We start from the raw sequence: 57,671 nt of genomic DNA, 5'->3' as shown, positions 1-57,671 counted from the left end.
ACCCAGTCCACCATCTCCTCCCCGCCTCCGGCTGGCGCCCCTGTGCCGATCTTGATCCGGGGAAAGTCCTGGGTCCCCAGATGGGCGATGATGTTCTTGATCCCGTTGTGCCCTCCGGCGGAACCGCTGGACCGCACCCGCAGCTTCCCCACGGGCAGCGACACATCGTCGTAGATCACAAGCACCCGTTCCGCCGGGATCTTGTAGAACTGCGCCGCCTCCCGCACGGCCTCGCCGGAGAGATTCATATAGGTTTGGGGCTTCATCACCAGGCACTTGCACCCGGCAAAGCCCACAATATTATAGGCGGATTTGAACTTCACCTTGTTCAGCTTCACGCCCTTCTGTTCCGCCAGGAGATCCACGGTGAGAAAGCCCATGTTGTGCCGGGTGTTCTGGTACTTCTGGCCGGGATTCCCCAGGCCCGCCACCAGCCAGTCCACGGCGGAGGACTTGTTTCCAAACAGCATAAACCGCTCCTTTTGAACGCCCGCAAAGGCGGGAAAGTCACCCTTCCCGCCTTGCGCAGACATTCTCTTTGTTAATGATATGTTTCAAGCGCCTGTTTAGGCCCAGTTTGATAAATGGCGGAACGGCCGGAGGCGAGAGGTTTTTTCGCCGGGCATGGCAGAAATTCGTGGAAATACGCTGTGTATCTCAAGAATTTTTTAACGCGGCACAGCGGAAAAGATCCGTCGCTTGGGCGTTTTCACGTCCTTCAAACACGGCCCAATATCTCCGGGAATCCGGCCTGCGGTGAATTCTGCCGCCGGGCGGCATCTCATCCGGAGATGCAGGACAGGCTCCTAAAGGCTTCCGGATTACCGGAACAGCTTGGAGATGGAGACCTCCTGGTAGATGCGCTCAATGGCCTCGGAGAACATAGGCGCCACCGTCAGGTACTTGATCTTCCCGCTGAGGGCGGGATCAATGGCGGGGATGGTGTCCAGCAGGGTCAGCTCCTGAATCACGCTGCTGTTGATCCGGTCGATTGCCGGACCGGACAGCACGCCGTGAGAGGCGCAGGCGTGGACGCTCTTGGCGCCGCCCACCTCCACCAGCGCCTGGGCGGCGTTGCACAAAGAGCCGGCGGTGTCCACCATATCGTCAAACAGGATGCAGTCCTTGCCCTGCACGTCGCCAATGACGTTCATGACCTCGCACTGGTTGGCCTTCTGGCGGCGCTTATCCACGATGGCCAGATTCATATGCAGGTTCTGGGCAAAGGCCCGGGCCCGGGACACGGAACCAACGTCCGGGGAGACCACCATCATGTTCTCACACTCGGAGCCGAATTTCTTGGCGTAGTAGTCCACAAAGATGGGCTTGCCGGCCAGATTGTCCACGGGGATGTCAAAGAAGCCCTGGATCTGAGCGGCGTGGAGGTCCATGGTCAGCACACGGTCGGCTCCGGCGGCGGTAATCATGTTGGCCACAAGCTTTGCGGTGATGGGGTCCCGAGCCTTGGCCTTGCGGTCCTGCCGGGCGTAGCCGAAATAGGGGACCACCGCCGTGATGCGCCCGGCGGAGGCCCGCTTCAGCGCGTCGATGAGTATCAGAAGCTCCATCAGGTTGTTGTTCACCGGCGCGCAGGTGGACTGGACCACAAACGCGTCGCTGCCGCGGACCGTCTCGTACATGGAGGCGAAGATCTCGCCGTCGGAGAAGGTTCCCACCTCGGTCTCACCCAGTTTGGTACCCATCAGTTTGCAGATCTCGGTGGCCAGCTTCGGATTGGAGTTGCCGGAGAATACCTTGATGTCCTTGCCGTGAGAAATCATTTCCAAGCCCTCTTTTCTATGAAATAATTTTCTTCCAAAAAATTGCTCTTAAACTTCTTTACCGGTCCTTCCCGTGGAGCTTCCGGCGGCGGGCCGCCCAGCCCTCTACGTTTTTCTGCCGGCTTCTGGCCACGCCCAGCGCGTCCGGCGGGACCTCCTCCGTGATGGTGCTGCCCGCCGCAGTGTAGGAGCCCTCTCCCACCGTCACCGGGGCCACCAGATTGGTGTTGCACCCTAAAAACGCGCCGTCGCCGATGGTGCAGCGGTATTTCTTGAACCCGTCGTAATTCGTGGTGACGGTGCCGCAGCCAAAATTCACCTTTTTGCCCACGTCGCTGTCCCCCACATAGGTCAGGTGGGAGATCTTTGTCCCGTCGCCGACGGTGGAGTTCTTGACCTCCACAAAGTCGCCCACCTTGATGTCGTCCCCGATGGTACAGCCCGGGCGGATATAGGCGAAGGGGCCCACATGGGTCCGGCTGCCGATGACGCTCTCGTTGACCTGGGAGGCGTTGATCTCCGTCTCATCCCCCACGGCGCACTCCCGCACCACGGCGTTGGGGCCGATGACGCAGTCCCGGCCGACGGCGGTCTCCCCCCGCAGAATGCTGCCTGGCAGCACCACGGTCCCCCGGCCGATGGACACCCGGGGGTCGATATACACGGCGGAGGGGTCCATCACCCGCACGCCGTTTTGAATGTGGCGCTTCACAATCCGGTCCCGGAGGACCATCTCCAGCTCCGCCACGGTCTCCAGGCTGAACACCGGCACCCAGCCGCAGAGCAGCTCCGCCGCGTCCACCTTATTGGTCAGGCCGTTCTTCCACGCCTCCTGCAGCTCATAGCCCGGGGCAGCGTAGGCAAAGCCGGGGCCGGCCTCCTCCATGGGCAGCGCCGGGCGCAGCAGCACGGACACCGCATCCGGCGTGTTCAAAAAGGCCGCCAGATCCTCCTGCCGCTCGGAGACGGTCACGTCCGCCTCCTCCGCAAAGCAGGCCCGGGCCTCTTCCGCGAAGCGGGGTCCGCAGACAACAAAAAACCGCTGCACGCCGTCATCCCGCAATCGATTGCCCATCCAGGTCAGGATCGGACAAAACAGCACGGTTTCCAGCATCAGCGGTTTGGAATACGCCGGGACGAGGGCATCCTCCTCCATAATCAGAACGGCGCGCTTGGGCTGATCCATTCCAGCTTTCCTCCTTGTCGCAAATCTCAAAGACACGGGCCGCCGCCGGCCCTCTTCATGACAGATTGTTACTTAATATTATAGCAAACTCCCTGGAAAAATCCAGTCTTTGCGGCGAATTTATTGAATAAATTTCCCCAAATTTTTTATCGTTTTTCACCTTTTTTTGTCGGAGCCTACGGAATTGCGCGCAATCAGCCGAAAAATAGGGGCTGATTTTCAGCACAATGCAAAATTTTTGACCGGTTTGTCACGGTTTGTTCTGAGAAAATCGTTTTTTTTGCACGAAATGGTTGAATTTCACTTTGTAAAGAGTTACAATGGCTTCGTCTTTACGTGGAGAGGAGTGTCCCGGTCTATGCTCAATATCGTACTGGTGGAGCCGGAGATTCCTCAAAACTGCGGCAACATCGCCCGAACCTGCGCCGCCACCGGCAGCCGCCTGCATCTGGTCCGCCCTCTTGGGTTCGACATCTCCCAGAATGCCATCCGGCGGAACATGAAGCGCTGCGGCCTGGACTACTGGCACCTGGTGGAGGTGGCGGACTACGAGAACCTGGAGGACCTCTTCCGCCGCCATCCGGAGGCCGCCTCCGAGGCCTGGCTCACCACCACCAAGGCCCCCCGGCCCTACACCGAGGCCCGGTTCACCCCGGACAGCTGGCTCTTTTTCGGCAAGGAGACCGCGGGGCTGCCCCCGGCCTTTCGGGAGCGCTTCCGGGACCGCTGCATCCGCCTGCCCATGAGCGCCCGGGCCCGGAGCCTGAACCTCAGCAACACCGTGGCGGTGTGCGTCTACGAGGCCCTGCGCCAGACCGGCTTTCCCGGCCTGCTGGAGACCGGCGAGATGGCTGAAACCCTGTAATCCCGGCGCGGCAGCGCCGTTAATGAATTGACTCTGGAGGGATAACGTTATGAACTACAACAAAAAAACCGTGCGCGACGTGGACGTCTCCGGCAGGAAGGTACTGCTGCGCTGCGACTTCAACGTGCCCATGGCCAAGGACGGCAGCGGCGTCATCACCGACGACAAGCGCATCCGTGCCGCCCTGCCCACCATCCAGTACCTGCTGGACCAGGGCGCGGCGGTGATCGCCTGCTCCCACATGGGCAAGCCTGTGGCCACCTTTGAATCCTACAAGAAAAAGCAGCTGGAAAAGGGCAAGGACGAGGCCTCCATTACCGAGGAGAAGTGGAAAAAGTCCCTGGCCGAGCTGCGGATGGAGCCTGTGGCGGCCCGTCTCGGCGAGCTGCTGGGCAGGCCCGTCGTTCTGGCGGACGACGTGGTGGGCCCCGACGCCTGCGCCAAGGCCGCGGCCCTGAAGGGCGGCGAGGTTTTGCTGCTGCAGAACACCCGCTTTGAAAAGGGCGAGACCAAGAATGACCCCGAGCTTGCCAAAAAGCTGGCCGCCCTGGCCGGCAGCGACGGCGTGTACGTCTCCGACGCCTTCGGCGCGGTACACCGTGCCCACGCCTCCACCGCCGGCGTGGCGGCGTATCTGCCCGCCGTCTCCGGCTTCCTGATCCAGAAGGAGCTGGACTTCATCGGCGGCGCCCTGGCCAATCCCAAGCGGCCTCTCGTCGCGATTCTGGGCGGGTCCAAGGTCAGCTCCAAGATCGGCGTCATCAACAACCTCCTGGAGATCGCCGACACCATCATCATCGGCGGCGGCATGGCCTACACCTTCTCCGCCGCCCAGGGCGGCACCGTGGGCGACAGCCTGCTGGAGGAGGACTGGAAGGACTACGCCAACGACATGGTGAAAAAGGCGGCGGACAAGGGCGTGAAGCTGCTTTTGCCCGTGGACACCGTCATCGCCGACAAGTTCGCCCCCGACGCCGACAGCAAGGTGGTCAAGGCCGGCCAGATCCCCGACGGCTGGCAGGGCCTGGACATTGGGCCCGAGACAGTGGCGCTGTACTGCGCCGCCGTGGCCGGCGCGGGCACCGTGATCTGGAACGGCCCCATGGGCGTGTTTGAGTTTGAGAAGTTCGCCGCGGGCACCAAGGCCGTGGCCGAGGCCCTCTCCAAGACCTCCGCCATCACCATCATCGGCGGCGGAGACAGCGCGGCCGCCGTGCAGCAGCTGGGCTATGCCGACAAGATGACCCACATCTCCACCGGCGGCGGCGCCTCCCTTGAATTTATGGAGGGCAAGGAGCTGCCCGGCGTGGCCTGCCTGCTGGACGCCTGACGCCTCCCCGGCAGACCGGCCGAACCTCCGCCGGGCAGAGGCGCCGGTCCTGGGTCCCGCTGTTCAAAACTCATATTTCTCCCCCTGCGCGCCGTTAAAAATGCTTTTTCGGGGAAAAATACTTGACAAATCTCCGCTTTTTCGCTATAAAATATTAGTTCATTGGTTTATACCCGCGTTATTCAGCATCGCCGGTCACACCGGCAGGCAGAATCCGCATTTTCATATCAACAAAAGGAGACATGAAACGCTATGAATCGCAGATACCGTAAAACCGTCATCGCCGGCAACTGGAAGATGAACATGACCGCCACTGAGACCAAGAAATTTGCCGAGGAGATCAAAAAGATCATGCCCCGGGCCAAGTGGTGCGAGACGCTGATCTGCGTCCCCGCCTGCAACATCTCCGCCGCCGCCAAGGCCTTCAAGGACCTGCGCATCTCCGTTGGCGCTGAGAACGTCTACTTTGAGGAAAAGGGCGCCTACACCGGCGAGGTGTCCGCCGACATGCTGAAAGACCTGGGCGTGAAATACGTCATCGTGGGCCACAGCGAGCGCCGCCAGTACTTCTGCGAGACCGACCAGACGGTCAACAAAAAGGTCCACGCCGTGCTGAACGCCGGCATGAATCCCATCATCTGCGTGGGCGAGAGCCTGGAACAGCGGGAGACCGGCATCACCAACGAGTGGATCGCCCTCCAGGTGAAGAGCGCCCTGTACGGCGTGCCCGCCGACAAGCTGCGCCGCTGCATCATCGCCTATGAGCCCATCTGGGCCATCGGCACCGGCAAGACCGCCACGGCCGAGCAGGCCGGCGAGGTCTGCACCAATATCCGCGCCACCATCCGCGCCCTGTACGGCGCCCGCGTGGCCCGCAGCGTCACCATTCAGTACGGCGGCTCCATGAATCCCAAGAACGCCGAGGAGCTGCTGGCCCAGCCCGACATCGACGGCGGCCTCATCGGCGGCGCCGCTTTGAAGCCGGAGCAGTTCGTGGACATTATCAACGCCGCAAATCAGGAGTGAGTCCTTCGAGGGGGAGCAGGCTCCCCCTCGCCCCCCGCCAGTCCGCGGACTGGCGCCGCCGCCCCAGGCGGCTGGAGTCAAGGAATTTTCGGCTGGTATACGCCGTACCGAAAATGATTGAAAATTTTTCTTTTGCCTCCGGCAAAAGAACCGGGGAAACCCAGGTTTCCCCCGATCCCTTTCCCTGCGCCGACGGGCGCGGGGAGGGCACGGCGAAATGAGAGGTTTTTATGAACAAAACACCGACTACTCTGATTATTATGGACGGCTTCGGCATGAGCGGCGACCACACGGGCAACGCGGTTCATGCCGCCAAAACGCCGCGGCTGGACCAGTTTTTCCGGGAGTTCGCCCACACGGAGCTGTCCGCCTCCGGGCTGGACGTGGGCCTGCCCGACGGGCAGATGGGCAACAGCGAGGTGGGACACACCAACATCGGCGGCGGCCGCGTGGTCTTTCAGGACCTGCCCCGGATCTCCAAGTCCATCGCCGACGGAGATTTCTTCACCAATCCCGCCTACTGCCGCGCCATGGACGCGTGCCTGGAAAAGGGCTCCGCCCTCCATCTGATGGGCCTTTTGTCCGACGGCGGCGTCCACTCCCACCTCACCCATCTCTTCGCCCTTTTGAAGATGGCGAAGGACAAGGGTCTCACCCGGGTCTACATCCACGCCTTCCTGGACGGACGAGACGTGTCCCCCACCTCCGGGGCGGATTTTGTGGCCCAAACTGTGGAGGCGTGCGCCAGGACCGGCGTTGGTAAGATCGCCACCGTCATGGGCCGGTACTACGCCATGGACCGCGACAAGCGCTGGGACCGGGTGGAGCAGGCCTATGATGCCATGGTCTACGGCGAGAGCGCCGTCTCCAATCCCGATCCCGTGGCCGCCGTGAAGGCCTCCTATGCCGCCAACGTCACCGACGAGTTTGTGGAGCCCGTGGTCTGCGACAGCGACGGCACCATCTCCGACAACGACAGCGTCATCTTTTTCAACTTCCGGCCCGACCGGGCCCGGGAGATCACCCGCGCTCTGGTGGACCCGGCCTTTGACGGCTTTACCCGCCAGCTCTTCCCTGTCACCTTCGTCTGCAACACGGAGTACGACGCCACCATGCCAAACGTTCAGGTGGCCTATCCCCGCAACACCGTGAAAAACGGCCTGGGCGAGTATCTCAGCCAGATGGGCCTCACCCAGCTGCGCATCGCCGAGACGGAGAAGTACGCCCATGTCACCTTCTTCTTCAACGGCGGCAGCGAGACCGTCTTCCCCGGCGAGGACCGGGTGCTGGTCCCCTCCCCCAAGGTGGCCACCTACGATCTCCAGCCGGAGATGAGCGCCGTGGAGGTCTGCGACAAGTGCGTGGAGCGCATTGAGTCCGGGGCCTACGACGTGGTGATCCTGAACTTCGCCAACTGTGACATGGTGGGCCACACCGGCGTGTTTGACGCCGCCGTCAAGGCCGTGGAGACCGTGGACGGGTGCGTTGGCCGGGTGGTGGACGCCACGCTGAAAATGGGCGGCATCGCCATGATTACCGCCGACCACGGCAACGCCGAGCAGATGGTGGAGCCCGACGGCAGTCCCATGACCGCCCACACCACCAATCTGGTGCCCTTCATCCTCTGCGGCGCCGGGTCGGAGCTGCGGACCAACGGACGTTTGGCGGACATCGCCCCCACCATTCTGGACGTGATGGGCCTGGCCTGTCCTCCGGAGATGGATGGGAAGACGCTGATTGTGAAGTGATTTCTACTATACCCTTATACTGCTATTCCGCTATACTTTATAGTTATCAAAGGACCGGGACGCCATGGCGTCCCGGTCCCTCTTTTCCAGTTTTTCAATTTTCTGCGTACAGCTGAAAGCGGCATGCACTGGGCTCCGCCCAGACCCGCCAGGGCTCTGCCCTGGACCCGCCGCCCTTTGAAAAGGGCGGCCCCAAACTTTAACTTACTGCTTGGGGTCCTCGGTGTCAAACACCGCCTTGGCGCTGGCCGCCAGACCCGCCAGCCCCTGCAGCTCGCTGGGGATGATGATCTTGGTGGCCTTGCCGTCCGCCACCTTCTGCATGGCCTCCAGGGCCTTGAGCTTCACCACCTGATCGTTGGGGGCGGCGTCGTTCAGCAGCTTCAGAGAATCCGCCAGGGCCTGCTGCACCTGCATGATGGCCTGGGCCTCCGCCTCGGCGGCCATAATGCGGGCCTCCTTCTCGCCCTCGGCTTTCAGGATGGCGGCCTGCTTGGCGGCGTCGGCCTTCAAAATGGCGGACTGCTTCTCGCCCTCGGCCACCAGAATCTGGGACTGCTTGGTACCCTCGGCCTGGAGGATGGACTCGCGGCGTTCCCGCTCCGCCTTCATCTGCTTCTCCATGGCATTCTGAATCTCCTTGGGCGGGATGATGTTTTTCAGCTCCACCCGGTTGACCTTGATGCCCCAGGGGTCCGTGGCCTCGTCCAGAATGGCCCGCATCCGGGAGTTGATGATGTCGCGGCTGGTGAGGGACTGGTCCAGCTCCATGTCGCCGATGATGTTGCGGAGCGTGGTGGCTGTCAGGTTCTCGATGGCGTTCATGGGGTGCTCCACACCGTAGGTATAGAGCTTTGGATCGGTGATCTGGAAATAGATGACCGTGTCGATCTGCATGGTGACGTTGTCCTTGGTGATGACGGGCTGGGGGGCGAAATCCGCCACCTGCTCTTTCAGGGACACCTTTTTGGCAACGCGCTCAATAAAGGGGACTTTCAGATGCAGACCCACGTTCCACACCGCCCGGAAGGCGCCCAGGCGCTCCACCACATAGGCCCGGGACTGCTGGACGATGACGATGTTGCTGATCAGCAGGATCAGAATCAGCAACACCAGGACGACGAATGCGATGACTCCAAAGTTCATGACACTACCTCCGCTTTTTCCTCAGATTTTTTTACAAAGAGCTTTACGCCCTCCATGCGCTGAATCTCCACACGGCTCCCCGCGGGGATCGCCTCCCCGCCGGCGCTGCGGGCGGTCCAGGTCTTTCCGTCTACGTACACCGCGCCGGTGGCGGCGTCGTTGTCGATGTCCTCCGACACTTGAGCAGTCCTGCCGATGACACGGTCCAGATTGGTGGGAACATGCCGCTCTCTTCCAAACCGGACCACCAGCGGGCGGGTCACCGCCAGGGCCGCGGCGGAGACCGCCGCGAAAATCACCAGCTGAACCGTCACGCTCAGCCCGCCCATAGCGGCGAAAAACGCCCCCACGGAGCCCACCGCGAACCACACGGACACAAGCCCCGCCGTGACGCCCTCCACCACGCCGAAGAGAACAGCCGCGCACAGCCATAGCCACATCATGAAAAAATGCCTCCTTTCACCAAAAGGGATGGGTTCCTCTGCAATTGTATTATAGCATACCCAAAAGAAAATTGCGTTTCAATTCGGTAACAATTCTGAAATAAAAATAATTGGAGTTTTTCCCAAAAAAGCGTCCCACCCGAGAAAGCCGCCATTATCATTTGACATTTCCCGATGAGAATGATATTTTTATTGAAAAAAGAAGGGAGCCCTCCCGATGACATTGACTGTCCCCTGTCTCTTCGGTCTGGAGAGCCTGGTCTCCGACGAGATGAAACGATTGGACCTGAAAAATGTTCGGGCCGAAAACGGCCGCGTCCACTGTGAAGGCACTATGCTTGACATTGCCCGGCTGAATCTGAACCTCCGCTGCGGCGCCCGGGTGCTGATGGAGCTGGGCGCCTTCCCTGCGCCGGATTTCGAGGCCCTGTTTCAGGGCGTACTGGCCCTGCCCTGGGAGGACTACATCCCCCGGGACGGGGAATTCCCCGTGAAGGGATATTCCTTGACATCCACGCTTCACTCTGTTCCCGCCTGCCAGGCCATCGTGAAAAAAGCCGCCGCCAGGCGGCTGGGAAATGCCTATGGCTGCGAGACTCTGCCGGAGACCGGCAGCCGGTATCAGATCCAGTTTGCCCTCATCAAGGATACGGCCACGCTGTATCTGGACACCTCCGGCGAGGGGCTGTACAAGCGGGGATACCGGGCGAAAAACATGGGCGCGCCCCTGCGGGAGACCCTGGCGGCCGCCCTGGTGATCCTCTCCCGCTACCGGGGGCGGGACCCCTTCTGCGACCCCTTCTGCGGCAGCGGCACCATCCCCATTGAGGCGGCGCTGATCGCCAAGAACCGGGCCCCGGGGCTGGACCGGTCCTTTGCCGCCCAGCGGTGGAAGAACATGGACAGCAGCCTGTGGCTGGAGGCGGCGGAGGAGGCCGTGGACAAGGAGTTCCACGGGAGCTACGACATCTGGGGCGGGGACATTGACCCCGCCGCCGTGGAACTGGCCCGCCACAACGCGGTTTTGGCCGGTGTGGAGGACTGCGTCCGCTTTGAGGAGGCGGACGCCGGAAAATTCCGCCGGGACAGCGAGTACGGCCAGCTGGTGACCAACCCGCCCTACGGCGAGCGGCTGATGGAGAAGAAAGAAGCCGAGGCCCTGTACCGCAGCTTCGGCCAGGCCCACCGCGCTCTGCCGCCCAAGTGGCGGACGGTGGTGCTGTCCTCCCACACGGAGTTTGAGCGGTGCTTCGGCCGCCCCGCCGACAAAAAACGGAAGCTGTACAACGGGATGCTGAAATGCGACGCCTTTCTATACGGAAAGTAATTTTTCGACGGAACAATACAAAAAATATCTATAAGAAGGGGGCCCGCTCATGCGTCACGTCTTCATCATCAATCCCCGGGCCGGGAAAAAGGACCAGACCGCCCGCATTTACGAGATGGCGGACCGCCTGCGGAGCCTCCACGGGCTGGACTGCGCCTGTATGCTGACGGACCGCCCTGGCGGCGCCACGGAGATGGCCCGCCGTCTGGCGGAGAGCGGCGGGGAAGTGCGCGTCTACGCCTGCGGCGGGGACGGCACCGTCTCGGAGGCGGCCAACGGCCTGGCGGGCTTTGCCAACGCCGCCATGACCTGCATTCCCGCCGGCACCGGGAACGATTTTCTGAAAAACTTCGGACCGGACCTGGAGAAGTTCCGGGATGCGGAGAACCTGTGGAACGGGCCGTCATTCCCCCTGGATCTCATTGACTGCGGCGGGCGGTACTGCCTGACCATCGCCTGCAGCGGCATTGACGCCCAGGTGGCGGAGGGCGTCCACCTGTACAGCCGTTCCCCTTTACTCAACGGGCGCGGCAGCTATCTGGCCTCGGTGGCAGCCAACTTCCTCCTGCGCCCCATCGGGCACCGCTGGACCGTCACCCTGGACGGCGAGGCCGAGGAGGGGGACTTCGCCCTGGTGTCCGTGTGCAACGGCCGCCACTACGGCGGCGGCTCCACCCCGGTGCCGGAGGCCCGGATGGACGACGGGGTACTGAACACCATTCTGATCCACAAAATCAGCAAGCTGGCCTTTGCCCGGCTGTTCGGCGTCTATTCCGCCGGGAATTACCGCCAGCTCCCCCAGATTGCCCGTTCCATGACGGCTCGGGAAATCCGCATTCAGTCAAGGGACGAGGAGATCGTCACCTGCCTGGACGGGGAGTGCTTCCGCAGCCGAGACGTAGTTCTGCGCCTTGCGGACAAGCGGGTGAATTTTTTCGGTCCCGCGGGCTGCGACCCCAACGCCACGGCGCGCCCATAAATCTCCCTGAACTTCCCTGGAATTTTCCGGCTTTTTTGGAAATTCACAAAATCTTCATAGATACCCCCTTTACAAACAGGGATGATTGCGCTATGATAGCATCGTTAGCACTCAGGGGACAAGAGTGCTAACGATGCGATTTGTTTTTTCATTTTTTTAATATTATAAGGAGGAACCCAACATGAAACTCACCCCGCTTGCAGACCGCGTCATTTTGAAGATGGTGGAGGCCGAGGAGACCACCAAGGGCGGCATCATCCTCACCGGCTCCGCCAAGGAGAAGCCCTCCGTGGCGGAGGTCATCTACGTAGGCCCCGGTGGCACCGTGGACGGCAAGGAAGTCACCATGACCGTGAAGCCCGGCGACAAGGTCATCACCAGCCAGTATGCCGGCACCAAGGTCACTCTGGAGGAAGTCGAGTACGTGGTGGTTCGTCAGAACGATATTCTGGCGATTGTCGAATAAAGAGGGGACTGCGTCCCCCCTTTACGCTCCGCCGGGTAAACCCGGCTCCGCTATTCCCCCTCATGTAGACGTGTCCCAAGGACGCGTGGGTCGGGGTATTTTCGCCACGTACACGCCGCGGCGAAACTGATTGGAATTTTTTCTTTTGCCTCCGGCAAAAGAACCGGGAAAACCTTAGGGTTTTTCCTGGCCCCTTTCTCTCATCTTTTCCCTGGCCTTTTCCTGGTCTTTTTCCTTTTTTTCAGCTCACTTTATTTTTAACTTCTATTGGAGGTAATGCGATTATGTCTAAGCTCATCAAGCGCGGCGACGAGGCCCGCAAGGCTCTGGAAGCCGGCGTCAATTCCCTGGCCGATACCGTCAAAATCACCCTGGGGCCCAAGGGCCGCAACGTGGTGCTCGACAAGAAGTACGGCTCTCCCCTCATCACCAACGACGGCGTCACCATCGCCAAGGAGATCGAACTGGACGATCCCTTTGAGAACATGGGCGCCCAGCTGGTGAAGGAGGTCTCCACCAAGACCAACGACGTGGCCGGCGACGGCACCACCACCGCCACTCTGCTGGCCCAGGCCATGATCCACGAGGGCCTGAAAAACCTGGCCGCCGGCGCCAACCCCATCGTTGTGAAGAAGGGCATGGCCAAGGCCGTGGAGGCCGCCGTCGCCGAGGTCAAGAAGCAGTCCAAGAGTGTGGACGGCTCCAAGGACATCGCCCGCGTGGGCGCCGTCTCCTCCGGCGACGAGGAGATCGGCAAGCTGATCGCCGACGCCATGGATAAGGTCTCCGCCGACGGCGTTATCACCATCGAGGAGTCCAAGACCGCCGAGACTTACAGCGAGGTGGTCGAGGGCATGCAGTTCGACCGGGGTTATATCACCCCCTATATGGCCACCGACATGGAGAAGATGGAGGCCATCGTCGACGACGCCTATATCCTCATCACCGACAAGAAGATCTCCGTCATCGCCGACATCCTGCCCATCCTGGAGCAGATGGTCCAGTCCGGCAAGAAGCTGGTCATCGTGGCCGAGGACGTGGAGGGCGAGGCCCTGAACACCCTGATCGTCAACCGTCTCCGGGGCACCCTGAATGTGGTGTGCGTCAAGGCCCCCGGCTTCGGCGACCGCCGCAAGGAGATGCTCCAGGACATCGCCGTCCTCACCGGCGGCACCGTGGTCAGCGAGGAAGTGGGCCTGGAGCTCAAGACCGCCGGCCTCGACCTGCTGGGCCGCGCGCGTCAGGTGAAGGTCACCAAGGAGAACACCACCATCGTGGACGGCGCCGGCGAGAAGCAGGCCATTGCCGACCGCGTGGCTCAGATCCGCTCTCAGATCGCCAACACCACCAGCGACTACGACAAAGAAAAGCTCCAGGAGCGCCTGGCCAAGCTGGCTGGCGGCGTGGCCGTCATCAAGGTGGGCGCCGCCACTGAGACCGAGATGAAGGAGAAGAAGCTCCGCATCGAGGACGCCCTGAACTCCACCCGCGCCGCTGTGGAAGAGGGCATCGTGGCCGGCGGCGGCACCGTCTTTGTCAACGTGATCCCCGCCGTGGAGGCCCTGCTGAACACCGTGGAGGGCGACGAGAAGACCGGCGTCCGGATCGTGGCCAAGGCCCTGGAGGCCCCCATCCGCCAGATCGCCGCCAACGCCGGCCTGGACGGCTCCGTGATTCTGGAGAAGGTCCGCTCCTCCGGCAAGACCGGCTACGGCTTTGACGCCTACAAGGAGGAGTACTGCGACATGGTCTCCGCCGGCATCGTGGACCCCGCCAAGGTGACCCGCTCCGCCCTGGAGAACGCCGCCAGCGTCAGCTCCATGGTGCTGACCACCGAGTCCCTGGTGGCCGACAAGCCCGAGCCTCCCGCTCCCGCTCCCGCCGCGCCTGACATGGGCGGCATGTACTAAGCGGCAGTCCCGCCAAGCAAAAGAGCTTCAAGCCGGCGCACAGATGTGCGCCGGCTTCTCTCTTTCATCTCATTCCCGGAAGCGCCGGGGCGCCAAGCGGAGCCTGCCTGAGAGTTCCGGATGAGAGGCGGGCATGACGTCAGGGAATCGGGCCTCTTTTCTCTTTGGTACAGGACCGGTCAAGCTCCAGGCAGAAGTCAGGCGTGACCTGGTCCCCTGACCAGGCCATTCCCCCCCCCAATGTCCATGCAGCGTAAAAGCGGCGGACATCTCTCACAAAAAAGTCCTTGACATGGAGTGCGCTCCAGGTAGTACACTCTTCATACATAACATATCCAAAAGGAGAGTGTATCATGGTATACCGTACATTGGGCCGCACCGGCATCCGCGTCAGCGAGATCGGCATGGGCTGCGAGGGATTTGTGGATAAGCCCTATGAGCAGGTTCTGGCCTTTGTGGACCGGATGGAGGCCCTGGGCGTCAACTGCGTCGACCTCTACACCTCCAACCCGGAGGTACGCTCCAACCTGGGCCGTGCCCTGCGGGGGCGGCGGGAGAAGTTCGTCCTCCAGGCCCACCTGTGCTCCGTGTGGAAGGACGGACAGTACAAGCGCACCCGGACATCGGCGAGGTCCGGGAGGGCTTTGCCGACCAGCTGAACCGGCTGGAGACGGACCGCGTAGAGATTGGCATGATCCACTATGTGGACTCCATGGCGGACTGGGAGACGGTGGCGAACGGCCCCGTCATGGCCTACGCCCGGGAGCTGAGGGCGGCGGGGACCATTGGCTGCATCGGCCTTTCCAGCCACAACCCGGAGGTGGCCCTGGCGGCGGTGAACACCGGACTCATCGACGTGCTGATGTTCAGTGTCAACCCCTGCTACGATCTCCAGCCCGCCGGGGAGGACGTGGAGGAGCTGTGGGCCCCCAAGAACTACGAAAACAGCCTGGTGAACATGGACCCCCAGCGGCAGGAGCTATATGAGACCTGCCAGCGTCTTGGGGTGGGCATCACGGTGATGAAGGCCTTCGGCGGCGGCGACCTGCTCAGCCAAACCCTCTCCCCCGCCGGACGCGCCCTGACGGCCCTCCAGTGCCTCCACTACGCCCTGACCCGCCCGGCGGTGGCCTCCGTCATGTGCGGAGCCCGGACCCTGGAGGACCTGGACGCCAGCGCCGCCTATGAGGACGCGCCGGAGAGCGAACGGGACTACGCCGCCGCCCTGGCCGCCCTGCCCAAAATCAGCTGGCAGGGGCACTGCATGTACTGCGGCCACTGCGCCCCCTGCCCCAAAGGCATCGATGTGGCGGCGGCCACCAAGTTTTTGAACCTCTGCCGGGCCCAAGGCGCCGTGCCGGAGACCGTGCGGGAGCACTACGCCCTCCTGCCCCACCGGGCGGCGGAGTGCATCGCCTGCGGCGCCTGTGAAAAGCGGTGCCCCTTCGGCGTACCCATCGTGGAGAATATGCGCCAGGCCGCCGCCCTGTTCGGCGCCTGAGGGCGCCCTGTACAAAAGGAGGTACCCTATGACCATCACAGAGGTCGGCAAAAAGTACGGCCTGACACCGGACACCCTGCGCTATTACGAGCGCATCGGCCTGATTCCCCCGGTGCCCCGGGGAAAGAGCGGCGCGCGGGATTACGGCGAGGAGTCCTGCCAGTGGGTGGAGCTGATGAAGTGCATGCGCGCCGCCGGCGTGCAGATTGAGGCCCTGATCGAATACGCCGCCCTGGCCCAGCAGGGGAACGGCACCTTGGAGGCCCGCCGGGCCCTGCTGGTGCGCCAGCGGGAGCAGCTGACCGCCCGGATGGCGGACATGCAGGCCTCCCTGGACCGGCTGGACTACAAAATCGACCTCTACGCCCGGCGGATCGCCCTGCAGGGTTCCGGCCAAGGTCCGGAGGGAAAAGAAGAAATCTGACCCCCTATGCCTTGATTTGAAAAATGCCAAAGCCCCCAAACGACGGATCTTTTCCGCCGCTGCGCATCTTGCCATTTATTGAACAATGCCTAAAAGAAGCTGTTCGGACAATTCCGGACAGCTTTTTCCGTCATGTTGTCCCACCCTGTCCACATAGTGTATAGAGAGGTGGGAACGTTGAACGAAAAAAAGGGGTCCTCCATTGTACGGGGCACGCTGCTCCTGACCGCCGCCAATCTGCTGCTGCGGCTGGCGGGTATGAGCTTTCAGGTCTATCTCTCCGGACGCATCGGCGCCGCGGGGATCGGCCTTTTGCAGCTGATTCTCTCCGTAAAGACAATGTCCTTTACGGTTGGCTCCGCAGGCATCCGCACCTGCGCCATGTACCTCTCCGCCGAGGAGTTTGGCCGAAACCGCCCTCAGGGGGTCCACGCCGTTCTGTCCGGGTGCTTTCAGTACAGTTTGACGTGCAGCATCCTGTCGCTGTTTCTCCTCTGGCAGCTGGCCCCCTGGCTGGCGGAGAACTGGATCGGCGGCCCCGCCGCCATTCCCTCCCTGCGGGTGTGCGCCATGATCCTGCCCATCTGCTGCCTCTACGGCGTCATGACCGGGTATTTCACCGCCGCCGGGCGCATCGGAGACCTGGTGGGGGTGGAGTTTTTGGAGCAGGGCTGCGCCATGGCGGTCACCTTCCTCCTTCTCTCCCGCTGGGCCGGGGCGGACGCGGGGCGGGCCTGCCTCTCCGTGGTTCTGGGCAGCGGCGCCGCCGCCCTGGCGGCCTACCGGGCCCTGCGGCTCCTCCACCGGGGCGCCCTGCCGCCGGAGCAAAAGCCCCAAAAGCCGCCCTACCGGCGCATTTTGCGCATCGCCCTGCCCCTGGCCGTAGCGGACGATCTGCGCTCCGGACTGAACACCATTGAAAATCTCATCGTCCCCAAGCGGCTGGCCCGGTTCGCCGGCACCGCTGACGCCCTGGCGGATTATGGCGTGCTCCACGGCATGGTGTTCCCCGTGCTGATGTTCCCCGCCGCCATCCTCTTCTCCCTGGCGGAGCTGCTGGTGCCGGAGTTCTCCCGCTGCGCCGCCGGGCGGCGGACGCCCCGCATCCGCTACCTGGTCCGGCGGGGACTGCGGGTCTCGCTGCTGTTCAGCCTCTGCGCCGCCGGGGTTCTCTTCGCCGGGGCGGACGCCCTGGGGGAGCTGCTGTACCATGACCAGGCCGTGGGCCCCGCTCTGCGGCTCTACGCACCCCTGATTCCCCTGCTCTATACCGACGCCATTGTGGACGCCGTCTGCAAGGGCCTGGGCCAGCAGAACGCCAACGCCCGGTACAACCTGCTGACCTCCTTTCTGGACGTGAGCTTTCTGTGGCTGCTGCTGCCCCAATACGGGCTGAACGGGTACTATCTCAGCTTCGCCGTCACCCATCTCATCAACTTCTGCCTCAGCCTCCGCCGCCTGCTGCGGGTCTCCGGGGCGCGGCTGGAGACCGGGCTGTCCCTGCGGGCTCTCCTCTGCGCCGGAGCGGCCGGGTGGAGCGTAACCCTGCTGCCAAAAACGCCGGGCCTCCGGGGGGTCCTGCTGCCGGGGGCGTGGTATCTGGCGGTTTTGTTCCTCCTGTGGACGCTGCTCCGGGTGGTACGCTGGGGGGACCTGCTCTGGCTCCGGGGTCTGGCCCAGCGGCACGGACGGCGGACATAAAAAACCGGCATGGCTTTGGAGCCATGCCGGTTCAGCTTGTCGAAAAAGTATTTTCGACAAGCTGCTGTAGATTTCAATGGCGCAGGAAACCCCTCTTGGGTTATCTCCGGCCTAAGAGCCGCCCTACAGGCGGTTGGCCTCCGAAACGTGCCTGCGGGCACAGCCCGCACACACCCTTCCTTTCCGTTGACGAAATCTCCAGCGTTTTTTGACAGTCTGAAAGCGGTTCGTTCAGTTCTCCCCGTCCAGCTGGCGGAGTCCCGCGATGTCGCTGACGGGCAGGGAGAAGGCCAGGGACTGGGCCGCCGAGTGAATGCCCGCCTGACTCATCACCGCCTTCATGATGGGGGAGCGGTCCTCCTTCCGGGCCAGAATGAAGATCAGCTCCCGCTCCGCGGCGATGGACACGCCCAGAAACCTCCGGGCCAGCTCCGCGCCGGTGCCCTTGGCATGGATGGAGGTCCCCCCCGTGGCCCCGGCGGCCCGGGCGGCGTCCATGACCTTGTCCGTACAGCCCTGGTTGGTGATTACGACGATCAGCTCATGGGTCTGTTCCCGCTCCATACGCTCCTCCGCCTCCTGCTGTAAGAGATAGTCTCTGGCGGCCGCGCCGCCGATGGTGGATACAGGCACCGTCATCAATATGCCCCGGCCCGGGATGTCCAGCCAAAGCTCCTTGGCCGCCCGGCGCACCAGGCGGGGGGAGTGGGGCGTCACGCACAGCAGCACCGCCTTCTCCGTGGCCTCCAGGCCCAGGAAGTCCAGGATCTCCGTGGTGGCTGTACCCTGGCCCAGAAGCGTCAGCACCAGGGGGACGCCCTGGCTCTGGAACCAGGCGGCAAACTCTCCGCCCCGGCTGCGGTCCGTGATGGTAATCATGAGATCGGCTCCACCCATGGCAGTCTCTCCTCTCCGCAAGAGCTGTTTTCCCGGCATCACAGCTCGATGATCTCCTCCTCCGGCACGGCGGCTTCCGGTCCGGCGGCTTTGCGCAGCTTCCACTGGTAAACAAGTCCCAGCAGCTGAATGGTCAGCAGCGGCGTCATGGCCACCATGGCCACCACGCCGAAGGCGTCGGTAATCACATTGCCCCCCAGGGCCTGGCAGGCCCCCATGGCAAAGGGCAGCAGGAACGTGGCCGTCATGGGGCCGGAGGCCACGCCGCCGGAGTCAAAGGCGATGGCCGTAAAAATCCTGGGCACGAAGAAGGAAAGGCCGATGGCCGCCAGATACCCCGGCACCAGGAAATAAAAAATCGAGATTCCGGTTAAAATGCGAAGCATGGACAGTCCGATGGAGACTGCCACGCCGATGGACAAACTGGCGCTCATGGCCCCGCCGGGGATGGCCCCGGAGGTGATCTCCTCCACCTGGTGGTTCAGCACGTGGACCGCCGGCTCCGCCTGGACGATGTACCAGCCCATCAGCATCCCGATGGGCACCAGCACCCAGTTCCAGTGGAGCTTTGCGATCTGCTGGCCCAGGTATGTACCCGCCGGCAGGAAGCCCACGTTGACGCCGGTGAGAAAGACCGCCAGCCCAAGACCAGTATACAGAAGACCCACCACAATTTTCAACACTTTTTTTCGATTCATCCGCAGGGAGAGCACCTGAAAAACGGCAAAAAACACCGCGATGGGAGCGAGGCACACCACCACCTCCACCACATACTCCGGGAAGGCCCGGAGAAACAGCCCCCACAGCGCCCGGCTGTCCGCCGCCGCGGCTGTCTCCGCCGGAATGTAGGCCCCGGAGGCGGGGTACACCAAAGACAGAATCAGCACCGCCAGCACCGGCCCCACGGAGCACAGCGCAACCAGACCGAAGCTGTCCTGGGCGGCGTTCTCGTCGCTTCGAATGGAGGACACGCCCACGCCCAGGGCCATGATGAAGGGCACCGTCATAGGTCCAGTGGTGACGCCGCCGGAGTCAAAGGCGATGGCCAAAAAGTCCCCGGGCACAAAGCAGGCCAGGATGAAGATCACCAGATACGAGGCGATCAGCAGCCCGTTGAGGGGGATGCGGAACAAGATGCGCAGCAGGGCCACCACCAGAAAGACTCCCACGCCCGCAGCCACGGCGCCCATCAGCACGGGCCCGGGCACGCTGGGCACCTGCTCCGCCAGCACCTGGAGATCCGGCTCCGAGATGGTGACCACCACGCCGATGAGAAAGCTGACCGCCACCACCACCCAGAGCTTCCGGGAGCGGGTCATGTGGGCGCCCACCCGCTCGCCGATAGGCGTCATGGCCATCTCCGCCCCCAGGGTGAAAAGGCCCATACCCACGATCAGCAGCACGGCGCCCATCAGAAAGGCCAGCAGGGTGTCCGTAGGCACGGGGGAGATAGTGAAGCACAGCGCCAGCACAATGGCGGTGATGGGCAGTACCGAGGCCAGGGCCTCCCGGACCTTTTCGCCCAGAATTGTACGGGTATTTCCAATCTTTTCGCGCCAGCGCGCACGAAGACCGCCTTGCAGTTGTACCGCCTCCCCTCGCTGTGAAATGTGTATTTTTTGTATAATATCATGTTGGGAATGTCTCTTTCAAGGGAAGCGTCCGAACTTTAACAGTTTTTTAGCAAAATTCCAGAGGGGGATTTTTGTCTCGTTGATTTTACAAAGGGAATTTGATAAAATAGGTCACAGGTCTCCATGCCAAAGAGGTGTGGGAGAATTCAGCCATGATGATGGCTGAATTCCACCCTGCCCGTCAGGGCGAGCAAAGACCGCCCCGCCCGAAGGGCGGATTCCGCAAGAATCAAATCCTAGATCCCTGTCAGGGATCACCAAGGAGCTGACCTTATTTTGAAAACCGCACTGGTCCTGGAGGGCGGCGCCCTCCGCACAATCTTCTCCGCCGGCGTCTGCGACGCGTTCCTGGATATGGGCCTCCCTCTGCCGGACTACACCGTGGGCGTCTCCGCCGGCATCGCCTACGGCGTCAGCTATCTCTCCCGCCAGAGCCGGCGGAACCTCCGCCTGATTACCTCCTATGTGCGGGACCCCCGCTATATGGCCTGGCGCAACTGGGTCAACCCGCAGAACCGCTCCTACTTCGGCCTGGAGTTCGCCTATGAGACCATTCCCAACCAGCTGATCCCCTTCGATTACGAGACCTTCGGGGCCTACCCCGGCACGGTGGAGGCCGCGGTCACCAATCTGGACACCGGCCTTGCGGAGTACCTGCCGGTGCCCCGGCGTGATGAGCACAACCTCCTGCTCCAGGCCACCTGCGCCATTCCCCTGATGTTTCCCGTCTACCACCTGGAGGGCAGACCCTACCTGGACGGCGGCTGCGCCGACGCCATCCCCTGGCGGCGGGCCTTTGAGACGGGCTGTGACCGGGTGGTGGTGATCCTGACCCGGGAGAAGGACTTTCACAAGGGCTCCGACAAGAGCCTGCGGGTGCTGGAGCGGACCTTCCGCCAATATCCCCGGTTTCTTGAGACCATGCGCACCCGGGCGGAGCGGTACAACCAAAGCCGGGCGGACCTCTTCGCCCTGGAGCGGGCCGGGAAGGTCCGGGTCGTCGCCCCGGAGGACACTCTGGGCTGCTCCCGGACGGAGAAGGACCTGGACACCCTGCGGGCCCTGTGGCAGCAGGGCTATTTCGCCGGCCGCCGGGCCGCAGAGGATGTCCGCACCTTCTGGACAGAGGCGGCGCGCTGAGCGCTTTGGAGGTCTTTTTCGGGCGGAAACCACGCAAGCGTTTCCATTTTTATCTGTTTTGCACATAATTCTAATGCAAATTTGTTGTTTTCTCTAAAGTTTTACGCAAATTTTGCATTTCCCACCCCCAACTCTTTCCTTTCCCTCTTCCAACATATATAATAATGGCGCGTCATAAACTTGACAGCAGCCCGGACTTTCCCTGCACTCCGGAAAATGGATCAAAGGAGCGTCGGCATGGATATTTTTTCACTCTTTACCCTCTGCGGCGGACTGGCCTTCTTCCTCTACGGCATGACCACCATGTCAAAGAGCCTGGAGAAGATGGCCGGCGGCAAGCTGGAGCGACTGCTCAAGCGCATGACCTCCAATCCCATCAAGAGCCTGCTGCTGGGGGCGGGCATCACCATCGCCATCCAGTCCTCCTCCGCCATGACGGTGATGCTGGTGGGCCTGGTGAACTCCGGCGTCATGGAGATCAGTCAGACCATCGGCGTGATTATGGGTTCCAACATCGGCACCACGATGACGGCGTGGATTCTCTCCCTGACGGGCATTGAGAGCAAAAATGTCTTCGTCAATATGCTCAAGCCGGAGAATTTCTCCCCTCTGCTGGCCCTGGCCGGCGTACTGCTCATTATGGGCTCCAAAAAACAGCGGCGGCGGGACGTGGGCCGCGTTCTGGTGGGTTTTTCCATCCTGATGTACGGCATGGAGCTGATGAAAGGCTCTGTCAGCCCCCTGGCGGATCTGCCGGAGTTCTCCCAGATTTTAACCGCCTTCCAAAATCCCCTTCTGGGTGTGCTGGTAGGCGCGGTAATCACCGGCGTCATTCAATCCTCCTCCGCCTCCGTGGGCATTCTGCAGGCCCTGGCCCTCACCGGCTCCATCACCTATGGCATGGCCATCCCCATTATTATGGGCCAGAACATCGGCACCTGCGTCACCACCTTCATCAGCGCCATTGGCGTAAACCGCAACGCCAGGCGGGTGTCGGTTATCCACGTCGCCTTCAACATCATCGGGACGGCAGTAGGCCTGGTGGTCTTCTTCGGTGGAAACCTGATCTTTCACTTCACATTTATGGACGAAGCCACAGGCGCCGTCGGCATCGCCTTCTGCCACACGGTCTTCAACGTCGTCACCACGGCGCTGCTGCTGCCCTTCTCCCGCCAGCTGGAACGGCTGGCGCGGAGACTGGTCAGCGACGAGACCAAGGCGGAGGAGTTCGCCTTCCTGGACCCCCTGCTGCTGCGGACCCCCAGCGTGGCCATCAGCGAGTGTACCGCCATGACCAACCGCATGGGCGCCCTGGCCCGGGAGAATCTGCTGCTGGCCATCCGGCAGCTGTCGGACTTCTCCGACACCCGGGAGAATCAAATTGTTGAAAATGAGGACAAGCTGGACATCTACGAGGACCGCCTGGGGAGCTATCTGGTGCAGGTCTCCCAGCACGGCGTGTCCATGGACGACATCCGCACCGTCTCCCGCCTGCTCCACGCCATCGGCGACTTTGAGCGCATCGGCGACCACGCCCTGAATCTCCAGGACTCCGCCCGGGAGCTCCATGAGCGGGGTCTCACCTTCTCCGGTCCCGCCGCGGCGGAGCTGCAGGTCCTGATCTCCGCCCTGGAGGACATTCTGGAGGCGGCGCTGGACTGCTTCACCGCCGCCGACGCCGCGGCCGCCCAGTCCATCGAGCCCCTGGAGGAGACCATTGACCGGCTGGTTGAGGAGATCCGCAGCCGGCACATCGCCCGGCTCCAGACCGGCGCCTGCACGATCCAGCTGGGCTTCATCCTCAATGACCTGCTGGGCAATTTCGAGCGGGTCAGCGACCACTGCTCCAACATCGCCGTCAGCGTCATCGAGGAAAAGAGCGGGGACGTCAGCCGCCACGCCTACCTCCACGAGCTGACCGCCGCAGACGGCTTCTCCTCCACCCTGCGCTCCGATCTGGGCAAGTACCGCCTGCCGGAGGAGGCAGAGTGACGGGCAAGCCCCCGCTTCAAAATCTCCCAATCCGCGCCCATCCCCGGAGGACATGCCTTCGGGGATGTTTTTTCACACCGCGCATAAATCCGCCCGCGGGTGGAATCCTGTATGTATTATCGAACAGGAGGAACTTCCATGTCTGTGGATTTCAAAAGCAGCGAGACGCTGAAAAATCTGATGCGGGCCTTTGCCGGCGAGAGCCAGGCCCGGAACCGCTACACCTTTGCCGCCGGGCTCTGCCAGCAGCAGAAACTGCAGGTGCTGGCGGACGTGTTCACCTTCACCGCCGGCCAGGAGAAGGAACACGCCGAGATCTTCTACAACCACATGAAGGAACTGGCCGGCGAGACCGTCCACATTGACGGCGGCTATCCGGTGGACATCACCAACGACATCCTCCAGCTGCTGCGGCGGGCCCAGCACAACGAGTTTGAGGAGCACGACCCGGTGTACAAGGACTTTGCCGACACCGCCCAGAAGGAGGGCTTCCCCAAGGTGGCGGCCTCCTTCCGCCAGATTGCCGAGATCGAAAAGACCCACGGAAACCGCTTCGCCTATCTCGCGGACCTGTTGGACCAGGGCCGGCTGTTCTCCAGCCAGGGCAAGGCCGCCTGGATGTGCCTGAACTGCGGCTATATCTACGAGGGCGCGGAGGCCCCCAGGCTGTGCCCGGTGTGCGAGCACGACCAGGGCTACTATATCCGGCTGGACATGGCCCCCTACGGCGGCGCTCAGGTCCTGGGAAAGTGAGGCCGGCATGAGCACTATCAGCCCCAAGGTCCGCTCCCAGTTCGACTCCCTGTCCCCTGCCCTGCAAAACGCCATCCTGGCCAAAAACGTGAGCATCAACACCCTGTACGACCTGATCGGCGTACTGGACGAGATCATCCGGGAGGCGGAGGCGGAGTAAAAAGATGCGGCATGGTTTTCCATGCCGCATCTTTTTTGATCGCTCTTGCCGCTCGTTCAATAGCCGATAATAAGCCCCTTCTCCATGGCGTAAAAGCTGGTGAGGCCGCGGCAGGAGATGATGTCCACACTCCTCACCGGCAGGGCGTCGTGGATGGCCTGCTTCAGTTTCAGCGCGCCGGGGAGGTTCTCGCAGTGGGAGATCACCACCCGGGCCCCGGTGCAGTCCTTGCTGGCCCCCATGAGGGCGGCGATGGCCCTGCAGGTCTTGGCCTCTCCCCGGGCCTTGTCGGCCACATGAATGGTGCCCTGGGGCGTGGCGTCGGCGATGACGTGGATGCCCAGGGAGTGGAGCAGACTGCCCACCAGGGGCCGCATACGGCCATTTTTAATGAGGTTGTCGAAATTCTCCAGGGTAAAGCAGGTCCGCAGGGCCGCCTGGTACAGGCGCAGCTGGTCGCAGATGTCCTCAAAGGCGTCCGCCGCCGCGTCCTTCATCAGCGCGATGGCCCGGTAAACCAGCAGCGCCATGGCCCCGGCGGTGGCCTTGGAGTCGATGACGCAGATCTTCTTCTCCGGGTGCTCCTCCAGCACCATGTCCCGGGCCATCACGGCAGCGTTGTAGGTGCCGGAGAGGTTGGCGGAGATGGTGAAGCACACTGTGCAGTCCCCGGCCTCAAAGGCCCTTGCAAAGGCCGCCGGAGAGGGGCACGCCGTGGAGGCCGCCGCCTTTTCCGCCGCCATGGCCTCCAGCATCTCGGGGATCACCAGCTCATCGTTGTCGATGAACTCCCGCTCCCCCACCTGGATGCGCAGGGGGACAATCTCAAATCGGACGGGGCTGTCCTGGAAGGACGCCATTCGCAGATCACAGCTGCTGTCACTCACAACGTTCCAAATCATAACAAACTCCTTATAACATGGTTTTGTATACCACATTTTCTATTATCATACCGCACAAGCATCTGTTTGTCAATGGTAAAATGGCGGCCGGAGAAGAAATCCTTGACGGCGGCGGAGGTTGGTGATATAGTCATAATAGTTTCTTGCAGAACAGTTTTTTAAGAAACGATTGGAGGTGCCACCATGCCCACCGTCACCACCCGGCTGCTGCGGTTCTCCAAACAGTTTGAGCGGTTTTACGAGCGTCAATTCGTCCCCCTGCTGGAGCGCACCGGCCTGACCATGCGGGAGATCCACGTGCTGCTGTTTCTGGCCAACAACCCCGGCTATGACACCGCCCGGGACGTGGCGGAGTACCGGGGGCTGGCCAAATCCCAGGTCTCCCAGGCGGTGGACCTGCTGGCGGCCCGGGGCGTCCTCCGCAGAGCGCCGGACGCGTCTGACCGCCGGGTGGTCCACCTGGCCGTCACGGAGGCGGGCGCGCCTCTGGCCCGGGAGGCCCAGGCCATCCAGGCGGCCTGCGGGCGGCGGCTTCTGGCGGACTTCTCGCCAGAGGACGAGGCCCAGTTCCGCCGCCTGCTGGAGACAGTACTGGAAAACGGCGCACATCTTATGGAGGAGGAAGCGCAGCCATGAATCAAAAACAGGCGGACCTTGGCAGCGGCAGGGTGGGGAAGCTCCTGTTCTCCCTGGCCCTGCCCACCATCACATCCCAGATTGTCAACATGCTCTACAACCTGGTGGACCGGGTGTACATTGGCCACATGCAGCCGGCGGACACCGTGGGCAAGCTGGCCCTCACCGGCGTGGGGGTGTGCCTGCCGGTCATCATGATTATCTCCGCCTTCGCGGCGCTGATGGCCATGGGCGGTGCGCCCCGGGCCTCCATTCAGGAGGGCCGGGGAAACACGGCGGAGGCCGAGCGGATCATGGGCGGCTGTCTGACGCTGCTTGTGGTCACCTCCCTGTGCCTGACGGCGGCGTTTCAGCTGCTGGCGGAGCCGCTGCTGCTGATCTTCGGCGCCAGCGAAAACACCATCGGCTACGCCCTGAGCTATATGCGCATCTACTCCCTGGGCACGCTGTTCGTCCAGCTGACTCTGGGCATGAACGCCTATATCACCGCGCAGGGCTTTACCACCGTCAGCATGAAAACCGTGCTCATCGGCGCCATTCTGAACACCATTCTGGACCCCATTTTCATCTTCGGCTTTGGACTGGGGGTGCGGGGGGCGGCCCTGGCGACGATCCTCTCCCAGGCCGTGTCCGCGGTATGGGTGATGCGGTTTCTCACCGGCGGCAAAACCAAGTGGCGCGTCCGGCGGGAAAACCTGCGGCCCCGGGCCGCCGTGGTTCTGCCCTGCCTGGCCCTGGGCCTCTCCCCCTTTATCATGCAGTCCACGGAGAGCCTGATCGCCATGTGCTTCAACTCCTCTTTGCTGAAATACGGCGGGGACATCGCCGTGGGGGCCATGACCGTGCTGACCAGCATCATGCAGTTCGCCATGATGCCCCTCCAGGGCCTGACCCAGGGGGCCCAGCCCATCATCAGCTACAACTACGGCGCCCGGAACGCCCAGCGGGTGCGGGACGCCTTCCGGGTGCTGCTGCGGTGCTGTCTGATCTACTCTCTGACCATGTGGGCCCTGGTGCAGCTGTTTCCGGAGATATTCGCCCTGATTTTCAACAACAGTCCGGAGATGGTGGAGTACACCGCGCGGGCCCTGCGGATCTACATGGGGGCCACGGGCATTTTCGGCGTCCAAATCGCCTGCCAGCAGACCTTTGTGGCCCTGGGGAACGCGAAGACGTCTTTGTTTCTGGCGGTGCTGCGGAAGATCATTTTGCTGATTCCCCTGATCTATATTCTGCCCCAGTTTTTCGCGGACAAGGTTTTCGCCGTGTTTTTGGCGGAGCCGGTGGCGGACGCCCTGGCGGTGACCACCACGGCCGTCATGTTCTCCATGCAGTTCCGGCCCGCCATGGCACGGCTGGAGGCTGATTCGTAAAAGGCGAAGATCGGGCGGCGCTGAGGGCGGAAGCCCGGACCGCAGACTCCCCCGCCCCCCCAAAGCCGGGGACGGCGTCTCCGGAGGCGGACAAATCAATGGACAGGGAAAGGCCCCCGGCGAAAGCCGGGGGCCCTTGTTGTGTCTACCGCTTTATTTGTCCAGATCAGGATCTGATTTGGAAAGCCAGCAGATCAGGAAACACTTACCTCAGCAGAGAAGGCGGCAGCAGTGATAGTCGCCACCGTAATGGTCACGGAGACAACACCGTTAACAGCCTCAGTGCCAGTACCAACGTTAGCAGCAACACCGTCGGTCACAGCCCAGTCGCCAGCGGCCAGGGTCTCGATTGTGCCGCCAGTGGGGGTAACCGCTCTAGTGGCTCCGAAGGTCAGGTCGGCAGCTGTGGTCTGAGTAAAGGTGATGGTGATGGTATCACCAACCTTAACCTTGCTGATGGGCAGAGCCGGGTTGCTGGCCGCAGTGAAGCCAGTAGCAATCTGACTTCCAGCGGCAGCAGTGAACGCACCGGCGGCAACCGCAGCATACAGCTCGGTGGGGATGGTGGTGCTCGCTACGCTGGAGGCAGTGTGGGTCACCTTGGTGGTGCCGGGGTTTGTCGTACCTGCGGCATCCCAGGTCAAACCGGCATCGTTCGCGTCGACCGTTCTGGAGACCTCATCGTCGCCAGTCTTGTAGGTGATCTTAACCTTGATCCCCGCATCATCGGCGGCGGCCGCAACAGCGGCGGCGTTGCAGTTATACAGGAGGTCGAGGGCAGTGGGCGCATTGAGAATCTCAACCTTGGTCACGTCGCTGCGCTCTTCAACTGTCACGCTCAGGGTCAAAGGAGTAGTCGCCTTTTCGATCTCCTTGCCCAGGTCGGTGTCAGTGCCGGGAGTGTTGGCGCCGGCCTTGAGCTTAAAGCCATCGGGAATCTCGAGCAGGCTCTCCGCCAGAGTGCCGTAACCGGCGGCGGACAGAGGAACTGTGACGTCCTGAGTACCGACCTTTCCTGTCGCAGACGCAGGCGTGGCGTTGTAGCCCGTCACATACTGCACGCGGACAGTCCGGGTATCGTCAGTGGGATCCTCGGGAGTCGAAGCGCTGCCAGTGTACTGGAAGATCATCTTGGAGCCGTCCAGATTCTTGTTCCACTTGATGGTGACGCTGGGATTCACAGGCGTGTAGCCAGCAACCACGGGAGCGGTGACAATGGCCTGGTCGGTGCCGTCGGCGGGACGGGCAACCGTCCGCTTCTCCCACATCTGGGCGGAGAAGCCGGGCAGCTCAACCCACAGCTCCAGCTCGATAGTGGCGCCGGAGACACTGGTGTTGTTCTTGGTCTCGGCCAGAGTATCAGAGTAGAACACGACCCACTCGGCCACGCCCTGGCTGTTCAGGACGGCGGTGATGATGCCGCGGAACTCCTTCTCGCCGGTAGCGGTGTTGGGATCGCCCAGGCTGTCAATGGCCTCCTGGACAGAGGTATAGGCGCGGTTCTCCCAGCTGGAAACCTCGCTGTTGCTGGCGTCGAGGTAGCCCTCGCGCTGGCGGACAACGGCCTTGGCGTCGCGGACGAAGTCAATGCCGTAATCGTGCTGGCCGTCCAGGACGTACAGGGTGCGGCCCTGGAGACGCAGGGTGCCCTCCTGGGTGGCTACGAAGGTCCTGCCGGAAGAGGGGTGCTCCTGGGTATTGGTCCGGGGACGGGTGACGCCCTTGAAGGTGGTGGTGTGAGCCACAGCGTCGTCCTCGGCGCCGGTGAGGACCACGTCATAGACGCTCTCGTTGTCCTTCACCTTGTGGCCGGTGGTCAGGATCTCGCCGAAGGGATAGCCGTAGATCTTGTCGGCGGCGGTGGTGGCATCCGTATCCTTGCGCTCGATCTCCTTGACATCGGTGACGATCTCGCTGTCAGCGGCCTTGTAGCGCAGCTCAACGACCTCGTACTGGTTCTCGCGCATGGTGTCGATGGTGCTGGCGAACTTGCTCTCGGCCTCCTGCTTGACAATCTCGCCGTTGATGACGGCCTCGAACTGCCAGTAGTAGGTGCCGTTCTCATAGCGCTCGTACTTGACGGGATCGAGGATGTAAGCCTTGGTGGCGTTGTTGCCCTCGGCCTCGCCCAGAATCACGGCGCCGATGATGAAGTGGTTCTTGTCGAACACGGCGTAGGCGTTCTCGCCCAGGTAGCTGTCGGTGCCGTCCGCGGTCACCCAGTGGCCGTTCTGGTCGTCAGCGGCATGGGTATCAATGGCGGCAGTGGCAACAGGACCGGCGCCCTTATCGGTATTATTCACATAATACTTGCCCTGGACGCGGTTGGTGGTTCTGGTGATGATGTCCACGTCCTGCACGCCGGTGTAGACGCCGTTGACGTCGGTGATGGCCTTGGTGATGTCCAGCTTCTGGGAGCCGACGGCGCCGCCGGCGGAAGCGCTGACCTCATCCACGTCCACGGTGATGAACACGGACTCGTCCTCGCCATAGGCGCGGGCGGTGGTCAGAACCTTGCCTGCGCCGGTGCCGGTGCCCTTGGTGTACTGCATGGTCTCGCCGATCAGCAGGTCGCCGTCACGGGCCTCGCCGCTGTCCTCCACGCCGTCCAGGCGCAGCTTGGCGCAGTTCAGCTTCAGCTCGCTGGCGTCGCCGGTGGTCACGTCGTCGGTCTTGGAGGCCAGCATCATGGCCACGCCGTTCTTATCCACGCAGGGCTTCAGGGTGTAAACACCGGCCTCAGTCACGGTGTAGGTGTACCAGCGGTTCAGCAGATACACGCCGTCGCTGGTGTTGGTGCCCCACTTCTGGTAGTAGGCGTTGGCGTTGGCGTACTCTTCATCTGTCAGAGCGTCATTCACGCCGCCGTGGGACTTGTCGGTAACCATGTTCTTGATATTGCTGTTGGTATCCTTCACGTTGACGGTGATGTTCTGCATGGTGCCGTCCAGGAAGATACCGGCCGCGCTGGCGGTCTGGATGGAGAGGTTGCTGTTGCGCATGTCATAGCCGGTGACGAAGACATACTGCTTGGTGCCCTCGAACAGGTCGATGCCGATGAAATAGCCGTACTTGTCGAGATACACGTTGTAGGTGTTGGTGGTCAGCAGATCGTTGTCATACTGGTCCAGCACGTCCACGTCGTAGCAGGCGCGGTCGCTGTCGGCGTACTCATTGCCGCCGGTGGTCAGCTTGGTGGGATACTTGAGACCGTCCTGGCCCTGGCCGAACTTCGTGGACAGGGAGAACTTGGTAACGGTGCTCTGCTCCAGGATCTCGGGCTCGCCCATGTCGGCCACTTCCAGCTTGGTGGTGTCCTTGTCGGACATGCGCACCAGGTAGAAGGTGTCGGCGGTGACGTCGGCCACCTCGGGCACGTCGTCCAGAGCAACAGTCTTGGTCTGGCTGACCAGATCCAGGCTGCCGTTGCTCTTGCCGGTATAATACATGTGGACCTTAACGCTGGCGGTCTCCTTGTCGGCGTTATAGGTGGTGGTGGCCTGAGCCAGCCAGGTGTGGATAGAGGTGATGGTGATCAGCTCGTTGTCCTTGTCGATGAAGATCTCGGTGAGAACGCCGTCGCCGGTGATGCCCAGGTCGTCGGTGTTGGAGCGCTTCATCTCGGCGGCGGTGATCTCCTCATCCGTGCCGGCATACTGGTACTGGGTGTAGTCCGTGGTGACGGTGCCGGTGGTGTTGTTGGCCTCGTGGCCGTCAACATAGACCTCCAGGTCAAAGTCACGGATGGTGACGGAGCCCAGCAGGTCGTACAGGTCGCGGCCGGTCACGCCGGTGGTGTAGGTCTCCAGCAGCTTATCCTGGTCCAGCCAGGTGCCGATCTGGATCTTCTTGTCATACACCCAGGTGTGAGAGGGACGCATGAACTTGTCGCTGTCGGGGCTCTTGACCAGCTTGCTGAAGTACTCCTCAGCGAACTGGACGATCTCGTCGTCGCGGATGGTGGCCACGCGGGTCTGCTGAGACTTCCAGGTACGGCTCTGGGCGCCGCCGGAGGACAGAGTGACCTCGGTGCCGTTGATGTTGGTGGTCAGGCGCTGGCCATACTCCACCAGGTCGGCCTGCAGGGTGTTGAAGGCGTACAGGCAGGCCTCCTCACGGGTCACGGCCTTGATGCCGTTGAACTCGCCCTCGAGACCGGCGTTCAGGCCGATGCCCAGAGCCTGCTTGGCCACGTTGATGGACCAGTTGGAGCCAACGTAGCTCTCCAGGGTGGCGTCATAGCCCAGGGCGCCCAGCAGCATCTTCATGAAGGCATAGCCGGTCAGGGTGCCGCCGGGACGGAAGGAACCGTCAGCGTAGCCGCTGATGATGCCCTTGGCCTGGCAGTAGGCGATGTAGCCGGCGAACTCGCTGTTGACGGGCACGTCCCGATAGGGGGCGGTATCCGCGTGCAGCTCGGCGGCAGTGGTGGGACCCAGGATCAGGTTGCAGATGATCTTCGCGGCAGCCTGACGGGTCAGGGTGTTGCTGGGGTTGAAAGCGCCGTCGGCATAGCCGTCGACAATCCCAACCTCGGACACCACGGCGACGGCTTCGTCATAGGTGATCTTGTCGTCGTCCGTGAAGTCCTTGGCCCCGGCGCTGACGGTCACGAGGCTCATGACCATAACCAGCGTCAGGACCAGAGAGAGAAATCTCTTCATGGGGTATCCTCCTTTTTTAATTTTGCGAACCGTCCGCCGGAGGGCTTCGGGAACCGTCCGGGCTTCGTGCCGGGGCTAGCTCCCCGCCGCCGGGCCTGTAACCGGTGACGGGGTCCGGCACCAGGCCGGGAAGAGCGCCGGAGCGTCCAACGTCCGCTTCGCAGGTTCAATTTACCAGCCCAAATCCGGTCTGTCTACGATTTCGGGTCTTTTGTTAAGAAGGTGAAAAAATGCGTAATCTTTCCGTTTTTTCCTTGAATCACAAGTGTAACCCAATGAAATATTTCCGTAACAAAAGAGCGGGCGGAGGCTACCGCGCCTCCGCCCGGGTGTTCAAATAATACTTCTGCCGCACCTGGACCAGCTCTCCGGCCTCCACCAGGTGTTTCAGGATCACGCCGCACTGCTTGCTCCCGACGCGGAGCACTCCGGCGATGTCCTGCCGGTAGGCAAAGCCCACTTTGCCCAGATATTCCCGGATGGCGGCGGGCTGCTCCTCCGGCGGAACCACCGTGCCGGGGAGGTAGTACTTGCCCCCCACCCGCACCAGCCTGCGCTCGTCGGTCATCCGCCGCAGGAGCCCGTAGGCCGCGGCGCTGGTGACGCCCAGGGCCTCCATGGCGTCTCCCCGGGAGACGGCCCCCTTTTGGCGGACCAGCTCCAGCAATTCGGCCTCCGCGCCGCTCCGGCCGGCGCTGCGGTACAGGTCCCGCAGCGTCACCTGGTCCATGCCGCCCCGGATCAGGGCCGTCCGCACAATCCGGGAGAGCCGGGGCACATCCAGGGGCCGCCCGGCGCTGTCGGAGAGGAGGACGTGGAGGTTCTCCCCGCCCCGCTCCCGCCGGTCCAGCAGCAGCTGGCGGACGGTACTGCTGAGATGGACTTCCCTGCTCTCCAGCCGGAGGACCCCCGCCGCGAAGTCCACCTGATCCCACGTCAGGTCCACGATCTCGCCGCCGGAGAGACCCATCTGCCAGGCCAGCCACAGGGCCAGGCCCGCCGCGGTGTCCTTCTCCGCCTGCAGGATCTTCCACAGCCGGAACTCGTCCACAGGGGCGGGCTGTCGGGGCTGGCGCAGAGTGGGCCTGCGGTCCGCCTCCATATGCTCGGAAAAATGCAGCTGGAGCGTCCGCACCTCCATGCCGGTGATCTGGGCCACATAGGCGGCGGTGCGGGTTTGGAGCTGGCGGATGATGTAGTCGTGGCGCAGATCAATCAGGCGGACCGCCGTCTGACCCTCGCTGTCCAGCTCCCGCCGGGCCGCCCGGGAGATGGCCTGGGGCTGCATGGGCTTGCCGAACCGCTTGGAGAACACCACGTACTCCGACACCCGGCTCCACCTGGCGTACATCTGCCGCAGGTATTCCTCCATCTCCTCCTCCATGGGCGCCGCCCGCCCCGGCAGAAGGATTTTGTGGTCCAAAAAGGAAACCTGATCCCAGGTCAGGGTGGTGATCTCCTCCCGCAAAAGCCCCTGGAGCCACGCCAGGCGCAGGATGGCTCCGGCGGCGTTGTCCGGATTTCGCGCCAGCAGTCGGCGCATGGCCGCCTCCTCCGGGCGGTTGACGGTATACGCTCCCATGTCCGGCCTCCTCTCTTTGGGTTACACTTGTGACACAAGTAATTAAAATGTAAAGATTTACCATTTTCGAGCATGGTTTGTCTTCCATTTTAGTGAGGAAAAGCCCCCTGGAACATGTGCGATTTCTGGAAAATTGTCGTGTTTTTGACAGTTTTCGAAAAATTGTAGTACGCTCCGGCGGGAGGAAAAGCCGGGCGGCCGCTTTCAGCGGCCGCCCGGCTTCCGGAAAATTTTTTACAGAGAATTCCCGCCGGAGCCATTTGCCCCGGGGCAGAAATGTGGTATCATAGAGAAAAACAAGAGAGGGTGAGGCATTATGCGGAAATGGGTACGGGAGGTTCTCCACGCCCTGGAGGACGGCACGCCGGCTGAGCTGGTGGCCGTAACGGAGGCCAGCGGCTCCACGCCCCGGGGGGCAGGGGCGCTGATGGCGGTGTTTCCCAATGGACGGGCCCTGGGGACCATCGGCGGCGGCAATGTGGAGTACGAGGCCCAGCAGCTGGCCGCGGAGCTGCTGGAGCGGGGCGGCTGCGCCCTGCGGCGCTTCTACTTCGTCCAGGGAGACGACCTGGGCATGGTCTGCGGCGGCGATGTGACGGTGCGCTTCCAGTACCTCCCCGCCGGGGACGCCCGGGTCATCGCCGTACTGCGGGACCTGATGGAGGCCTCCGCCGGGGACTTGGACACCTGGCTGGTACTGAACCTCCAAGAGGACGCCGCCGTCATGGGCACGGCGGACCGGAACGGCCCCCGGCATCTGGACGGTCCGCCGGAGGACCTGTCCGCCCTGCTGCAAAACCGGCCTGCGCTGTCCGGCAGCTGGCTGACCGTCCCCATGGTGCGGGCGGGGCGCGTCTATATCTTCGGCGGCGGACACGTCTCCCGGGCGCTGGTACCCGCCGCCGCCGCCGCGGGCTTCCGTCCGGTGGTCTATGACGACCGGCCCGAGTTCGCCGGCGCCGCCCTCTTCCCCCAGGCGGAATCGGTCCTCACCGGGGATTTCACGGACATCGGCCGGCAGATCGCCCTGACGGCGGACGACTACGTGGTCATCATGACCCGGGGCCACCAGGCAGACTACGAGGTGCTGACCCAGACGCTCCGCAGCGGCGTGAAGTACCTGGGGTGCATCGGCTCCAAAAAGAAACTGGCTCTGTGCCGGGAGCGGCTGCTGGCGGCGGGCTTCACGGCGGAGGAGTACGCCAGGGTCCACGCCCCCATCGGCCTTCCAATCGGCGCGGAGACGCCGGAGGAGATTGCCGTCTCCGTCACGGCCCAGCTGATCGCCGTCCGTGCGGGACTGCCGGAGGCATGACATCTTGCCAAACCCCACAAAAGTGTGTTATAATTTACGAGCAGGATTATACAAAATTTCACATAGAGAGACGGAGGGCTGTCCATGAAGCGCATCAGCAAGGAAAACTACTATCTGGACATTGCGGAGACCGTGCTGGAGCGGGCCACCTGCCTGCGCCGGGTCTACGGGGCCATCATCGTGAAAAATGACGAGATCATCGCCACCGGCTACAACGGCGCCCCCCGGGGCCGGGCCAACTGCGTGGACCTGGGCTACTGCTCCCGGGAGGCCATGCGGGTGCCCCGGGGCGAGCGGTACGAGCTGTGCCGCAGCGTTCACGCCGAGGCCAATGCCATCATCTCCGCCGCCCGGCGGGACACCGTGGGGGGCACGCTGTACCTGGTGGGCCGGGACGCCCAAACCGGCGCGCTCCTCTCCGACGCCACCTCCTGCTCCATGTGCCGCAGGCTTGTGATTAACGCGGGGCTGGAGAAGGTGGTCATCCGCCGCACGGAGACTGAATTTGAGGTGGTGGACGTGGAGGACTGGATCGCCGAGGACGACCTTCTGGTTCCTCCGGAGGAGGTCCCGGACCTGCCCTGAAAGCGCGGACGCGCCATATAAAAGAAAGGAAGTCTTGGCCTTGAAAACAGGACTTGTCACCTTCTACCACATCCACCACTACGGGGCTCTGCTCCAGGCGGCGGCCACGCAGCGGGCGGTGGAGTCCCTGGGCGGAGCGTGTGAGATCATCGACTACTACGTCAACCAGAACAACGACCTCTTCCGCGCCCCCACCGGGCTTGGCTCCGCCGCGGCGGACGCCCACACGGCCCTCCATTACAAGCCCCTGAAAACCCGCTACGCGCGGTTCGAGGACTTCTCCCGCCGCTGGCTCCGCATCTCCCCCCACCGGTTCGAGAGCTTTGAGGAGCTGCGCGCGGCGGAGCTGCCCTACGACCTGATCCTCTCCGGCAGCGACCAGATCTGGAACCCCGCCATCTTTCCGGACGGGCGGTTTGACCCGGTTTTTTTCGGCGCGTTCTCAAACCGGCGGAAGATCGCCTACGCCCCCTCCTTCGGCGTTCCCCGGATTCCCGAGGGGATGGAGGCGGAGCTGCGGGGCTATTTGGAGCAGTTCTCCCACCTCTCCGTCCGGGAGAGCCAGGGGGCGGCCATTGTCCGCCGAGTCGCCGGGCGGGAGCCGGCCCTGGTGCTGGACCCCACGCTGCTGCCCACCCGGGAGGACTGGGCTGCCATGGCGGCGGAACACAGCGAAAAGGGCTACATTCTCTGCTACTGCATCAGCGCCCCCGGCCCGCTGGAGCCCTACATCCGCCGTCTGGCGGCGGAGACGGGCCTGCCGGTGGTCCAGCTGTGCGGCGCGCGGCGGAAGGTCCACCCAAAGGCCAAATGCGTGCTAGACGCCGGACCGGCGGAGTTTCTGGGCCTCTTCCGGGACGCCAGCTATGTCTGCACCAACTCCTTCCACGGGACGGTGTTCTCCGTCCAGTTCCAAAAGCCCTTCTTCACCGCCGTCTCTCCCCGGGAGCTGGCCGCGCCGGAGACCTCCCGGACCTTCAGCCTCCTGAGCCGTCTGGGGCTGACGGAGCGGATCGTGGGCAAGGGCGACGCCGCGGATTTCAAAGCCCCCATTGACTGGCTGTCGGCGGAGGCCCGCCTCCAGGCGGCCCGGCAGTCCTCCCTGCGCTATCTGGAGGCTGCCCTGCGGGACGAGGATTTCAGGGAACCCCCCGCTCCGGCGGCGGAGCAGGGCCCGCCCCGCCTGGCGGATCATACCCGCTGCACCGGCTGCACCGCCTGCGCCGCCGTCTGCCCCAGGGACGCCGTGGCCATGAAGCGGGACCGGGAGGGCTTTGCCCGCCCGGCGGTGGACCTGGACAAATGCATCCGCTGCGGCCGCTGCACCGCCGTCTGTCCCATTCTCCACCCCCAGGAGCGGACGCCCCTGCCGGCGGCCTTCGCCGCCTGGAACCAGGATGACGCCATCCGCCGGGACTCCACCTCCGGCGGCGTGTTCACCGCCCTGGCGGAATACGTGCTGGAGGGGGGCGGCGTGGTGTTCGGCGCGGCCTTTGACAGCCGGCAGCACCTGCGCCACACGGTGTGCTTCCGCAAGGAGGAGCTGTGGCGCATGCGGGGCGCAAAATACGTGCAGAGCGACCTGGAGGGAACCTTCCCCATGGTGAAGGAGTGCCTGGAGAGCCGCCAGGTGCTCTTCTCCGGCACGCCCTGTCAGGTGGACGGCCTTTACCGCTATCTGGGGGGCCGTCCGGAGAATCTGACCACCTGCGACCTGGTGTGCCACGGGGTGCCCTCCCCCGGCGTGTGGGAGGACACGGCCCGGTACATCGAGCGGCGGAAGGGCAAGGGCCTCCAGGCGGTGCGCTTTCGCAACAAGGTCACCGGCTGGAAGGACAGCCACTTCACCGCCGTCTACGACGACGGCTCTGTGGACTCCGCCCCGCTGTTCCGCACGGAGTACGGCCGGGCCTTCGGGCGGGCGCTGTTCCTGCGGCCCAGCTGCTACCGCTGCCCCTACGCCTCCATGACCCGCCCCGGGGACTTCACCCTGGGGGACTTCTGGGGCCTGGGGCCCGACGAGCTGCCGGAGCAGCAGGGAAAAGGCATCAGCCTCCTGCTGGTGAACACGGCCCACGGCAGCCATCTCTTCGACCAGCTCCCTCTGAGCCGGCAGGCCTTCCCTGTGGAGCGGGCCATCGCCGGAAACCCCCGGCTGGCCTCCCCCACGGCCTGCCCTGCGGACCGGGCGGCCTTCTTCGCCGCCTACGCCCTGGAGCCCTTCGATGCGGTGCGCAAGCGGTTTTTCACCCTGCCGCCCCTGCCGGTGCGGGCCGTGGGAACCCTGCTGTCGCCGGAGCTGAAGGCAAAGCTGCGGAAAAAACTGCGATAGTTGGCAAAATGTTGCAAATGCAATTGTGGTTAATGGAAGAACTCTGTTATATAATAGGAAAATCCCATTGTTGATAAAAGGAGCGTTTATTATGAAAAAGTACGAGTGCGAGCCCTGCGGCTATATCTACGACGAGGCGGCCGGCGACCCGGATAACGGCATCGCCCCCGGCACCAAGTGGGAGGACCTGCCGGAGGACTGGGTGTGCCCCATCTGCGGCCTGGGCAAGGACGTCTTCAAAGAGGTGTAAAACGCCTCTTTCCGGACAGCACTGAGGAAGGCGGGGTCCGCTGAGAAGCAACTGCTTTTCAGCGAACCCCGCCTTATAATAATCCGAGAAGCGGAAAAAATTGGGAAAGAGCTAAGGACACATGGCATTCACCCTGATTGATTTGGAAACCTGGGAACGCAGAGAGTTTTACCTGCATTATATCATTGAGGTGAGATGCGCCCTATTCAGCGACTGTCAATCTTGATATAACGAGCCTGGGCCTTGTTTGAAAAATGGCCTAAAAGGACCTGGCAGCCCGTTGCGCTCTGCCAGGTCCCTCATCTCTTTATGTCGTTCCGCTCCCAACGAAACGCGTTCTTTCCAGGTTTTCAGTTCTGCGCCTGCCGGGCGGAGCGGCCCCGCAGAGCCGGCACCTGATCCAGCACCCGCAGCAGCAGCGTGCCCAGAACAAAGCACACCAGCGCCTCCCCCAGTCCCACGGTGACGGCGTTCATGGCAAAGGCGGGAAGGAAGGCCGCGCCGTCCAGGGTGGAAAAATAGGCGATCTCCGCCCCCACGATCAGCGCGTTGCAGACCACCGGCGGCACCGCCGCCAGATACCGGTTGTGCATTCTGGATGTCCACAGGGCCGCCAGCAGCGTCGCTAGCGTGCCGAAAATCCAGTCCAGCACATAGGGGGAGCCCAGCAAATTTGCCAGGAAGCACCCCACCGCCAGGCCGGGGATGGCCTCCGGGAACAGGAAGGGCAGCAGGGTCATGGCCTCCGCCACCCGGAACTGGACGGGGCCGTACTGGGGGATGGGCAGGAGCAGGGTCAATCCGGCGTAGGCGGCGGCCATGACGGCCGCCAGGGTCAGGCGGTGGACGGAAATGCGGGATTTGGACATGAAAAAAGACCTCCTTTTGACAGTGTGGAGGCCCGCAGACGCGGAAAATACCCGAGGTAAGGCCCGGGCGGCCTCCATTTTTTTGTTTAGAGAACGATGCCCCATCTGGTACATCGAACGAACGCCCAGGCCGGGGCCCGAACGCTTGGACAGGGAGATGGCACCTGTCAAAAGGTATCATACCACAGCGCCGCCCAAAAGAAAAGGGGGAACCGCACAAATCTGCGGTTCCCTCTTCCCTATTCTTCCGTCACATACACCAGATCATACCCCTCGGGGAGGTACTCCGTCTCTGCCGTCTCTTCCGGCGGAACGACGCCCCGCTCCGCCAGGGTCTCCAGCAGGGCGTCAAAGTCCCCGCCGGACAGCTGGTAGCAGCGGATGCCGTCCTCCCCCGTGGTATAGGGCAGGTCCGCCAGCAGCTCTCCGGCCTGGGCCGCCGTCAGGCGGATGGCCCGGCACTTACACACATACAGCGCCTCAGCGGCGCCGGAGATCTTCGCCGTCTTCCCCTCCCCCGGCTGCAGAGCGGCCCCGTCCGGCAGGCCGCTGCCAAGAGGGGCGGAAGGGCCGTCCTGGGAGGCGGTGGGCGCCTCCGTAATCATTCGGGGCGCCGGTGCGGACTCGGCATCCGCCTCCGCGGGAAGGTCGTCAGCCGCCTCCATATGCGGGGCGGCGCCCACAAGGCCGTACTGCCCGCCGCTTTCGGCGGCGTCCATGGCGGCGGGGGCGGCGGTGCTGCCATCAGCCGGAAGTGCGCTCCCGCCGCCCGGCATGCTCCGCAGCACCAAAACCATCGCAAAGCAGGCCGCCAGGGGCAGGAGAATTTTTTTCCAGTGCACATGCCGCCGGGCATTGGGCGGGGCCTTCTCCGCTTTTGCGGCCTCCAGCTCCCGGACGGCAGCCATGACGCCTTCGGCAAACCCCTCCGGCACCGCCGTTTCCTCCGCCTCCGGGAAGGCGGCCCGGATGGCCAGGGCGGCGTCCGCATAGCTCCGGCAGCCGGGACAGCGCTCCAGGTGCGCCCGTACCCGACCGGCCTCCTCCACGGACAGCTCCCCGTCCACATACGGGTCCAGCAGGGCCGCGAATTTCTCACAGTATTTCATTGGCAGCCCTCCTCTTCTGCTTCTTTAGACGGCGTCCGGCCGGAAAAGTTCCCGCTCTCCAGCAAAAATTTTCCCAGCCGCTTCCGCCCCCGGCTGATGCGGGATTTCACCGTCCCCGGGTCCAGGGACAGGGTCTGCCCGATCTCCTCATAGCTCAGCTGATGCATCTCCCGCAGGACCAGCACCTGCCGGTACTCCGCCGGCAGCTCCCGAAGCCCGCTTTCGATCTGACGCCGCAGCTCCGCCCGCTCCGCCGCCTCCTGGGGCGTGGGGGCGGGGTCCACCGCGTCCAGATTCAGCTCTTCGTCGTCCAGCGAGGGTCCCGCGGCGGCGCGGTGCCGCCCCTCCCGGCGCAGCAGGTCCACACAGGCGTTGGACGCCAGGCGGTACAGCCAGGTGGAGAAGCTGGCCTCGCCCCGAAAGGACTCCAGCCCCTGCCAGGCCGCCAGAAAGGCCTCCTGGGCGGCCTCAGCCCCATCCTCCGGATTGCCGCACATTCGAAATGTCAGCGCCAGGACCCGCTTCTCATAGGCCCGCACCAGATGTTCAAAGGCCTCCTGGTTTCCTCGGCGGGCGGCCTCCACCCATTGCCGTTCCTGTAAAGCGTTCATTTCAAATCCCGTTTGATCCCCCTTGTCACCCGGCAGACGTCCTCCAGGGTATTCATCTGTACGATCTGCTCCTTGTAATACCCCGAGTGGGGCACGCCCTTGAGATACCAGCAGTAGTGCCGCCGGGCCTCCAGCACGGCCACCCGCTCCCCTTTGATCTCCGCCGCCAGCTCAAACTGCCGCACGGCGGTGTCACACCGCTCCGCAAGGGGCGGCAGGGGCGGAATGGGCTTCCCCGCCAGGGCGGCGGCGGCCTGGCGGAAGATCCAGGGATTGCCGAAGCATCCCCGGCCGATCATGGCCCCGTCGGCCCCGGTGTGCCGCAGAATGCGGACGGCGTCCTCCGGCTTCCAGATGTCGCCGTTGGCAAAGACGGGGACGGAGACCGCCTCCTTCACCTGCCGGATGCAGTTCCAGTCCGCCTGCCCGCCGTAGACCTGGGCCCGGGTCCGCCCGTGGACCGCCACGGCAGAGACGCCCGCCTGCTCCAGAATTTGGGCGAACTCCACACAGTTGCAGCTGCCCATGTCCCAGCCCCGGCGAAACTTGGCGGTAACGGGCACAGGCACGGCCCGCACCACCGCCTCCACAATGCGGCCGGCCCTCTCCGGGTCGCGCATCAGCGCCGCGCCGTCGCCGTTGTTCACGACCTTCCCCATGGGACAGCCCATGTTGATGTCAATGATGTCCGCCCCAGAGGCCTCCAGGGCAATCTGGGCCGCCTCCGCCATGCACGCCGGGTCGCTGCCGAAGATCTGCACGGCGGCGGGGTGCTCTCCGGGGAACTGCCGCAGGAGGGAGAAGGTCTTTTTGTCGTGATAGCACAGCGCCCTGGAGGAGATGAGCTCCGTGACCGTATAGCCCGCGCCCTGCTCCGCGCAAATCCGGCGGAAGGCGGCGTCCGTCACCCCCGCCATCGGGGCCAGGGCCAGCTGTGAGGGGACGTCTACTGTTCCAATACGCATAGGGCGGCCTCCCTTTCTCTTTTATCTTATCAAAAATACCATTCTTATGGGGAAATGTCAAATGACAAGGGGTGGATTTCAGCCATGATGATGGCTGAAATCCACCCCGCCCGTCAGGGCGAGAAAAAACCTCCCCCGCCAGAAGGGCGGTACACCCCCGTCCGCGCCCGAGGCACGAAATCCCCCGCCCCCCCGCAGGGGCCCCCATTTCCCCAACGGGAAATTCAAAAAAAACTTTTCCCGACGGGATTCTCCCCCTCCAAAGGGTAAACTGGTGGAAAACCATAATTTTTGGAGGGACAAGCTGTGAGATACGGTCAAATCACTCTTCGGCGGCAGCCGCCGGCGTACCTGCTGTCCTGGGGAATTCGCTTCTTCCTGGCGGCGGCTCTGACCGCCAGTCAGACCCCGGACGGCCACGCCCCCTTTGCCCTGGGCTGTATCGCGGCGGCGGGCCCCGGAGGCGAGGGAATCGCCGCTCTGGCTGGCGCCGGGGTGGGCGCGGCGCTGTTTCTGGAGTTCGGCGACGCCCTGCCCTTTCTGGCGGCGGGCATCCTGATCCTCACCGCCTCAGCCACCTTTCGGGGGACCGCCCTGTGGAGGCGGCCGCTGTTCATGCCCCTGGCGTCTTCCGCGCTCTTCGCCGCGGTGGGAGGAATCTACGTCATCCAGTCCCTGGCTCCCGCAGAGCATCTGGCACCCTACATAGCCGCCGCCGCGCTGACAGGGGTGTCCGCCTGGTTTTTCCGCCCCCTTCTGCGGCCGGCGGGGGACCGGCCGGCTCCGGAGAGCCTGCTGTTCCTGGCGGCGGCTCTGCTGACCGCCGTCAGCGACCTCACGATCTCCGGCGTCTCCGTGGGACGGGCTCTGCTGTGTCTGCTGCTGGCCTACACCGCCTATGAGAAGGGGCCCGCGGCGGGGGCCGCCGCCGGCCTGGGAGCCGGATTGACGGCGGACCTCTGCGCCGGGACAGGAGGCGTGCTGTTTGCCGCCGCCTATGGTCTCGGCGGTCTTTTGGCCGGCAGCCGCCTCCCCGGGGGGCGGGCTGCGGCGGGACTGGCCTTCTTCGTCTCCTCCATTGCGGCTCTGCTGCCGGCCCGGACGCCCCTGGCGGGACCGCTGCTGTTGGAGTCCTCCCTCGGGACGGCTCTCTTTCTGCTGCTGCCGGGGCGGCTCTTCGGCGGGAAGCGGGTGCGGCGGGCGGAGAGCGCGGAGACCGCCGCCGCGTCCGGCGGACGGCTGAAGGACCAGCTGAACCGGGCGGCAGCGGCCCTGCGGGAGCTCTACGACAGCATGGGCCGCACGCCCCCGTCCACCGACGAGAACCCTGCCATCGTCTTCGACCGGGCGGCGGAGAAGGTCTGCCGGGGCTGCGCCCTGTGCGACCTCTGCTGGCAGAAGGAGTACACCGGCACCTTCAACGCCTTCAACGACGCCACCCCCTACCTGCTGGAGCGGGGCCGGGCCCTGCCCAAGGACTTCCCCGCCCACTTCACCGGGCGCTGCATCCACCTGCCGGACTTTTTGACCGCCATCAACGGGGAGCTGTCCGCCTTTCTTTTGCGGCGGCAGTACCGCCGCCAGCTGGAGGAGACCCGCCGCAGCGCCAAGGGGCAGTACGCCCAGCTCTCCGAGCTGCTGACCGCCACCGCCGCGGGGCTTGGAGAGACCGTGACGGCGGCGGGAGCCGCTCCCCCCTGCCAGGTGGGCGCGGCCCTGCGGCCCCGGGACGGGGAGACGGTCTGCGGGGACACGGTGGTGTCCTTCCGGCGGGAGGACGGCCTCTGGTGCCTCCTGCTGGCCGACGGCATGGGCAGCGGCGAGGCCGCCCGGAAGGAGTCCTCCCTGATCTGCCGCCTGCTGCGCCAGTTCCTGGAGGCCGGAGTGGAGCCGGAGGCGGCCCTCAAGACGCTGAACTCCGCCATGGCCCTCCGGGGGGCGGAGACCGGCAGCTTCACCACCATTGACCTGTGCACCTGCGACCCCGCCACCGGGGAGACGGCCTTTTACAAATTCGGCGCGGCACCCAGCTACCTGAAAAAGGGGGGCGTGGTCCGGCGGGTCACCGGCGGCACCCTGCCAGCGGGTCTCCGGGGCGCCCCGGCAGCGCCGGATGTGACCAGGGTGAGCCTGGACCCCGGCGGCTTCGCGGTGATGATCAGCGACGGCGTGGCGGACCCGGGCCGGGACGAGTGGCTCCAGGACCTGCTGGCCGGCTGGGAGGGGGAGGACCCCCAGACCCTGGCGGGGCTGATTTTGTCGGAGAGCATCCGCCGGGAGCGTCTCCAGGACGACTGCGGCATCCAGGTGCTCTACCGGCCCAGGGAGGGCGCGGCAAAAAAGGTGTAATCCGGCGCAAGGCAGTATAAAATTTCCCGCTCTGCGGAAAAATGGAAGTATCTCAAATGGTTAGTTGGAGGCATGGAGGAACATGGTAAAAGGTATTTCCAGGCGGGTCGTGGTGGTGGATTCCCCGGACCAGCGGTTTTTTGAGCAGGCGATCTTCATTGTGCGCAACGACGCCGCCGGGGAGGGCGTCACCTCCCGGGAGCTGGTGGAGGAGGCCAAGCGGGTGGCCCGCAGCTACGCTGGCAGCGGTCACGGACGGCTGAGCCGGGCCTGGCGGGACCTGAGCCCGGCGCTGTACACCCTGATGGGGGCGGCGGGCATCGGCCTTGTGTGGCTGGTTGTGGCGCTGATCTGAAAAAAACTATATACACCGCCGAAAAGGCAACGTCCCGCGCAGGCCAGCATAGCCTGCGCGGGGCGTTTTTACTATGTGCCATGATATGTACAGCGGAGTTATCCGTTAGAAGGCAGACTGGGGCCCGTTGCGCCCGCTCCCGATCAGACGTCAAAGCCCGCCGCCAGATAGCAGGGTGTTCCATCCTCCGCTCTCATTTCCAGTACCAGCCGATAGTTCCCTCTCTCCAGGCGGGTGCCATAGTGGCCATATTTTTGGACCATGCTCCCCTGAAAAGTGCTGGTTTGCCCGCCCAGCGAGAACTCCAGCGGATTGTAGGGAAGATTCTCCTGCGAACGTGCCAAACGATACCACTGTCCGTCAACACAGCGCTCCAGATATTCAAAACAAGGCACGTCGCTGACGAAGACGTAGATCTCCTCGGACTCCGCCGATACGGACCACTGAATTGTGTATCCCGTGAAGGGAGACCATGACGGCTCCCCGATGGTAAGTTCAAAGCCCTCGACCTGATTGACGGGATATGAGACAGGTTCCTCCAGTGCGGGCCAGTCTGCCGTGGCCCATAGGATCAGCCTCACTCCACCAATGCAAAAGCCGGCGCAAAGCAGCAGAATCAGCCACCTCCGGTGCCGTTTCACAGCGCTTCCCCCCTTTCAAAGCAGAATACCCGCTGGGAGGCACACGCCTCCGATTTGAATCTGTATTCTTTACCGTGCTGTTTCCCGCCTTACACGGGATTCTCCTCAAAATACCGCCGGGTGGTCTCCGCGTCGGCGGCAATCCGGGCCCGCAGGGCGTCCAGAGAGTCAAAGCGCATCTCGTCCCGCAGGTGCCGGTAGAACTCCAGGCGCAGCGTCTGTCCGTACAAATCCCCCTGGAAGTCCAGGATGCAGGCCTCCACAGTGACGTCCGCGCCGTTGTCCAATGTGGGCCGGGTGCCCACGTTGGTGACGGCGGCGTAGTGCTCCCCATCGGGAAGATAGACCCGGGTGACGTAGACCCCGTGGCTGGGCACCAGCACATGGGGCGGGATCACCAGGTTGGCGGTGGGAAACAGCCGGGTCGATCCCACGCCCCGCCCGTGGCGGACGGCTCCCGTCAGGGTGTGGGGGTGGCCCAGGAATTGGGCGGCACGCTCCGTCTGTCCCAGCTCCAGAAGGCGGCGGATGTAGGTGGAGCTGACGGTGAGACCGCCGATCTCCACCTTGGGAATGATGTCGCACCCCAGCCCCAGCTGGGCGCACTTCTCCCGCAGAAGCTCCGGCGTCCCCTGGTTTTTGTGGCCGAAACGGTGGTCGTGGCCCGCCACCAGATGGACGGCGTGGTACCGCCCCACCAGGATCTCCGTGATGAAGTCCTCCCAGCCGGTGGTCATCATCTCGCGGTCAAAGGGGGCCATGATGACCTCCCGAATGCCGTACAGCCGGCTCACCAGCTCCCGGCGGTCCTCCGGGGAGTTAATCAGGGGACAGGGCACCCCGGTGACCACCTCCTTGGGCGGGCGGTCAAAGGTGAACACGGCGGGAACCGCCCCCCGCTCTGCGGCGGCCTCCGCGGCCCGGCGCAGCAGCGCCCCGTGGCCCAGATGGACCCCGTCAAAAAAGCCCAGGGCTATCACTCGTTCCTTCATGGACATGGTTACGCTCCAAAAAAGTTTTTGATGGCGGTCACTTCACCGCCGGCGGCCCTGGACAGGCAGAGAAACGCCCCCTCCCGCCCGTAGACCCGGTAGGTACCGTCGGCCAGTCCCCTCTCGGTGAAGCCGCCGCCGCTGCAAACCCGCCGCTCCACCCCCGCGGAGCGGACCGTCAGGGCCGGATATTGGGCGAACAGGCTGTCCACGGGCCGCAGCAGCGCCTCGCCCCGCTCCTGGACATCCTCAATGGTCACGGCCTCCGCCAGGGTGAACTCCGCCGCCATGGCGCGGCGGAGCTCGTACATGGCGCCGCCGCAGCCCAGGACCTGCCCGATGTCGTGGCAGAGGGTGCGGATGTACGTGCCCTTGGAGCAGACACAGCGGAGGCGGTAATCCGTCTCCCCCGCCTGCTCCAGCAGCTCCAGGGCGTGAATGGTCACGGGCCGGGGCTTTCGCTCCACCTCCCGGCCCTTCCGGGCCAGCTCATAGAGCTTCTTCCCCTGCACCTTTACGGCGGAGTACATGGGGGGTATCTGCTGAATCTCCCCCCGAAAGCGGTCCAGCGCAGCCTCCAGCTCCTGCCGGGAGACTGTGACCGGGCGGGCCTCCAGCGTCTCGCCGGTGGTGTCCTGGGTGTCGGTGACGAGGCCCAGCCGCAGCCCGGCGATATACTCCTTGCGGCTGTTCTCCGCGAACTCCACGGCCTTGGTGGCCTGCCCCACAAACACCGGCAGCACGCCGGTGGCCATGGGGTCCAGGGTCCCGCCGTGGCCCACCCGCTTCTCATGGAGAATTCCCCGAATCTTGGCGCACACGTCCATGGAGGTCCACCCGGCGGGCTTGTCGATCACTAAAATTCCACTTGCCATAGCATCTATGGGAAATCCGGCAGGGCGCTTCACGTCTCTCCCCGGTCCGTCCTCCCAGCTCCTCACTCCTAATCTGCGGAAAAGTCCGGCGCCACCTGGGCTACCGCATCCAGAATCCGCCGTTTGGCCTCCGCCCAGGGGGCCTCCACGGTGCAGCCCGCCGCCGCCGCGTGGCCGCCGCCGCCTAAGATGCCGCAGGCACGGGTCGCGTTGACCCGGTCCCCGGTGCGCAGGGACAGCTTCCACACGTCCGGCCGCAGCTCCCGCATGGTGACGGCGCAGTCCACTCCTTGGATCTGGCCCCCCAGGGCGGACAGATCCTCGGCGTCGCTCTCTGCGGCCTGGAACTTCTCCATCAAAGCCAGCGGCACGGAGAGGACCGCCACCCGGTCCCGGTCGTAGAACTCGCAGGCGCTCAGCATGGCCCCCTCCAGCTGCATCCGCTTCCGGGTCTTGGTGCGGAAGAACACCTTGTTCACGGTCCGGCAGTCAATGCCCATCTCCATCAGCGCCGCCGCCACCCGGTGGGTCTCCGCGGTGGTGTTTGCGTAGGCAAAGCAGCCGGTGTCCGTGGAGACCGCCACATACAGCGGCAGGGCGATTTCCGGCGTGATGGGCCCCAGCTCCTGCAAAACGTCATACAGCAGCTCCCCGCAGGCGGCGGCCTCCGCCCGGAGGAGATTGGCCCGGCCGAAGCCCTCGAAGGAGGGGTGGTGATCTATGGCCAGGTCCACCCGGTCCCGGTACGTTTCGGCATTTTCCGGCAGGAGACTCAGCGCGGCGATGTCCGTGGAGACCACCTTCTCCGGCGCGAAGTCCGCCGGGGCGGCGTAGGGGGCGAAATAGGGCGCCGTGGTATCCGTCAGGCCGGGATTGGGCAAAAGATAAGCCGTCCTGCCCAGCGCCCGGAGCCCCGCGCACAGCGCGGCGGCACAGCCCACGGTATCCCCGTCCGGACGGACGTGGGTGAGAATCAGCACGTTGTCAAACGTCCGCAGCAGGGCGGCGGTCTCAGAGACTGTCAGCATGGCTCACTCCTCCGTCTCCGGTCCGCCCCGGGCCTCGTCCGCCCGCTCCACCTGGCGCAGGACCTCCAGAATATGGGCGCCGTGCTGGATGGAGTCGTCGCCGATAAACTGCAGCTCCGGGGTATAGCGCAGCTGGAGGGCGCGGCCCAGCTCCCGGCGGAGGAAGCCGGAGGCGGATTTCAGGCCCTTGAGGACGTCCTTCTCCTGAGACTTGTCCAAAACGCTGACGTAGATCCGTGCGTAGCGCAGGTCGCCGGTGGTATCCACACGGGTAATGGAGACCATGCCCACTTGGGAGACGCGGGGGTCCTTCAGACGGCGGAGCTGGTCACTGAGCTCCCGCTGGATCTCCTCGTTGATGCGGCCGATTCGGTTGCTTGACATAAAAATGCCTCCTTTTGGTCCCCTTGGCAGGGGGCGGGGGATTTGTAATTCTTCGGAATCCGCCCTGCGGGGGCGGAATGGGGTCCGCTGCCCTCCGACGGGTAAAAGCCAGGGGCGGCGGCACAGCCGCCGCCCCTATTATGCGCAGTTATTGGGGAATCTCCTCCATGGTATACCCTTCGATAATGTCGCCCTCTTTGATGTCGTTGAACTTCTCAATGGTCATACCGCACTCGTACCCGCTGGCGACCTCCTTTGCGGCGTCCTTGAACCGCTGGAGGGAGGCCAGCTGGCCCTCGTGGATCACGATGCCGTCCCGCACCACGCGGACGGAGCAGGAGCGGACGATCTTGCCGTCCTGGACATAGCAGCCCGCCACGGTGCCCACGCTGGACACCTTGTACGTCTGCCGGATCTCCGCGTGGCCCAGGATGACCTCCCGGAACTTGGGGGCCAGCATGCCCTTCATGGCGGCGGTGATCTCGTCGATACAGTCGTAGATGACCCGGTACATCCGCATATCCACGTTGGCCCGGGCGGCGCTGTCCCGGGCGGCCGCGTCGGGACGGACGTTGAAGCCCACAATGATGGCGCCCGAGGAGGAGGCCAGCATCACGTCCGACTCGCTGACAGCACCCACGCCGCCGTGGATCACCCGGACGTTGACCTCGTCGTTGGAGAGCTTCTCCAAAGAGGCCTTCACCGCCTCCACGCTGCCCTGGACGTCGGCCTTGACGATCAGGGCCAGCTCCTTGCGCTCACCGGCCTGAATCTGGTCGAACAGGTTCTCCAGAGAGACCTTCTGCACCGGAGCCAGGGCCTTGGCCTTCTCCTCGGCCTTGCGCTGCTCCACCAGCGCCCGGGCCATGCGCTCGTCGGCCACGGCGAAGAAGGGGCTTCCGGCGGTGGGGGCCTCGCTGAGGCCCGCGATCTCCACGGGGACGGAGGGTCCGGCCTCGGTGAGGCGGTTGCCCTTATAGTCCAGCATGGTACGGACACGGCCCACGGCGGTGCCGGCAATGATGATGTCGCCCTGCTTCAAGGTGCCGTTTTGCACCAGGAGGGTAGCCACGGGGCCGCGGCCCTTGTCCAGCCGGGCCTCGATCACGGTGCCCTGGCCCGCCCGGTTGGGATTGGCCTTCAGCTCCTGGACCTCCGCCAGCAGCACCAGGTTCTCCAGCAGGTTCTCAATGCCGATGTTCTTTTTGGCGGAGACCTTGCAGCAGATGGTCTCGCCGCCCCAGTCCTCGGGCACCAGGCCGTGCTCGGTCAGCTGCTGCATGACGCGGTCTGGGTTGGCGTTCTCTTTGTCGATCTTGTTCACCGCCACGATGATGGGGATGTCGGCGGCTTTGGCGTGGTTGATGGACTCGATGGTCTGCGGCATGATGCCGTCGTCCGCCGCCACCATCAAGATGGCGATGTCCGTAATCATGGCGCCCCGGGCGCGCATGGAGGTAAACGCCTCATGGCCCGGCGTATCCAGGAAGGTGACGGGCTTGCCGTTCACCTGCACCTGATAGGCGCCAATGTGCTGGGTGATGCCGCCGGCCTCTCCGGCGGCCACGGAGGTGTTGCGGATGGTATCAAGCAAAGAGGTCTTGCCGTGGTCCACGTGGCCCATGACCACCACCACGGGCGCCCGGGACACCAGGTCCTCGGGACGGTCCTCGGTGGCGTCGATGAGCTTTTCCTCAATGGTGACGACCACCTCTTTTTCCACCTTGCAGCCCATCTCTTCCGCCACGAAGGAGGCGGTGTCGAAGTCGATCATCTGGGGCAGGGAGGCCATGATGCCGTTTTTCATCAGCACCTTGACCACCTCCGCGCCGGTTTTCTTCATGCGGCTGGCCAGCTCGCCCACGCTGATCTCGTCAGGAATCTGGACCTTGAGGGGGGCCTTTTTGGCGATCTCCAGCTGGAGGCGGCGCATCTTCTCCGCCTCGTCCTGGCGGCGCTTGTTGGAGAAGGTCATGCCGCCCCGGCGCTGGCCGTTATTGCGGAATTTCTCCTTGCCGCCCCGCTGCTGCTGCATCCGCTCGCCCCGCTGGCCGCCCAGAGTCTCCAGGCGCTCGTCGTACTTGGCCAGGTTCACGTCCCCGCCCTTGCGGGTGTCCACGATCTTCTTCTGGGGCACACGGCTGGCGGGCCGCTGACCGGAAGCCGGCTGCTGACCGGAAGCCGGCTGCTGACCCGAAGCGGACTGCTGGCCCGAAACGGGCTGCTGACCGCCAGCCGGTCTTTGACCGGAGGCGGCGGGTCTCTGTCCCCCGGCCCTCGGCTGCTGACCGCCAGCCGCCCTTTGACCGCCGCCCTGGGGCCGCTGTCCCGGCTGTCCGGGCCTGCCGGAGGCCGCCTGTCCCCTGCCCTGCTGACCGGAAGCCGGCTGCTGACCCGAAGCGGGCTGCTGACCCGAAGCGGCCTGCTGACCGGAAACCGGCTTCTGGGCCTGCTTTTCGGCGGCCTTCTCCTCCGCCTTTTTCTGAACATCGGCAAAGATGTCCTGGATGCTGGAGACCGGATTTTTCTGGGTCAGATAGTCAAAGATCACGGACAGCTCGTGATCCGTCAGGACCTGCATGTGGTTCTTTGGCGCGGCCACATACTTTGTCAGAATTTCGGTGATGGTCTTGGTGGGAAGGCCAAAGTCTTTCGCCACCTCATGGACCCTGTATTTCTCAATACCCAATCAAAACACCTCGTTATGCTCCAACCCGGGGGCTGGGAAATTTTTAGTAAGACGCGGCTCCTTGATCCGGCCCAGGCCGGACGCGGCCGCTCAGCCCTCCCGCTTGCGGAAGGAGCCCTTGCCCTTTTTCACAGGGTGGCTGTGGGCGTAGGGCTTTGCCCTTGCCCCCGGTCCGGGACGGCCTCGGCGGACGGCCGGACGGGGATCGGCTCCCCGGGACGGCGCCGCCCGCCTTTCGGCGGCCTTTTTCGCCGGACGCTCCGGGTTCTTCTTTCGCTTTCCCTGGCGGACGTTCTTCTCATGGGCCAGACGCTCCGCCCTTCTCTCCTCCGCCCGCCGGGCCTTGACCTCCAGCTGGGCGGCGGCCTCTGCGTACCGGGCAGGGTCGCCCTCCGCCAGACGGCGGACCACGGCGTTTGCAAGTCCGGTGTCCGTCACCGCCGTCAGGGCCACGGAGGTGCGGCCCAGCGCCATGCCCAGCTCCTCCTTGGTGAAGGGGGTGCGGAGCCAAAGGCACTGTCCCGCCAGGGCGAAGTGCTCCGCCCGGCGGCGGGTGTTCTCCGCGGCGTCGGCGGCCAGCAGCAGGACCCGGGCGTCTTTGGCCCGGGCGGCGGCCTCCACCGGCTCCTCTCCCACCGCCAGATTGCCGCCCCGGAGGGCCAGCCCCAGCAGGGAGAGAACTCTCTTATTCTCCATCCGCACCTCGCAGTTCCGCCTCCATGGAGTCGTAGACCTCCGGTGGGATGGCTGTCTCAAAGGCCCGCTCCAGGGCCCGGGTCTTCCGGGCCCTCTGGAGGCAGGCAAGACACGGGCACACATAGGCCCCCCGCCCCGGCTTCTTTCCGCCGAAGTCCAGGCTCACCTGACCCTCCGGGGATCTCACCACCCGGAGCAGGGACTTTTTATCCTTCATCTCCCGGCAGCCCACGCACTGCCGCTGGGGAATCTTTTTCACTTTTGGCATAGGGCTGCCTCCAATCAACGGTAAGGTTTTGGCCGGTCTGCCGGTTTCGGGGGAATGGCCCGCACAGGGTGCGCCCCCCACATGGCCGCAGCGGCCGGCAGGGAGTTTATTCCTCGGCGGGCTCCGCAGTTTCCGCGCTCTCCGCGGCCTCCTCGGGGAGCGGCGCTTCCTCGGGGAACGCTTCCGCCTCGGAGAGCAGCTCCTCCTCGGGGAGCGCCTCCTCTTCAGAGAGCGGCTCTTCCTCGGGCTCCTCATAGCTCTCGGGCTTGATGTCGATCTTATACCCCGTCAGGCGGGCGGCCAGACGGGCGTTCTGGCCCTCCTTGCCGATGGCCAGGGACAGCTGGTCGTCCGGCACCACGCAGCGGCAGGCCTTGCCCTCGTCCGCCATCCACACGTCCACCACCTCGGCGGGGGCCAGGGCGGCGGCGATGAACTGGGCGGGGTCCTCGCTCCACTTGATGATGTCGATCTTCTCGCCCCGCAGCTCGTCGACGATCCCGGCCACCCGCTGGCCCTTGGGGCCCACGCAGGCGCCGATGGGGTCCACGTTCTCCTCGTTGGACCACACGGCCATCTTGGTGCGGCTGCCGGCCTCCCGGGCGATGGACTTCACCTCCACGGTGCCGTCGAAAATCTCGGGGACCTCCAGCTCGAAAAGGCGCTTTACAAGGCCCGGATGGGTGCGGGAGATCAGCACCTGGGGACCCCTGGTGGAGCGGCGGACGTCCACCACGTACACCTTGACGTGGGTTCCCTCGGCCATCTCCTCGCCGGGAACCTGCTCGCCGGCCATCAGCAGCGCCTCGGTGGACTCGGTGCCGGTGCCGATGCGCAGGGACACGTTTCCATTCCGGGGGTCCACCCGGGTGACCACGCCGGTGAGGATCTCATGCTGCTTGGAGTTGAACTCGTCGTACACCATGCCCCGCTCGGCCTCCCGCAGGCCCTGGATGATGACCTGCTTGCCGTTTCCCGCGGCGATGCGGCCGAACTCCATCTTGTCCACGGGGATGTTCACCACGTCGCCGATCTCATATCTGGCGGAGATGGCCTTGGCCTCCTCCAGCGTCATCTCGTTGGGGGGGTCCACATAGTCCTCCTCGTCCACCACGTTCTTCTGGACGAACATTTTCAGGTCCTGGTGCTCCTCGTCCACGTCCACGATGACGTTCTCCACGCCCTCATGGTCCCGCTTGTAGGCGGTGGTAATGGCCTGAATGATCTTCTCCATCATAAAGGTCTGGGGAATTCCCCGCTCCTTTTCCAGCAGCTCCAGCGCGGCAAAGATCTCCGCGGGATTCATCCCGGCGGGTTCCTTCTGCTTCTTGCCTCTCATGGCGTGACTCTCCTTTTTACTTGTTCTATATATCGCAGCTTCTCAGTTTTCAAGCATCAGCTCCGGAGGGGCGGCTCAGAACTCCACCCGCAGCCGGACCAGGGCGGTCTCCTTCTTCGGAAAGGACAGCGTCTCCCCTCCCACGGTGACGGAGACGTCCCCGCTGGCCTCGTCGTAGCCCGCCAGGGTGCCGGCGAACTCCTTGCGCCCGTCCCGGGCCCGGTACAGCTTCACCAGCACGGGGCTGCCCATAAAGCGAACGAAATCGGCGGGGCGCTTCAGCGCCCGCTCCGCCCCGGCGGAGCCCACCTCCAGGGTGTAGCTGCCCTCGATGGGGTCCGCCTCGTCCAGCAGGTCCGAGAGCTTCCGGGATACGGACTCGCAGTCCAGAATGTCCACGCCGCCCTCCTTGTCCAGCAGCACCCGCAGGTACCAGGTCCCGGCCTCCTTGACGTACTCCACGTCCCAGAGGGTGCAGCCGCTCTCCGCAATGGCGGGGGCGGCCAGCTCGGCGGTGAGTTCCGTGATCTTCTTCATGGAAGATGGCCTCCATTATCTCGCTGTTTTTTCAAATTTTAGAAACGTGAAAAAGTCCAATAAAAAGAGCGGACCTGAGGTCCACTCTCCACACTACCACATTACTAACATATGTAATATACCACACCTTATGAGAAAACGCAAGCATTTCTTTTACAACTTGCCCATGATTCTGTGATATTTTTTCTTTACCTGGACCGTCTTTCCTGTTATAATAAGAGAGTTATAATAGGTTTGGCGCGCCGCCGCCAGTTTGGAAAGGAGACCCGCGACAGACGTGAAATTTGAAAAATGGAACATCGGGACCCCCGATCCGCAGGCGGTGGACCTCCTGCGGGGGGCGGGGTATCCCTATCTGCTCTCCACCGTGCTGGCCGCCCGGGGCGTGGACAGCGCCGAGTCCGCGGCGGAATTTCTGGACCGGGAGCGGACGCTGACCCTCTCCCCCATGCTCATGCGGGACATGGACAAGGCCGTCGGGCGCATCCAGCGGGCCGTCGCGGAGGGAGAGACCGTCGCCGTCTTCGGCGACTACGACGTGGACGGCATTACCTCTACGGTGCTGCTGATGGACTATCTGAAAAGCTGCGGTCTCAAGTGCCTGCGGTACATCCCCCGGCGGATCGAGGACGGCTACGGCCTGTCCAAAGACGCCATCCAGGGCCTGCGGGACCAGGGGGCCACGCTGATGGTCACCGTGGACTGCGGCATCACCGGCAACGACGAGGTGGACTTTGCCAACTCCATCGGACTGGACGTGGTGGTGACGGACCACCACGAGTGCAAGGAGACCCTGCCCCGGGCCGCCGCCGTGGTGGACCCCCACCGGCCCGACTGCCCGTATCCCTTCAAGCACCTGGCGGGCGTGGGCGTGGCCTTGAAGCTGGTGCTGGCCCTGGGGGGCGAGAACCGGGAGGACGCGCTGTTCGCCCGGTACTGCACCCTGGCCGCCATCGGCACCATCGCCGACGTGATGCGGATGGAGGGGGAGAACCGGACCATCGTCTCCTGCGGGCTGGAGGCCCTGCCCCACACGGATTTTGTGGGCGTTCACGCCCTTTTGCGGGAGGCGGGCCTGCTGGGCAGGCCCATCACCTCCATCCAGATCGGCTTCGTCCTCTCCCCCCGGATCAACGCCGCCGGGCGCATGGGGGCGGCGGACCTGGCCGCCGACCTGCTGGAGTGCGCCGACCCCGCCCGGGCGGAGGAGATGGCCCGGGCGCTGTGCGAGCTGAACCGGGAGCGCCAGGCGGTGGAGCAGGCCATCTGCGCCGACGCCGTGGAGCAGATTGAGCGCCTGCGGGACGAGGAGCGCAGCGCCCTGGTGCTGGCCAGCGACCGCTGGCACCAGGGGGTGGTTGGCATTGTGGCCTCCCGCCTGAGCGAGAAGTACTCCTGCCCCAGCTTTATGATCCACCTGCGGGAGGGCACGGGCAAGGGCTCCTGCCGGTCCTACGGGGGGTTCAACCTCTTCGCGGCCCTGGAGTCCTGCGCGGACCTTCTGGACGGCTTCGGCGGCCACGAGCTGGCCGCCGGATTCACGATTCCCGAGGAGAACATCGCCGCCTTCCGCACGCGGATGAACCGCTATGTGCGCTCTGCCTCCGGCGGGGAGCTGCCCGTCTCCTCCCTGGAGATCGACGCCCCCATCGCCAGTCCCGCCGCCGTCACGCTGCAGGAGGTGGAGCAGCTGAGCCTGCTGGAGCCCTACGGCGCCGGCAACACCCGGCCCACCTTCGCCCTGCTGGGGGCCACGGTGGACGCCGTACAGCCCGTGGGCCAGGGCAAGCACCTGAAATTCCGCCTCTCCAAGGGCTCCTGCCGGTTTGACGCCATCTTCTTCTCCGTCACGGCGGAGGAGTGCGGCCTGACGGCGGGCAGCCGGGTGGACGCCGCCTTTTACCTCCAGGCCAACACCTTCCGGGGAACCACCTCCCTGCAGTTGCAGCTCATCGACATCCGCCCCTCCCTGACCCCCAGCCGTCACGAGGCGGAGGCGCTGGAGCTGCTGGGCCGCCTGCTGGAGGGCGGAGAGCTGACGGCCCAGGAGAAAAGCCGCCTGCGGGCCTCCCGGGAGCAGTTCGCCGCCTGCTGGGTGGCACTGGAGCGCCGCCTGCGCCGCGGAAAGGCCGAGGCGCCCTGGCTCCCCTGGCTGCGGCGCCTGGCGTCGGAGGCCGGCGGAAACGAGAGCTTTCTCCGCACCGCCCTGGCCCTGGCGGTGTTCCGTGAGCGGGGACTGCTGTCCCTTACCCGCCAGGACGACACCCTGCTGGCCAGTCTGAACCCCACCCAGGGGAAGGTGGATCTCACTGCCTGCCCCTATCTCGCCCGCCTGGCCCCAGGCGCGGCCAACCGGAACCGAGGTGATCTGCCATGACCATACAGGAGCAGTACGAGCACCTGGAAAAGACCGTCCGGGGATACAACCCCTCAGCGGATCTGGACCACATACGCACTGCCTTTGAATACGCCGATAAGTGCCACGCCGGACAAAAGCGCAAGAGCGGCGAGCCCTATATCATCCACCCCCTGGCGGTGGCCCAGATCGTGGCGGAGGAGCTGAAGCTGGACAGCGAGTCCATTGAGGCCGCCCTCCTCCACGACGTCATCGAGGACACCCCCGCTGAGCACGCGGACGTGTCCCGCCTCTTCTCCCCCACCATCGCCGACCTGGTGGAGGGCGTCAGCAAGCTGACCCGCATCCAGTACGCCACCAAGGAAGACGAGCAGATGGAAAACCTCAGGAAAATGCTCATCGCCATGAGCAAGGACATCCGGGTGATCCTCATCAAGATCTCCGACCGGCTCCACAACATGCGGACCATGGAGTACCAGTCTCCGGAGAAGCAGAAGCAAAAATCCCTGGAGACCATGGAGATCTACGCCCCTATCTCCCACCGGCTGGGGATGCAGCGGATGAAGTGGGAGCTGGAGGACCTGTCGCTGAAATACCTGGACCCGGTGGGGTATGAGGAGATCGTCTCCCGTCTGGAGGCCAAGAAGACGGAGTACGACATGTTCATGCAAAAGACCAGGGCCCAGGTGGAGACCCGGCTGGACGAGCTGGCCATCCCCCATCTGGTCTACGGCCGGGTGAAGCACCCCTACAGCATCTACCGCAAGATGTTCAGCCAGAACAAGAACCTGGACGAGATCTTCGACCTCTTCGCCTTCCGGGTGGTGGTGGACAACGTGGGGGACTGCTACAACGTCCTGGGCGTGGTCCACGACATCTTCACCCCCATCCTGGGCCGGTTCAAGGACTATATCGGCACCCCCAAGCCCAACGGCTACCAGTCCCTCCACACCACCGTCATGGGCACCGACGGCATCCCCTTTGAGGTGCAGATCCGCACCCGGGACATGCACGAGGTCTCCGAGTACGGCGTGGCCGCCCACTGGAAGTACAAGCAGAACGGCCAGGGCGCCGGGGCGGAGGGAAAATACGAGTGGGTCCGCCGCCTGCTGGAAAACCAGGAGGGGGCCGACGCCGAGGAGTTCATCCACTCCCTGAAAATTGATATGTTCGCCGACGAGGTGTTCGTCTTCACCCCCAACGGCGACGTGCAGAACCTGCCCGCCGGGGCCACGCCCATCGACTTCGCATACGCCATTCACTCCGCCGTGGGCAACCGCATGGTGGGCGCCAAGGTCAACGGGCGCATTGTCACCTTTGACCACACGCTCAAAAGCGGCGACATTGTGGAGATTCTCACCTCCAAGGGCGCCAAGGGCCCCAGCCGGGACTGGATGAAGATCGCCAAGAGCAACGAGGCCCGCAGCAAAATCCGCCAGTGGTTTAAGAAGGAGCGGCGGGACGAGAATATCGTCAACGGCCGGGCCGCCTTCGAGGCGGAGCTAAAGCACTGCGGCCTCTCCATGAAGGACCTGCTGGGTCCCGACCGGCTGCCGGGCC

Annotated in this window: 51 protein-coding genes (2 of these 51 cut by a window edge); 27 read left to right on the top strand and 24 right to left on the bottom strand. The window is 64.0% G+C overall.

The window, feature by feature from the left end:
- From pth to C816_RS12570, 3 genes are all read right to left on the bottom strand, one after another.
- Positions 1-470, bottom strand: the 5' portion of a protein-coding gene (pth, locus tag C816_RS12580) for an aminoacyl-tRNA hydrolase (RefSeq protein WP_016322774.1). It extends 121 nt beyond the left edge of the window; 470 of the gene's 591 nt are visible here — the first part of the coding sequence; the start codon lies at positions 468-470; its stop codon lies beyond the left edge, outside the window.
- Between the two features lie 351 nt (positions 471-821).
- Entirely contained in the window at positions 822-1,781 is a 960-nt protein-coding gene (locus C816_RS12575; RefSeq protein WP_016322773.1) for a ribose-phosphate pyrophosphokinase, read from the bottom strand.
- 58 nt (positions 1,782-1,839) lie between these two features.
- Positions 1,840-2,967, bottom strand: coding sequence for a DapH/DapD/GlmU-related protein (locus tag C816_RS12570; protein ID WP_016322772.1), 1,128 nt, complete (start codon positions 2,965-2,967; stop codon positions 1,840-1,842).
- A gap of 358 nt (positions 2,968-3,325) precedes the next feature.
- Here C816_RS12570 and C816_RS12565 point away from each other — a divergent pair, with 358 nt between their 5' ends.
- From C816_RS12565 to gpmI, 4 genes are all read left to right on the top strand, one after another.
- Positions 3,326-3,832: a tRNA (cytidine(34)-2'-O)-methyltransferase gene (locus tag C816_RS12565; protein ID WP_016322771.1), complete on the top strand. Its 507-nt coding sequence runs from the start codon at positions 3,326-3,328 to the stop codon at positions 3,830-3,832.
- 49 nt (positions 3,833-3,881) lie between these two features.
- On the top strand, positions 3,882-5,162 hold the full coding sequence (gene pgk, locus C816_RS12560; protein WP_016322770.1) for a phosphoglycerate kinase: 1,281 nt from the start codon (positions 3,882-3,884) through the stop codon (positions 5,160-5,162).
- 252 nt (positions 5,163-5,414) lie between these two features.
- Positions 5,415-6,188: a triose-phosphate isomerase gene (tpiA, locus tag C816_RS12555; RefSeq protein WP_016322769.1), complete on the top strand. Its 774-nt coding sequence runs from the start codon at positions 5,415-5,417 to the stop codon at positions 6,186-6,188.
- 230 nt (positions 6,189-6,418) lie between these two features.
- Positions 6,419-7,936, top strand: coding sequence for a 2,3-bisphosphoglycerate-independent phosphoglycerate mutase (gene gpmI, locus C816_RS12550; protein WP_016322768.1), 1,518 nt, complete (start codon positions 6,419-6,421; stop codon positions 7,934-7,936).
- Between the two features lie 204 nt (positions 7,937-8,140).
- Here the strand turns inward: gpmI and C816_RS12545 are convergent, their stop codons facing one another.
- Entirely contained in the window at positions 8,141-9,082 is a 942-nt protein-coding gene (locus tag C816_RS12545; RefSeq protein WP_016322767.1) for an SPFH domain-containing protein, read from the bottom strand.
- Complete coding sequence (locus tag C816_RS12540; protein ID WP_016322766.1) at positions 9,079-9,525, bottom strand: NfeD family protein; 447 nt, start codon at positions 9,523-9,525, stop codon at positions 9,079-9,081. Before C816_RS12540 ends, C816_RS12545 begins: the two co-directional genes overlap by 4 nt.
- A gap of 217 nt (positions 9,526-9,742) precedes the next feature.
- Here C816_RS12540 and C816_RS12535 point away from each other — a divergent pair, with 217 nt between their 5' ends.
- The 8 genes from C816_RS12535 (at position 9,743) to C816_RS12505 (ending at position 17,833) form a co-directional block, all read left to right on the top strand.
- A complete protein-coding gene (locus C816_RS12535) occupies positions 9,743-10,852 on the top strand; it encodes a THUMP domain-containing class I SAM-dependent RNA methyltransferase (protein WP_016322765.1) in 1,110 nt (369 codons plus the stop codon).
- A gap of 49 nt (positions 10,853-10,901) precedes the next feature.
- Positions 10,902-11,831, top strand: coding sequence for a diacylglycerol/lipid kinase family protein (locus C816_RS12530; protein ID WP_016322764.1), 930 nt, complete (start codon positions 10,902-10,904; stop codon positions 11,829-11,831).
- 181 nt (positions 11,832-12,012) lie between these two features.
- Entirely contained in the window at positions 12,013-12,297 is a 285-nt protein-coding gene (gene groES / locus C816_RS12525; protein ID WP_016322763.1) for a co-chaperone GroES, read from the top strand.
- A gap of 284 nt (positions 12,298-12,581) precedes the next feature.
- Positions 12,582-14,207 carry a chaperonin GroEL gene (gene groL / locus C816_RS12520; RefSeq protein WP_016322762.1) on the top strand — a complete coding sequence of 542 codons (1,626 nt, stop codon included), beginning with the start codon at positions 12,582-12,584 and terminating at the stop codon, positions 14,205-14,207.
- A 353-nt stretch (positions 14,208-14,560) separates the two neighbouring features.
- Positions 14,561-14,866, top strand: a complete 306-nt coding sequence (locus tag C816_RS25670) for an aldo-keto reductase family protein (protein ID WP_016322761.1) — start codon at positions 14,561-14,563, stop codon at positions 14,864-14,866.
- Positions 14,797-15,708, top strand: a complete 912-nt coding sequence (locus C816_RS12515; RefSeq protein WP_371254375.1) for an aldo/keto reductase — start codon at positions 14,797-14,799, stop codon at positions 15,706-15,708. Before C816_RS25670 ends, C816_RS12515 begins: the two co-directional genes overlap by 70 nt.
- Before the next feature lie 28 nt (positions 15,709-15,736).
- Entirely contained in the window at positions 15,737-16,132 is a 396-nt protein-coding gene (locus tag C816_RS12510) for a MerR family transcriptional regulator (protein WP_016322759.1), read from the top strand.
- A 177-nt stretch (positions 16,133-16,309) separates the two neighbouring features.
- Positions 16,310-17,833 (top strand): oligosaccharide flippase family protein, encoded by a 1,524-nt coding sequence (locus C816_RS12505; protein WP_016322758.1) that lies wholly within the window; start codon positions 16,310-16,312, stop codon positions 17,831-17,833.
- 231 nt (positions 17,834-18,064) lie between these two features.
- Here the strand turns inward: C816_RS12505 and C816_RS12500 are convergent, their stop codons facing one another.
- Positions 18,065-18,730: a P-II family nitrogen regulator gene (locus C816_RS12500; protein ID WP_016322757.1), complete on the bottom strand. Its 666-nt coding sequence runs from the start codon at positions 18,728-18,730 to the stop codon at positions 18,065-18,067.
- 38 nt (positions 18,731-18,768) lie between these two features.
- Complete coding sequence (locus tag C816_RS12495) at positions 18,769-20,277, bottom strand: DUF1538 domain-containing protein (protein ID WP_040655496.1); 1,509 nt, start codon at positions 20,275-20,277, stop codon at positions 18,769-18,771.
- A 363-nt stretch (positions 20,278-20,640) separates the two neighbouring features.
- Between C816_RS12495 and C816_RS12490 the strand changes: the two genes are divergently transcribed.
- The 4 genes from C816_RS12490 (at position 20,641) to C816_RS24295 (ending at position 24,409) form a co-directional block, all read left to right on the top strand.
- Complete coding sequence (locus C816_RS12490; protein WP_016322755.1) at positions 20,641-21,504, top strand: patatin-like phospholipase family protein; 864 nt, start codon at positions 20,641-20,643, stop codon at positions 21,502-21,504.
- 237 nt (positions 21,505-21,741) lie between these two features.
- On the top strand, positions 21,742-23,496 hold the full coding sequence (locus C816_RS12485) for a Na/Pi cotransporter family protein (RefSeq protein ID WP_016322754.1): 1,755 nt from the start codon (positions 21,742-21,744) through the stop codon (positions 23,494-23,496).
- A 138-nt stretch (positions 23,497-23,634) separates the two neighbouring features.
- A complete protein-coding gene (gene rbr / locus C816_RS12480) occupies positions 23,635-24,249 on the top strand; it encodes a rubrerythrin (RefSeq protein WP_016322753.1) in 615 nt (204 codons plus the stop codon).
- A 7-nt stretch (positions 24,250-24,256) separates the two neighbouring features.
- Complete coding sequence (locus C816_RS24295; RefSeq protein WP_016322752.1) at positions 24,257-24,409, top strand: hypothetical protein; 153 nt, start codon at positions 24,257-24,259, stop codon at positions 24,407-24,409.
- A 56-nt stretch (positions 24,410-24,465) separates the two neighbouring features.
- Here C816_RS24295 and C816_RS12470 read toward each other — a convergent pair whose 3' ends face one another.
- On the bottom strand, positions 24,466-25,311 hold the full coding sequence (locus C816_RS12470) for a DegV family protein (RefSeq protein ID WP_016322751.1): 846 nt from the start codon (positions 25,309-25,311) through the stop codon (positions 24,466-24,468).
- 183 nt (positions 25,312-25,494) lie between these two features.
- Here C816_RS12470 and C816_RS21880 point away from each other — a divergent pair, with 183 nt between their 5' ends.
- Both C816_RS21880 and C816_RS12460 read left to right on the top strand, forming a co-directional pair.
- Positions 25,495-25,947, top strand: a complete 453-nt coding sequence (locus C816_RS21880) for a MarR family winged helix-turn-helix transcriptional regulator (RefSeq protein ID WP_016322750.1) — start codon at positions 25,495-25,497, stop codon at positions 25,945-25,947.
- Complete coding sequence (locus tag C816_RS12460; protein ID WP_016322749.1) at positions 25,944-27,320, top strand: MATE family efflux transporter; 1,377 nt, start codon at positions 25,944-25,946, stop codon at positions 27,318-27,320. Before C816_RS21880 ends, C816_RS12460 begins: the two co-directional genes overlap by 4 nt.
- 194 nt (positions 27,321-27,514) lie before the next feature.
- On the opposite strand, the gene C816_RS12455 is transcribed toward C816_RS12460, so the two are convergent.
- Positions 27,515-31,984: an S-layer homology domain-containing protein gene (locus C816_RS12455; RefSeq protein ID WP_016322748.1), complete on the bottom strand. Its 4,470-nt coding sequence runs from the start codon at positions 31,982-31,984 to the stop codon at positions 27,515-27,517.
- Between the two features lie 310 nt (positions 31,985-32,294).
- Entirely contained in the window at positions 32,295-33,566 is a 1,272-nt protein-coding gene (locus C816_RS12450) for a site-specific integrase (protein ID WP_016322747.1), read from the bottom strand.
- 316 nt (positions 33,567-33,882) lie between these two features.
- Here C816_RS12450 and C816_RS12445 point away from each other — a divergent pair, with 316 nt between their 5' ends.
- From C816_RS12445 to C816_RS25665, 5 genes are all read left to right on the top strand, one after another.
- Positions 33,883-34,881, top strand: a complete 999-nt coding sequence (locus C816_RS12445; RefSeq protein WP_016322746.1) for an XdhC family protein — start codon at positions 33,883-33,885, stop codon at positions 34,879-34,881.
- 84 nt (positions 34,882-34,965) lie between these two features.
- Positions 34,966-35,466: a deoxycytidylate deaminase gene (locus C816_RS12440; RefSeq protein ID WP_016322745.1), complete on the top strand. Its 501-nt coding sequence runs from the start codon at positions 34,966-34,968 to the stop codon at positions 35,464-35,466.
- 40 nt (positions 35,467-35,506) lie between these two features.
- Positions 35,507-37,798 (top strand): polysaccharide pyruvyl transferase family protein, encoded by a 2,292-nt coding sequence (locus tag C816_RS12435; RefSeq protein ID WP_016322744.1) that lies wholly within the window; start codon positions 35,507-35,509, stop codon positions 37,796-37,798.
- A 91-nt stretch (positions 37,799-37,889) separates the two neighbouring features.
- Complete coding sequence (rd, locus tag C816_RS12430; RefSeq protein ID WP_016322743.1) at positions 37,890-38,048, top strand: rubredoxin; 159 nt, start codon at positions 37,890-37,892, stop codon at positions 38,046-38,048.
- A 121-nt stretch (positions 38,049-38,169) separates the two neighbouring features.
- On the top strand, positions 38,170-38,274 hold the full coding sequence (locus tag C816_RS25665; protein WP_371254374.1) for a CatA-like O-acetyltransferase: 105 nt from the start codon (positions 38,170-38,172) through the stop codon (positions 38,272-38,274).
- A gap of 124 nt (positions 38,275-38,398) precedes the next feature.
- On the opposite strand, the gene C816_RS12425 is transcribed toward C816_RS25665, so the two are convergent.
- The 4 genes from C816_RS12425 to dusB all read right to left on the bottom strand — a co-directional run bounded on the left by C816_RS12425 (position 38,399) and on the right by dusB (position 41,602).
- Positions 38,399-38,917, bottom strand: coding sequence for a QueT transporter family protein (locus tag C816_RS12425; protein ID WP_016322742.1), 519 nt, complete (start codon positions 38,915-38,917; stop codon positions 38,399-38,401).
- A 239-nt stretch (positions 38,918-39,156) separates the two neighbouring features.
- The gene (locus C816_RS12420) at positions 39,157-40,026 is read right to left on the bottom strand and encodes an anti-sigma factor family protein (RefSeq protein ID WP_016322741.1); all 870 of its coding nucleotides are present in this window, start codon (positions 40,024-40,026) and stop codon (positions 39,157-39,159) included.
- A complete protein-coding gene (locus tag C816_RS12415; protein ID WP_016322740.1) occupies positions 40,023-40,637 on the bottom strand; it encodes an RNA polymerase sigma factor in 615 nt (204 codons plus the stop codon). Before C816_RS12415 ends, C816_RS12420 begins: the two co-directional genes overlap by 4 nt.
- Entirely contained in the window at positions 40,634-41,602 is a 969-nt protein-coding gene (gene dusB, locus C816_RS12410; protein ID WP_016322739.1) for a tRNA dihydrouridine synthase DusB, read from the bottom strand. The genes C816_RS12415 and dusB overlap by 4 nt, the downstream gene beginning before the upstream one ends.
- A gap of 306 nt (positions 41,603-41,908) precedes the next feature.
- On the opposite strand from dusB, the gene C816_RS12405 reads away from it, so the two are divergent.
- Both C816_RS12405 and C816_RS12400 read left to right on the top strand, forming a co-directional pair.
- Positions 41,909-43,951 carry a PP2C family serine/threonine-protein phosphatase gene (locus tag C816_RS12405; protein ID WP_016322738.1) on the top strand — a complete coding sequence of 681 codons (2,043 nt, stop codon included), beginning with the start codon at positions 41,909-41,911 and terminating at the stop codon, positions 43,949-43,951.
- Positions 43,952-44,033: 82 nt separating this feature from the next.
- Positions 44,034-44,306 (top strand): hypothetical protein, encoded by a 273-nt coding sequence (locus C816_RS12400; RefSeq protein WP_016322737.1) that lies wholly within the window; start codon positions 44,034-44,036, stop codon positions 44,304-44,306.
- Between the two features lie 143 nt (positions 44,307-44,449).
- Here C816_RS12400 and C816_RS12395 read toward each other — a convergent pair whose 3' ends face one another.
- The 10 genes from C816_RS12395 to rimP all read right to left on the bottom strand — a co-directional run bounded on the left by C816_RS12395 (position 44,450) and on the right by rimP (position 53,755).
- Positions 44,450-44,947, bottom strand: coding sequence for a hypothetical protein (locus tag C816_RS12395; protein WP_016322736.1), 498 nt, complete (start codon positions 44,945-44,947; stop codon positions 44,450-44,452).
- Between the two features lie 89 nt (positions 44,948-45,036).
- Positions 45,037-45,939: a riboflavin biosynthesis protein RibF gene (gene ribF, locus C816_RS12390; protein ID WP_242832194.1), complete on the bottom strand. Its 903-nt coding sequence runs from the start codon at positions 45,937-45,939 to the stop codon at positions 45,037-45,039.
- Between the two features lie 8 nt (positions 45,940-45,947).
- The gene (truB, locus tag C816_RS12385; protein ID WP_040655495.1) at positions 45,948-46,814 is read right to left on the bottom strand and encodes a tRNA pseudouridine(55) synthase TruB; all 867 of its coding nucleotides are present in this window, start codon (positions 46,812-46,814) and stop codon (positions 45,948-45,950) included.
- A 68-nt stretch (positions 46,815-46,882) separates the two neighbouring features.
- Complete coding sequence (locus C816_RS12380; protein ID WP_016322733.1) at positions 46,883-47,842, bottom strand: DHH family phosphoesterase; 960 nt, start codon at positions 47,840-47,842, stop codon at positions 46,883-46,885.
- A 3-nt stretch (positions 47,843-47,845) separates the two neighbouring features.
- Entirely contained in the window at positions 47,846-48,226 is a 381-nt protein-coding gene (rbfA, locus tag C816_RS12375; protein ID WP_016322732.1) for a 30S ribosome-binding factor RbfA, read from the bottom strand.
- 148 nt (positions 48,227-48,374) lie between these two features.
- A complete protein-coding gene (gene infB, locus C816_RS12370) occupies positions 48,375-50,915 on the bottom strand; it encodes a translation initiation factor IF-2 (RefSeq protein ID WP_016322731.1) in 2,541 nt (846 codons plus the stop codon).
- A gap of 90 nt (positions 50,916-51,005) precedes the next feature.
- Entirely contained in the window at positions 51,006-51,611 is a 606-nt protein-coding gene (locus tag C816_RS21875) for a L7Ae/L30e/S12e/Gadd45 family ribosomal protein (protein ID WP_016322730.1), read from the bottom strand.
- Positions 51,601-51,879 carry an RNase P modulator RnpM gene (rnpM, locus tag C816_RS12360; RefSeq protein ID WP_016322729.1) on the bottom strand — a complete coding sequence of 93 codons (279 nt, stop codon included), beginning with the start codon at positions 51,877-51,879 and terminating at the stop codon, positions 51,601-51,603. The genes C816_RS21875 and rnpM overlap by 11 nt, the downstream gene beginning before the upstream one ends.
- 106 nt (positions 51,880-51,985) lie before the next feature.
- A complete protein-coding gene (nusA, locus tag C816_RS12355) occupies positions 51,986-53,218 on the bottom strand; it encodes a transcription termination factor NusA (protein ID WP_016322728.1) in 1,233 nt (410 codons plus the stop codon).
- Between the two features lie 75 nt (positions 53,219-53,293).
- Positions 53,294-53,755: a ribosome maturation factor RimP gene (gene rimP / locus C816_RS12350; RefSeq protein WP_016322727.1), complete on the bottom strand. Its 462-nt coding sequence runs from the start codon at positions 53,753-53,755 to the stop codon at positions 53,294-53,296.
- A 277-nt stretch (positions 53,756-54,032) separates the two neighbouring features.
- Here rimP and recJ point away from each other — a divergent pair, with 277 nt between their 5' ends.
- Positions 54,033-56,132 carry a single-stranded-DNA-specific exonuclease RecJ gene (recJ, locus tag C816_RS12345; RefSeq protein ID WP_016322726.1) on the top strand — a complete coding sequence of 700 codons (2,100 nt, stop codon included), beginning with the start codon at positions 54,033-54,035 and terminating at the stop codon, positions 56,130-56,132.
- On the top strand, positions 56,129-57,671 hold the 5' portion of the coding sequence (locus C816_RS12340) for a RelA/SpoT family protein (protein ID WP_016322725.1). It continues 668 nt past the right edge of the window; only the first 1,543 of its 2,211 coding nucleotides appear in the window; it begins with the start codon at positions 56,129-56,131; its stop codon lies off the right edge, out of view. Before recJ ends, C816_RS12340 begins: the two co-directional genes overlap by 4 nt.

Source organism: Oscillibacter sp. 1-3 (assembly GCF_000403435.2).
In the GTDB taxonomy this organism is placed as follows: domain Bacteria; phylum Bacillota; class Clostridia; order Oscillospirales; family Oscillospiraceae; genus Oscillibacter.
This window is presented reverse-complemented; position numbering and strand designations above follow the sequence as displayed.

Bases quoted from the DNA above. Each gene is read 5' to 3' on its own strand.
- C816_RS12425 (WP_016322742.1), bottom strand. From the start codon at position 38,917: ATGTCCAAATCCCGCATTTCCGTCCACCGCCTGACCCTGGCGGCCGTC.
- ribF (WP_242832194.1), bottom strand. From the start codon at position 45,939: ATGAAGGAACGAGTGATAGCCCTGGGCTTTTTTGACGGGGTCCATCTG.
- C816_RS12510 (WP_016322759.1), top strand. From the start codon at position 15,737: ATGACCATCACAGAGGTCGGCAAAAAGTACGGCCTGACACCGGACACC.
- C816_RS21875 (WP_016322730.1), bottom strand. From the start codon at position 51,611: ATGGAGAATAAGAGAGTTCTCTCCCTGCTGGGGCTGGCCCTCCGGGGC.
- C816_RS12460 (WP_016322749.1), top strand. From the start codon at position 25,944: ATGAATCAAAAACAGGCGGACCTTGGCAGCGGCAGGGTGGGGAAGCTC.
- C816_RS12565 (WP_016322771.1), top strand. From the start codon at position 3,326: ATGCTCAATATCGTACTGGTGGAGCCGGAGATTCCTCAAAACTGCGGC.
- C816_RS12575 (WP_016322773.1), bottom strand. From the start codon at position 1,781: ATGATTTCTCACGGCAAGGACATCAAGGTATTCTCCGGCAACTCCAAT.
- truB (WP_040655495.1), bottom strand. From the start codon at position 46,814: ATGGCAAGTGGAATTTTAGTGATCGACAAGCCCGCCGGGTGGACCTCC.
- C816_RS12540 (WP_016322766.1), bottom strand. From the start codon at position 9,525: ATGATGTGGCTATGGCTGTGCGCGGCTGTTCTCTTCGGCGTGGTGGAG.
- C816_RS12420 (WP_016322741.1), bottom strand. From the start codon at position 40,026: ATGAAATACTGTGAGAAATTCGCGGCCCTGCTGGACCCGTATGTGGAC.
- C816_RS21880 (WP_016322750.1), top strand. From the start codon at position 25,495: ATGCCCACCGTCACCACCCGGCTGCTGCGGTTCTCCAAACAGTTTGAG.
- C816_RS12455 (WP_016322748.1), bottom strand. From the start codon at position 31,984: ATGAAGAGATTTCTCTCTCTGGTCCTGACGCTGGTTATGGTCATGAGC.
- nusA (WP_016322728.1), bottom strand. From the start codon at position 53,218: ATGAGAGGCAAGAAGCAGAAGGAACCCGCCGGGATGAATCCCGCGGAG.
- C816_RS12445 (WP_016322746.1), top strand. From the start codon at position 33,883: ATGCGGAAATGGGTACGGGAGGTTCTCCACGCCCTGGAGGACGGCACG.
- C816_RS25665 (WP_371254374.1), top strand. From the start codon at position 38,170: ATGGCATTCACCCTGATTGATTTGGAAACCTGGGAACGCAGAGAGTTT.
- C816_RS12450 (WP_016322747.1), bottom strand. From the start codon at position 33,566: ATGGGAGCGTATACCGTCAACCGCCCGGAGGAGGCGGCCATGCGCCGA.
- rbfA (WP_016322732.1), bottom strand. From the start codon at position 48,226: ATGTCAAGCAACCGAATCGGCCGCATCAACGAGGAGATCCAGCGGGAG.
- C816_RS12530 (WP_016322764.1), top strand. From the start codon at position 10,902: ATGCGTCACGTCTTCATCATCAATCCCCGGGCCGGGAAAAAGGACCAG.
- rnpM (WP_016322729.1), bottom strand. From the start codon at position 51,879: ATGCCAAAAGTGAAAAAGATTCCCCAGCGGCAGTGCGTGGGCTGCCGG.
- C816_RS12440 (WP_016322745.1), top strand. From the start codon at position 34,966: ATGAAGCGCATCAGCAAGGAAAACTACTATCTGGACATTGCGGAGACC.
- groES (WP_016322763.1), top strand. From the start codon at position 12,013: ATGAAACTCACCCCGCTTGCAGACCGCGTCATTTTGAAGATGGTGGAG.
- pgk (WP_016322770.1), top strand. From the start codon at position 3,882: ATGAACTACAACAAAAAAACCGTGCGCGACGTGGACGTCTCCGGCAGG.
- gpmI (WP_016322768.1), top strand. From the start codon at position 6,419: ATGAACAAAACACCGACTACTCTGATTATTATGGACGGCTTCGGCATG.
- C816_RS12535 (WP_016322765.1), top strand. From the start codon at position 9,743: ATGACATTGACTGTCCCCTGTCTCTTCGGTCTGGAGAGCCTGGTCTCC.
- C816_RS12400 (WP_016322737.1), top strand. From the start codon at position 44,034: ATGGTAAAAGGTATTTCCAGGCGGGTCGTGGTGGTGGATTCCCCGGAC.
- rd (WP_016322743.1), top strand. From the start codon at position 37,890: ATGAAAAAGTACGAGTGCGAGCCCTGCGGCTATATCTACGACGAGGCG.
- groL (WP_016322762.1), top strand. From the start codon at position 12,582: ATGTCTAAGCTCATCAAGCGCGGCGACGAGGCCCGCAAGGCTCTGGAA.
- C816_RS12470 (WP_016322751.1), bottom strand. From the start codon at position 25,311: ATGATTTGGAACGTTGTGAGTGACAGCAGCTGTGATCTGCGAATGGCG.
- C816_RS24295 (WP_016322752.1), top strand. From the start codon at position 24,257: ATGAGCACTATCAGCCCCAAGGTCCGCTCCCAGTTCGACTCCCTGTCC.
- dusB (WP_016322739.1), bottom strand. From the start codon at position 41,602: ATGCGTATTGGAACAGTAGACGTCCCCTCACAGCTGGCCCTGGCCCCG.
- C816_RS12500 (WP_016322757.1), bottom strand. From the start codon at position 18,730: ATGGGTGGAGCCGATCTCATGATTACCATCACGGACCGCAGCCGGGGC.
- C816_RS12485 (WP_016322754.1), top strand. From the start codon at position 21,742: ATGGATATTTTTTCACTCTTTACCCTCTGCGGCGGACTGGCCTTCTTC.
- C816_RS12570 (WP_016322772.1), bottom strand. From the start codon at position 2,967: ATGGATCAGCCCAAGCGCGCCGTTCTGATTATGGAGGAGGATGCCCTC.
- C816_RS12415 (WP_016322740.1), bottom strand. From the start codon at position 40,637: ATGAACGCTTTACAGGAACGGCAATGGGTGGAGGCCGCCCGCCGAGGA.
- C816_RS25670 (WP_016322761.1), top strand. From the start codon at position 14,561: ATGGTATACCGTACATTGGGCCGCACCGGCATCCGCGTCAGCGAGATC.
- rbr (WP_016322753.1), top strand. From the start codon at position 23,635: ATGTCTGTGGATTTCAAAAGCAGCGAGACGCTGAAAAATCTGATGCGG.
- C816_RS12380 (WP_016322733.1), bottom strand. From the start codon at position 47,842: ATGCTGACAGTCTCTGAGACCGCCGCCCTGCTGCGGACGTTTGACAAC.
- tpiA (WP_016322769.1), top strand. From the start codon at position 5,415: ATGAATCGCAGATACCGTAAAACCGTCATCGCCGGCAACTGGAAGATG.
- C816_RS12545 (WP_016322767.1), bottom strand. From the start codon at position 9,082: ATGAACTTTGGAGTCATCGCATTCGTCGTCCTGGTGTTGCTGATTCTG.
- rimP (WP_016322727.1), bottom strand. From the start codon at position 53,755: ATGAAGAAGATCACGGAACTCACCGCCGAGCTGGCCGCCCCCGCCATT.